This window comes from Neisseria flava (genome assembly GCF_982712965.1).
Map to the genome: position 1 here is coordinate 1 of NZ_CEXQBZ010000118.1, position 47432 is coordinate 47432.

At 50.3% G+C, this 47432-nt stretch carries 38 protein-coding genes, 1 other RNA gene and 1 pseudogene; 28 read left to right on the top strand and 12 right to left on the bottom strand.

The genetic code is table 11. The annotated features are described in order from the left end of the window. Positions 1 to 465: 465 nt before the first annotated feature. The 5 genes from AC5M9B_RS08120 (at position 466) to AC5M9B_RS08140 (ending at position 6181) form a co-directional block, all read left to right on the top strand. A complete protein-coding gene (locus AC5M9B_RS08120) occupies positions 466 to 1683 on the top strand; it encodes an aspartate kinase (RefSeq protein ID WP_487648483.1) in 1218 nt (405 codons plus the stop codon). A gap of 303 nt (positions 1684 to 1986) precedes the next feature. After that, the gene (locus tag AC5M9B_RS08125; RefSeq protein ID WP_101810697.1) at positions 1987 to 3297 is read left to right on the top strand and encodes a paraquat-inducible protein A; all 1311 of its coding nucleotides are present in this window, start codon (positions 1987 to 1989) and stop codon (positions 3295 to 3297) included. Then, positions 3294 to 4955 carry an intermembrane transport protein PqiB gene (pqiB, locus tag AC5M9B_RS08130; RefSeq protein WP_487648484.1) on the top strand — a complete coding sequence of 554 codons (1662 nt, stop codon included), beginning with the start codon at positions 3294 to 3296 and terminating at the stop codon, positions 4953 to 4955. The genes AC5M9B_RS08125 and pqiB overlap by 4 nt, the downstream gene beginning before the upstream one ends. Next, a complete protein-coding gene (locus tag AC5M9B_RS08135) occupies positions 4955 to 5473 on the top strand; it encodes a PqiC family protein (RefSeq protein ID WP_003768992.1) in 519 nt (172 codons plus the stop codon). The genes pqiB and AC5M9B_RS08135 overlap by 1 nt, the downstream gene beginning before the upstream one ends. A 66-nt stretch (positions 5474 to 5539) precedes the next feature. Beyond that, positions 5540 to 6181 carry a glutathione S-transferase family protein gene (locus tag AC5M9B_RS08140; protein WP_487648485.1) on the top strand — a complete coding sequence of 214 codons (642 nt, stop codon included), beginning with the start codon at positions 5540 to 5542 and terminating at the stop codon, positions 6179 to 6181. A gap of 90 nt (positions 6182 to 6271) precedes the next feature. On the opposite strand, the gene AC5M9B_RS08145 is transcribed toward AC5M9B_RS08140, so the two are convergent. Next, complete coding sequence (locus AC5M9B_RS08145; RefSeq protein WP_070613351.1) at positions 6272 to 7312, bottom strand: sensor histidine kinase; 1041 nt, start codon at positions 7310 to 7312, stop codon at positions 6272 to 6274. A 78-nt stretch (positions 7313 to 7390) separates the two neighbouring features. On the opposite strand from AC5M9B_RS08145, the gene argH reads away from it, so the two are divergent. From argH to ispG, 10 genes are all read left to right on the top strand, one after another. After that, on the top strand, positions 7391 to 8770 hold the full coding sequence (argH, locus tag AC5M9B_RS08150; protein ID WP_487648486.1) for an argininosuccinate lyase: 1380 nt from the start codon (positions 7391 to 7393) through the stop codon (positions 8768 to 8770). 226 nt (positions 8771 to 8996) lie between these two features. Next, the gene (gene cmk, locus AC5M9B_RS08155; RefSeq protein ID WP_070656771.1) at positions 8997 to 9656 is read left to right on the top strand and encodes a (d)CMP kinase; all 660 of its coding nucleotides are present in this window, start codon (positions 8997 to 8999) and stop codon (positions 9654 to 9656) included. Positions 9657 to 9811: 155 nt separating this feature from the next. Then, positions 9812 to 11497, top strand: a complete 1686-nt coding sequence (gene rpsA / locus AC5M9B_RS08160; RefSeq protein ID WP_003744633.1) for a 30S ribosomal protein S1 — start codon at positions 9812 to 9814, stop codon at positions 11495 to 11497. A 10-nt stretch (positions 11498 to 11507) separates the two neighbouring features. Then, the gene (locus AC5M9B_RS08165) at positions 11508 to 11822 is read left to right on the top strand and encodes an integration host factor subunit beta (RefSeq protein WP_003744632.1); all 315 of its coding nucleotides are present in this window, start codon (positions 11508 to 11510) and stop codon (positions 11820 to 11822) included. A gap of 305 nt (positions 11823 to 12127) precedes the next feature. After that, the gene (gene zapE / locus AC5M9B_RS08170) at positions 12128 to 13264 is read left to right on the top strand and encodes a cell division protein ZapE (RefSeq protein ID WP_487648487.1); all 1137 of its coding nucleotides are present in this window, start codon (positions 12128 to 12130) and stop codon (positions 13262 to 13264) included. A 119-nt stretch (positions 13265 to 13383) separates the two neighbouring features. Then, entirely contained in the window at positions 13384 to 13809 is a 426-nt protein-coding gene (gene ndk, locus AC5M9B_RS08175; protein ID WP_003744626.1) for a nucleoside-diphosphate kinase, read from the top strand. Between the two features lie 261 nt (positions 13810 to 14070). Beyond that, a complete protein-coding gene (gene rlmN, locus AC5M9B_RS08180) occupies positions 14071 to 15165 on the top strand; it encodes a dual-specificity RNA methyltransferase RlmN (protein WP_487648488.1) in 1095 nt (364 codons plus the stop codon). Between the two features lie 2 nt (positions 15166 to 15167). Further along, positions 15168 to 15923, top strand: a complete 756-nt coding sequence (gene pilW / locus AC5M9B_RS08185) for a type IV pilus biogenesis/stability protein PilW (RefSeq protein ID WP_487648489.1) — start codon at positions 15168 to 15170, stop codon at positions 15921 to 15923. Between the two features lie 4 nt (positions 15924 to 15927). Further along, a complete protein-coding gene (locus AC5M9B_RS08190) occupies positions 15928 to 16800 on the top strand; it encodes a helix-turn-helix domain-containing protein (protein ID WP_487648490.1) in 873 nt (290 codons plus the stop codon). 2 nt (positions 16801 to 16802) lie between these two features. After that, entirely contained in the window at positions 16803 to 18068 is a 1266-nt protein-coding gene (gene ispG, locus AC5M9B_RS08195; RefSeq protein ID WP_487648491.1) for a flavodoxin-dependent (E)-4-hydroxy-3-methylbut-2-enyl-diphosphate synthase, read from the top strand. 254 nt (positions 18069 to 18322) lie between these two features. On the opposite strand, the gene AC5M9B_RS08200 is transcribed toward ispG, so the two are convergent. Then, the gene (locus tag AC5M9B_RS08200; protein WP_146736136.1) at positions 18323 to 19078 is read right to left on the bottom strand and encodes a formylglycine-generating enzyme family protein; all 756 of its coding nucleotides are present in this window, start codon (positions 19076 to 19078) and stop codon (positions 18323 to 18325) included. 268 nt (positions 19079 to 19346) lie between these two features. Beyond that, on the bottom strand, positions 19347 to 20537 hold the full coding sequence (gene nirK, locus AC5M9B_RS08205; protein ID WP_487648492.1) for a copper-containing nitrite reductase: 1191 nt from the start codon (positions 20535 to 20537) through the stop codon (positions 19347 to 19349). A gap of 474 nt (positions 20538 to 21011) precedes the next feature. Here nirK and AC5M9B_RS08210 point away from each other — a divergent pair, with 474 nt between their 5' ends. Both AC5M9B_RS08210 and AC5M9B_RS08215 read left to right on the top strand, forming a co-directional pair. Further along, positions 21012 to 23267, top strand: a complete 2256-nt coding sequence (locus AC5M9B_RS08210) for a nitric-oxide reductase large subunit (protein WP_487648493.1) — start codon at positions 21012 to 21014, stop codon at positions 23265 to 23267. Between the two features lie 140 nt (positions 23268 to 23407). After that, positions 23408 to 23515 (top strand): annotated as a pseudogene (locus tag AC5M9B_RS08215) (IS5/IS1182 family transposase); the annotation flags it as partial. On the opposite strand, the gene AC5M9B_RS08220 reads toward AC5M9B_RS08215, so the two are convergent. The 5 genes from AC5M9B_RS08220 to AC5M9B_RS08240 form a co-directional block, all read right to left on the bottom strand. Beyond that, entirely contained in the window at positions 23502 to 23915 is a 414-nt protein-coding gene (locus tag AC5M9B_RS08220; RefSeq protein WP_487648494.1) for a hypothetical protein, read from the bottom strand. The pseudogene AC5M9B_RS08215 and the gene AC5M9B_RS08220 overlap by 14 nt on opposite strands. A 60-nt stretch (positions 23916 to 23975) precedes the next feature. Beyond that, positions 23976 to 24446: a PBECR3 domain-containing polyvalent protein gene (locus tag AC5M9B_RS08225; protein ID WP_487648500.1), complete on the bottom strand. Its 471-nt coding sequence runs from the start codon at positions 24444 to 24446 to the stop codon at positions 23976 to 23978. Then, complete coding sequence (locus AC5M9B_RS08230) at positions 24447 to 24746, bottom strand: hypothetical protein (protein WP_308025963.1); 300 nt, start codon at positions 24744 to 24746, stop codon at positions 24447 to 24449. It lies immediately after the preceding gene. Positions 24747 to 24876: 130 nt separating this feature from the next. Next, positions 24877 to 27303: a TonB-dependent hemoglobin/transferrin/lactoferrin family receptor gene (locus AC5M9B_RS08235; protein ID WP_070857345.1), complete on the bottom strand. Its 2427-nt coding sequence runs from the start codon at positions 27301 to 27303 to the stop codon at positions 24877 to 24879. 56 nt (positions 27304 to 27359) lie between these two features. Next, positions 27360 to 28355 (bottom strand): Slam-dependent surface lipoprotein, encoded by a 996-nt coding sequence (locus AC5M9B_RS08240; protein WP_070857346.1) that lies wholly within the window; start codon positions 28353 to 28355, stop codon positions 27360 to 27362. A 562-nt stretch (positions 28356 to 28917) separates the two neighbouring features. Between AC5M9B_RS08240 and AC5M9B_RS08245 the strand changes: the two genes are divergently transcribed. Together AC5M9B_RS08245 and greB are read left to right on the top strand one after the other, a co-directional pair. Further along, positions 28918 to 30459 (top strand): surface lipoprotein assembly modifier, encoded by a 1542-nt coding sequence (locus AC5M9B_RS08245; protein WP_487648495.1) that lies wholly within the window; start codon positions 28918 to 28920, stop codon positions 30457 to 30459. Positions 30460 to 30685: 226 nt separating this feature from the next. Then, a complete protein-coding gene (gene greB, locus AC5M9B_RS08250) occupies positions 30686 to 31177 on the top strand; it encodes a transcription elongation factor GreB (RefSeq protein ID WP_029609802.1) in 492 nt (163 codons plus the stop codon). Between the two features lie 113 nt (positions 31178 to 31290). Here the strand turns inward: greB and rpsO are convergent, their stop codons facing one another. Beyond that, the gene (gene rpsO / locus AC5M9B_RS08255) at positions 31291 to 31560 is read right to left on the bottom strand and encodes a 30S ribosomal protein S15 (protein WP_016687799.1); all 270 of its coding nucleotides are present in this window, start codon (positions 31558 to 31560) and stop codon (positions 31291 to 31293) included. A gap of 477 nt (positions 31561 to 32037) precedes the next feature. Between rpsO and AC5M9B_RS08260 the strand changes: the two genes are divergently transcribed. Further along, on the top strand, positions 32038 to 32523 hold the full coding sequence (locus AC5M9B_RS08260) for a disulfide bond formation protein B (RefSeq protein WP_101810712.1): 486 nt from the start codon (positions 32038 to 32040) through the stop codon (positions 32521 to 32523). Positions 32524 to 32585: 62 nt separating this feature from the next. Here the strand turns inward: AC5M9B_RS08260 and AC5M9B_RS08265 are convergent, their stop codons facing one another. Beyond that, positions 32586 to 34004, bottom strand: coding sequence for an alanine/glycine:cation symporter family protein (locus AC5M9B_RS08265; protein ID WP_209282732.1), 1419 nt, complete (start codon positions 34002 to 34004; stop codon positions 32586 to 32588). 372 nt (positions 34005 to 34376) lie between these two features. Between AC5M9B_RS08265 and AC5M9B_RS08270 the strand changes: the two genes are divergently transcribed. From AC5M9B_RS08270 to AC5M9B_RS08295, 6 genes are all read left to right on the top strand, one after another. After that, positions 34377 to 35105, top strand: coding sequence for a YebC/PmpR family DNA-binding transcriptional regulator (locus AC5M9B_RS08270; RefSeq protein WP_019270986.1), 729 nt, complete (start codon positions 34377 to 34379; stop codon positions 35103 to 35105). 415 nt (positions 35106 to 35520) lie between these two features. Beyond that, on the top strand, positions 35521 to 36426 hold the full coding sequence (locus AC5M9B_RS08275) for a metal ABC transporter solute-binding protein, Zn/Mn family (protein WP_487648496.1): 906 nt from the start codon (positions 35521 to 35523) through the stop codon (positions 36424 to 36426). Positions 36427 to 36948: 522 nt separating this feature from the next. Beyond that, positions 36949 to 37113 carry a hypothetical protein gene (locus AC5M9B_RS08280; RefSeq protein ID WP_244969534.1) on the top strand — a complete coding sequence of 55 codons (165 nt, stop codon included), beginning with the start codon at positions 36949 to 36951 and terminating at the stop codon, positions 37111 to 37113. A gap of 16 nt (positions 37114 to 37129) precedes the next feature. Beyond that, positions 37130 to 37504, top strand: a complete 375-nt coding sequence (locus tag AC5M9B_RS08285; protein WP_070656308.1) for a hypothetical protein — start codon at positions 37130 to 37132, stop codon at positions 37502 to 37504. A gap of 205 nt (positions 37505 to 37709) precedes the next feature. Continuing rightward, positions 37710 to 38126: a hypothetical protein gene (locus AC5M9B_RS08290; RefSeq protein WP_487648497.1), complete on the top strand. Its 417-nt coding sequence runs from the start codon at positions 37710 to 37712 to the stop codon at positions 38124 to 38126. 193 nt (positions 38127 to 38319) lie between these two features. Next, positions 38320 to 39981, top strand: a complete 1662-nt coding sequence (locus tag AC5M9B_RS08295) for an electron transfer flavoprotein-ubiquinone oxidoreductase (RefSeq protein ID WP_070656310.1) — start codon at positions 38320 to 38322, stop codon at positions 39979 to 39981. Positions 39982 to 40367: 386 nt separating this feature from the next. Here AC5M9B_RS08295 and AC5M9B_RS08300 read toward each other — a convergent pair whose 3' ends face one another. Then, on the bottom strand, positions 40368 to 44201 hold the full coding sequence (locus AC5M9B_RS08300) for a DUF3683 domain-containing protein (protein ID WP_487648498.1): 3834 nt from the start codon (positions 44199 to 44201) through the stop codon (positions 40368 to 40370). Positions 44202 to 44639: 438 nt separating this feature from the next. Here AC5M9B_RS08300 and ffs point away from each other — a divergent pair. Then, positions 44640 to 44736: signal recognition particle sRNA small type (gene ffs, locus AC5M9B_RS08305), an RNA gene on the top strand. Between the two features lie 112 nt (positions 44737 to 44848). Here the strand turns inward: ffs and AC5M9B_RS08310 are convergent. Then, a complete protein-coding gene (locus AC5M9B_RS08310) occupies positions 44849 to 45070 on the bottom strand; it encodes an MFS transporter (protein WP_209283328.1) in 222 nt (73 codons plus the stop codon). A 499-nt stretch (positions 45071 to 45569) separates the two neighbouring features. Here AC5M9B_RS08310 and dld point away from each other — a divergent pair, with 499 nt between their 5' ends. Beyond that, entirely contained in the window at positions 45570 to 47261 is a 1692-nt protein-coding gene (gene dld / locus AC5M9B_RS08315; protein ID WP_487648499.1) for a D-lactate dehydrogenase, read from the top strand. The last annotated feature ends 171 nt before the right edge of the window (positions 47262 to 47432 follow it).

A 47432-nucleotide genomic window follows, 5' to 3' on the forward strand; every position in this document is an offset into this window, starting at 1 on the left:
CTGTCGCTTCTTTGGATTAGGTTTTCGTATTTCATTTGGGAATTGTAAATCTTCAGGATACTTTCGCAAGAGGTCTAATAAAATTCCTTTCGTATGTTTGTTGTTTGAATTTGAACGAACGATACTATATCGTGTCCTGATGCCTAAATTCAATATATTTTAAAATAAAATAGGTATTAATAACTAGTATTTTGCGCTGATTGAATAGGAAAATATAACGTGATTTAACCATTGGTTCTACAACAAAAGGTCGTCTGAAACCATATTTTCAGACGACCTCCGATATCCGACGGCCTATTTGCCGCCAAAATCCAATTTATCTTTGAAATTCATGTAAACGACAGTAAAATATACAAAGATTTACCCGCCTTTTGCCGCAGCGTGAAAACCCACTCCGGCAGACGGGAAGATTCCGACTTTGCAGCACCGCGCTGCCCTACCAATCTCAAACAGAAAGCACGAAACATGGCGTTAATCGTACATAAATACGGCGGCACATCAGTAGGCTCGCCCGAACGCATTAAAAACGTAGCCAAACGTGTCGCCAAAGCCCGCGCCGAAGGACACGACATCGTTGTCGTCGTATCCGCCATGAGCGGCGAAACCAACCGCCTGGTTGCGCTGGCGCACGAAATGCAGGAGCATCCCGATCCGCGCGAGCTGGACGTAGTCTTAGCCACCGGCGAACAAGTAACCATCGGCCTTTTGGCAATGGCATTGAAAGACATCGGCGTGGATGCCAAAAGCTACACCGGCTGGCAGGTCGCCCTCAAAACCGATACTTCCCATACTAAAGCCCGCATCGAAAGCATCGATGACGAAAAAATGCGCACCGACCTCGATGCAGGCAAAGTCGTTATCGTGGCAGGTTTCCAAGGCATCAGCAGCGAAGGCAATATTTCCACGCTCGGACGTGGTGGTTCCGACACTTCCGCCGTTGCGCTCGCTGCAGCCCTCAAAGCAGACGAATGCCAAATCTATACCGACGTAGACGGCGTTTACACCACCGATCCCCGCGTCGTGCCCGAAGCGCGCCGCATGGATACGGTTACATTTGAAGAAATGATCGAACTGGCAAGCCTCGGTTCGAAAGTTTTGCAAATCCGTTCAGTAGAATTCGCCGGAAAATACAAAGTGCGCCTGCGCGTACTGAGCAGCCTGCAAGACGGCGGCAACGGCACCTTAATTACCTTTGAAGAGGACGAAAACATGGAAAGAGCTGCCGTAACCGGTATCGCATTCGATAAAAACCAAGCCCGCATCAACGTGCGCGGCGTACCCGACAAACCCGGCGTCGCCTACCAAATTTTAGGCGCGGTTGCCGATGCCAACATCGAAGTCGATATGATCATCCAAAATGTCGGCAGCGAAGGCACCACTGATTTCTCCTTCACCGTACCGCGCGGCGAGTACAAACAAACCATCGAAATCCTGACCAAACTGCAAGACAGCATCGGCGCAGCCGCCATCGACGGCGACGACACCGTGTGCAAAGTCTCCGCAGTCGGCTTAGGCATGCGTTCGCACGTCGGCGTTGCCGCCAAAATCTTCCGCACCCTCGCCGAAGAAGGCATCAACATCCAAATGATTTCTACCTCAGAAATCAAAGTTTCCGTCTTGATTGACGAGAAATACATGGAACTCGCTACCCGCGTCCTGCACAAAGCGTTTGATTTGGGTTAATTGGGTTATATGTTTGAAAGGTCGTCTGAAAACTTATTTTCAGACGACCTTTTATTTTATTGTGGAAAAGTAGCTCAGATTTTTGAATCACACATTTTTGGGTGAAATAATTGCAGGGGAGGGTGGTGGTAACAATGTAGATATTTGCTGTTTTGATTTGCTCTGGCTTATCGGATATAGGCAGAAACAGCAATGTTTTCAGACGACCTTTTGGTGCCTTAACATTTAGTGAGGTTAGGCTATCTTTCTGTTTTCCCTTATAATGCTGAGTCTTTCTATATACTTTTCTGTCTCCCTTTCTTCATGAAACCGATTCCTAGCTATACGCGTTGGTGGCGTTATAAATCCTACCTGCCCGACGCATCGCTGCCGGCGCATACGGTGGATTGCCCGGACTGCGGCAACCGCATGGATATTCCGCGCCTGCGGCAGGGGCAGGAGGCGCATTGTCCGGTGTGCAATCATGAAGTGGTCGAGGTGGAAAACAATCCTTATGTTGCACCGCTGGCTTACGCGACCACTTCGCTGATTTTGATGGCGTTTGCGTACAGCATGGTTTATATCCGCGTGCAACTCTTCGGCGTAACATCCGTCCTGTCGCTGCCGGAAATGATGCGGCTTTTGATTTATCAGGATTACGGCTTTCTGGCGGAAGTGATGTTCGTCCTGACTTTTGGCGCGCCGGTATTGTTTTTACTGCTTTGCCTCTATGTTTATACGGCGCTGGTGCGCGAGCGGGCGTATCCTGCGCTGCGGTTTGCGACGCGGGTTTTGGTCAGGCTGCGCCATGCGATTATGGTGGATGTGTTTTTTATTTCCACTTTGGTGGCGTATATCAAGCTCTCGTCCGTGGCGGCGGTAGAATTCGGCTCGGCGTTTTATTTGATGTTTGCGCTGTCGGTCATGCTGATTCGGACTTCGGTCTCGATTCCGCAGCATTGGGTTTATTATAAAATCCACAGACTGACGGACGGGGATGCGGTGCAATCGGCATCCGACGACAAAACCTGTTGCAGCCGCTGCCTGTATTTTCGTGATAAAGACGAGCAGCCTTGCGAGGTTTGCGGTGCGGATTTATACCGCCGCCGCCCGAAAAGCCTGAGCATTTCGCTGGCGTTTTTGATTGCGGCGTTTATCCTGTATTTCCCTGCGAATATTCTGCCGATTATGATTTCGTCGAACCCTACCGCGCTGGAGGTCAATACGATTTTCAACGGCATTGTGTATATGTGGAACGACGGTGACAGGCTGATTGCGGTGATTATTTTCAGCGCGAGTATTTTGGTGCCGGTATTGAAGATTATCGCGATGGCGGTTTTGATTGCATCCGCTTATTTCAAACCGCCGATGAGCGCGCCGAAAATGTCGGTGCTTTACCGGATTACCGAATCCATCGGCCGCTGGTCGATGATTGATATTTTTGTGATTATTATTTTGATGAGTTCGTTCCACACCAATATGGCGCGCGTCGTCCCTGGCGGGGCGGCGGTTTATTTCTGCCTGGTGGTAGTATTGACCATGCTGTCTGCCTATTATTTCGATCCCCGCCTGATTTGGGACAGACACCAGCAGCTTTCAGACGACCCCGATTCCGACGATAACCAGAAACAATGAAAAAACACGATTCTTCTCAAACACACCGCGCACCCGCGCGTGTCAAAAAAACCAATGTCTTCACGTCTATCGTGTGGCTGATTCCGCTGATTGCGCTGATTGCAGGCGGCTGGCTGCTGGTGAAAGACATCCGCAACCGAGGTCCGGTCGTCACGCTTTTGATGGACAGCGCGGAAGGCATTGAAGTCAACAACACGGTGATTAAAGTATTGAACGTCGATGTCGGACACGTTACCCGCATCAAGCTGCGTGACGACCAAAAAGGCGTGGAAGTCACCGCCCAACTTAACGCCGATGCGAAAGACCTCATCCGCAGCGATACGCAGTTTTGGGTGGTCAAGCCCCGTATCGACCAAAGCGGCGTAACGGGTTTGAGCACGCTCCTGTCTGGTTCGTATATCGCGTTTACGCCCGGCAAAAGCAATGAAACGAAGGACGTATTTGAAGTTCAGGACATTCCGCCGATTGCCGCCATCGGACAAAGCGGCCTGCGCCTGAAGCTGGTCGGTCAAAACGATAAAATCCTCAACGTCAGCAGCCCCGTACTTTATGAAAACTTTATGGTCGGACAGGTAGAAAGCGCGCATTTCGAGCCTGCCAACCAAACCGTGCATTACACCATCTTCATCCAAAGCCCGAACGACAAATTGATTAATTCGGAAAGCCGCTTTTGGCTGGAGAGCGGCATTAATATCGAAACCACAGGCAGCGGCGTGAAACTCAATTCCGCCCCTCTGCCCGCCTTGCTGTCCGGCGCGATTTCGTTTGATTCGCCAAAAACCAAAAACAGCAAAAATGTGAAAAGCGAAGACAGTTTTACGCTTTACGACAGCCGCAGCGAAGTGGCAAACCTGCCCGATGACCGTTCGTTGTATTACACCGCGTTTTTCAAACAGTCCGTGCGCGGTCTGACCGCCGGTTCGCCCGTCGAATATAAAGGACTGAATGTGGGCGTGGTTTCCGACGTTCCCTATTTTGACCGAAACGACAGCCTGCATCTGTTTGAAAACGGCTGGATTCCCGTGCGCATCCGCATCGAGCCGTCGCGCATGGAAATCAATGCCGACGAACAAAGCAAAGAACATTGGAAACAACAATTCCAAGCCGCTTTGGGTAAAGGTCTGACCGCCACCATTTCCAGCAACAACTTGATTACCGGCAGCAAAATGGTCGAACTGACCGACCAACCCTCATCTTCACCCAAGCTGAGACCGCACACCGTTTACGCAGGCGATACCGTCATTGCCACACAAGGCGGCGGTTTGGATGATTTGCAGGCAAAAGTGGCGGATTTGTTAGAGAAATTCAACAATCTGCCGTTGGATAAAACCGTTGCCGGGTTGAACGGTTCGCTCGCCGAACTCAAATCCACCCTCAAATCTGCCAATGCCGCTTTAAGCTCCATTGACAAACTGGTCGGCAAACCACAAACGCAAAACATTCCGAACGAGCTGAACCAAACCCTGAAAGAATTGCGCCAAACCCTGCAAGGCGTATCGCCGCAATCGCCCATCTACGGCGACGTGCAAAATACCCTGCAAAGTTTGGACAAAACCCTCAGAGACGTACAGCCCGTCATTAATACTTTGAAAGAAAAACCCAATGCGCTGATTTTCAACAGCAGCAGCAAAGATCCCATCCCGAAAGGAAGCCGATAATGCGCCTCTTCCCGATTGCCGCCGCCCTGACGCTTGCCGCCTGCGGCACCGCGCAAAGCCCGCAATATTTCGTCCTGCCCGACAGCCAATACATCCGGCCGGCGGCGCAAGGCAGTGAAATCGCGGTCAAAGTCAACCTTGCCGAACCGCTCGCCAACGGCGGCCTCGTTTACCAAACCGATGCGTATCATGTGAATCTGGCGAAGAACCACCTTTGGGCGGCGCCTCTTGACGGCGCGTTGGCGGCAAACCTCAGCAACAAACTCAACCGCCTCAACCCGCGCCATACTTTCGTTCCCGCCTCACGCAGCCAAAGCAGCCAAACCCTGAAAATCTATGTCGAAGCCTTCCAAGGCAGCTATCAGGGGCAGACTACCGTCAGCGGCTACGCCCTATGGCCGGACGGACGCAACAAACCGTTTGACGTTACCACCCCGCAACAAGGCGACGGCTATACCGCCATGCTGGAATCTTTGGAAAACGGTTTGAACGAAGCGGCAAAAAGCATCGCCTATTGATGAGGTCGTCTGAAAATCCCTGCTGTGGGTTTCGCCAAAACCATTCATCGTACAAAAGGAAGAAACATGCACAACATCACGCTTTATACCCATCCCTTTTCACGCGGCAGATACGTCGTATGGATGCTCAAAGAGTGCGGCGCGGAATACACCGTCGTTCCCGTCCAGTTCGGCACGCAAATGAAATCCGCCGAATATCTCTCCATCAATCCACAAGGCCAAGTCCCCGCGCTCAAATTCGGTGATGCCGTACTGACCGAATCGACCGCCATTATTACCTTTTTGGCGGAACAATTCCCCGACAAACACCTCATCCCCGCCGCAGGTACGGTGGAGCGCGGCGAATACTACCGCTGGATGTGCATATTGATGCACCTCGAATACGCAGCCTTCAACAAACTGCACAACCTGCCGGTCGAAACGCCCGAGTGCCGCCGCCAAATCGGTTACGGCGATTTTGATACCGCATGGAACACATTGCGTGAACACTTGAAAAACCGCGACTACATCGTCGGCAACAGCTTTACCGCGATGGATTTGTACTGCTCCGCGCTGATTCTGCACTTAACGCAAAATTGGAAAGTGTTGCCTGCCGATGAAACCGACGTATTGCAACGCTACGCCGCCAAACATCTCGCCCGCCCCGCTTTCGCCGAAACCCAAGCATGGACGCAAGAAACCGCCGCCCAAATGCCGCCTGTGGCATAAATCAAGATTATTAAAACCAGAAGGTCGTCTGAAAACCCTTCGCAATCAGGTTTTCAGACGACCTTTGTTGTTATATTCGGCGATGTTTTCTCAACCGAACAGTCTGTTCACATCAGACGCTTTTTTGCGGTAAGGTAGGCGGATGTCGACGCGGAAAATGCCGTCGAGTTGGCGGCTTTGGATTTTGGCATCGTTGTCGTACATCAGCGTCAGGCGTTCTTTGAGGTTGTGCAATGCCATTGAGTTGCCTTTGTGCGGTTTGGCGTTTTCGCTGCTTTCGGGCGGGGTGTACGGGTTTTCGATGCGGATGTAGATGGATGATTTGTTGAGCTTGGTAAACACGGTAATCATGCCGGGGCGGTGGGTCGATTCGACGCCGTGGAAGACCGCGTTTTCCAAAAGGGGTTGGAGCAGGAGGTGCGGCGTTTCCGCGTCATCGGGTGCTTGGTGCTGCCACATAACCTGTACGCGCATATGACCCATGCGGATTTGTTCGATGGCGATGTATTCTTGCGCCCACTCGATTTCCTGTCCTAAAGTACTGCTTTGGCTGCCGTCGCGCAGTTGGGCGCGGAAGAGGTTGGCGAGGTTTTCCAACAGGGTTTCCGCGTCATACGGGCGCAGGCGGATCAGGCTGATGGCGGCATTAAGGCTGTTGAACAGGAAATGCGGGCGGATGCGGGCGGTCAACGCGCTGAGGCGAGCTTCGGAAACCGAAGGCGCAAGGCCGTTCCGGCGCGAAGCTTCGTAATACATCAGCCCGAGCAGGAACAGGTTGAACAGGAAAAAATGTTGCGACAGCGATCTGCCATTCGTTTTTAAAACGACAAAATCAACAATCACAAATATCGACAGGTTCAAAAGATAGGTAATGATGACGCCGTAGGGTGCTTCTTTGATGGAAGGTACGAATATATTGACGAAATATGCTTTGATCAAAATACCCAAAAGTACGGGGAAAATCCATTTGGAGTGATGGTAAATTTCTGCAGAATAGGAGAGTGAGGAATCGCTGATTAAGGGCAGAAAAAACAGACTGCCCAAGACAATAATCAAAAGGCGCACGACTGTCGCGGAATTGCGCAGGTCGGGGGCGGCGAATGTATTGTTGATTTGACGTATAATAGACATAAAATATTTCCAACCGTTTTCTTTTAATGCGTTTATACGAGCCTTAGCGGCTCTGTTATTTTATCTGAGGATGAAACCATGAGTAAGGACAAAACCTGGTCTGGCCGTTTCAACGAGCCTGTTTCCGAACTGGTAAAAAAATACACCGGTTCGATCGATTTCGATAAACGGCTTGCCGAGTGGGACATTCAGGGTTCGCTGGCGCACGCGCAAATGCTTGTTCAATCAGGTGTTTTGAGTGAAGAAGATTTGGCGGCGATCCGTCAGGGAATGGCGGAGATTATAGCAGAAATCAAGGACGGTACTATTTCTTGGTCGCTGGATTTGGAAGATGTCCACATGAACATCGAACGCCGTCTGACCGACAAAATCGGCGACGCCGGCAAACGCCTGCACACCGGTCGCAGCCGCAACGACCAAGTCGCTACCGACATCCGCCTTTGGCTGCGTGATCAGATTACCGTTATTCAAGACCTGATTCGAAGCCTGCAAACGGCTTTGGTTGATTTGGCGGAACAAAACGCCGAAACCGTCATGCCCGGTTTTACCCATCTGCAAGTCGCCCAACCCGTCAGCTTCGGGCACCACATGCTCGCCTACGTCGAAATGCTCGGACGCGATTTCGAACGCATGGCAGACTGTCGCAAACGCGTCAACCGTATGCCGCTCGGCGCTGCCGCCCTTGCCGGTACGACCTATCCGATTCAGCGCGAAATCACCGCCGAATTGCTGGGTTTCGAACAAATCTGCCAAAACTCGCTTGATGCCGTATCCGACCGCGATTTTGCCGTTGAGTTCACCGCAGCCGCCTCGCTGGTTATGATTCACCTGAGCCGCTTGTCCGAAGAATTGATTTTGTGGATGAGTCCGCGTTTCGGCTTTATCGACATCGCCGACCGTTTCTGCACAGGTTCGTCCATCATGCCGCAGAAGAAAAATCCCGACGTTCCCGAACTCGTGCGCGGCAAGTCAGGCCGTGTCATCGGACACCTTATCGGCTTGATTACCCTGATGAAATCACAACCCTTGGCGTACAACAAAGACAATCAGGAAGATAAAGAACCGCTGTTTGACACCGCCAACACGCTCATCGACACCCTGCGGATTTACGCCGATATGATGCGCGGCGTAACCGTCAAACCCGACAATATGCGCGCCGCCGTGATGCAGGGCTTCGCCACTGCCACCGATTTGGCGGATTACTTGGTGAAAAAAGGCATGCCTTTCCGCGACAGTCACGAAGTCGTCGCTCAAGCCGTGCGCCACGCCGACCAAGCGGGGGTTGATTTGAGCGAACTGCCGCTCGAAGTTCTGCAAGGCTTCAGCGATCTGATTTCAGACGACGTGTACGGCGTACTGACACCCGAAGGCAGTCTGAACGCGCGCAACCACTTGGGCGGAACCGCGCCGGAGCAAGTCCGCTTCCAAGTGAAACGCTGGCGGGAACTGTTGGCTTAAAGAGAAATAGATAGAAAGGTCGTCTGAAAACCAAAAATAGGGCTTTCAGACGACCTTTTCTGGTGAAGTAACTGGCGAATAGTCAGATTTGCTTTTTAACATTACCCCCGTAAAATTCCAGGTCGTCCTGGAACTTTAACCATTACCTGTATATTCGCAAAAGTTTAAGATATTTCCGGTGTATCTGTTTTCAGACGACCTCCTACATTATTCAGAAAGTTAAAATATGAATACCAAACAAAAAGTCATCGCCATAGACGGCCCCAGCGCGTCGGGAAAAGGTACGGTCGCTTCCCGTGTCGCTCAGGCTTTGGGATTTGATTATCTGGACTCCGGCGCGTTATACCGCCTGACCGCGCTCTATGCGAAGAAACGGGATGTGGAATGGAGCGATGAAGAGGCGGTTGCCGAGTTGGCGGAAAATCTGCCCGCCCGCTTTGAAGGGTCGCAGGTCTTTTTGGATGATGAAGACGTTTCGAGACAAATCCGCAGCGAAGCAATCGGTATGGGCGCTTCTGCAGTGGCGCAGTTGCCGAAAGTGCGTGCCGCGCTTTTGCAGCGGCAGCGTGATTTTCTGACGGAAAAAGGTTTGGTCGCAGACGGGCGCGATATGGGTTCGGTTGTTTTCCCTGATGCGGCGTTAAAGATTTTCCTGACCGCAGGTGCGAAAATACGGGCGGAACGCCGCGCCAAACAAATTGGCATTCCGTGCGAAGGCTTGGAATTTGAACGGATTTTGTCGGACATTGAAGCACGGGACGAAGCTGACCGCCGCCGCAGTGTCGCGCCCTTAAAGCAGCTCCCCGATGCCGAGCTTTTGGATACGAGCGGGCTGAGTATCGAAGAAGCTGTAAAAAAAGTGCTTGATTGGTATCATAAAGTTTAAAATTTAGGGTATAATCCCTGCGTTTTGTTTCAGACGACCTTTGGAGCATCCGAAGGTCGTCTGAAATATTTATTTTCAAAGCCTGTCGTGCCAAGGGCGGCAGGCATTCTCCAACCTACCCCGCACCCCTTGGCGGTGTACCGAAAAGAGTATATATGACTATGGAAAATTTTGCCCAGCTGCTTGAAGAAAGCTTTACCCTGCAAGAGATGAACCCAGGTGAAGTGATTACTGCCGAAGTAGTCGGCATTGATCAAAACTTCGTTACTGTAAACGCAGGTCTGAAATCAGAATCTCTGATTGACGTTGCTGAATTCAAAAACGCTCAGGGCGAGATTGAAGTTAAAGTTGGCGATTTCGTTACCGTTACCATCGAATCTGTTGAAAACGGCTTCGGCGAAACCAAACTGTCCCGCGAAAAAGCCAAACGTGCTGCCGACTGGATCGCTTTGGAAGAAGCGATGGAAAACGGCGACATCCTGTCCGGCGTTATCAATGGCAAAGTCAAAGGCGGCCTGACCGTTATGATCAACAGCATCCGCGCATTCCTGCCGGGTTCTCTGGTTGACGTGCGTCCCGTTAAAGACACTTCCCACTTTGAAGGCAAAGAAATCGAATTCAAAGTCATCAAACTGGACAAAAAACGCAACAACGTCGTGGTTTCCCGCCGCGCCGTTCTGGAAGCTACTTTGGGTGAAGAGCGTAAAGCCCTGCTGGAAAACCTGCAAGAAGGCTCTATCATCAAAGGTATCGTTAAAAACATCACCGACTACGGTGCATTCGTTGACTTGGGCGGCATCGACGGTCTGTTGCACATCACCGACTTGGCATGGCGCCGTGTGAAACACCCGAGCGAAGTCTTGGAAGTTGGTCAAGAAGTTGAAGCCAAAGTCCTGAAATTCGACCAAGACAAACAACGTGTTTCTCTGGGTATGAAACAATTGGGCGAAGATCCTTGGAGCGGTCTGACCCGTCGTTACCCACAAGGCACCCGTCTGTTCGGTAAAGTATCCAACCTGACCGACTACGGTGCGTTCGTTGAAATCGAACAAGGCATTGAAGGTTTGGTACACGTTTCCGAAATGGATTGGACCAACAAAAACGTACACCCAAGCAAAGTCGTACAATTGGGCGACGAAGTTGAAGTCATGATTCTGGAAATCGACGAAGACCGCCGCCGTATCTCTTTGGGTATGAAACAATGCCAAGCCAATCCTTGGGAAGAATTTGCTGCCAACCACAACAAAGGCGACAAAATCTCCGGTGCGGTTAAATCCATCACTGACTTCGGTGTGTTCGTAGGTCTGCCCGGCGGTATCGACGGTCTGGTTCACCTGTCTGACCTGTCTTGGACTGAAGCCGGCGAAGAAGCTGTACGCAAATACAAAAAAGGCGAAGAAGTTGAAGCCGTTGTATTGGCAATCGACGTTGACAAAGAGCGCATCTCTTTGGGTATCAAACAACTGGAAGGCGATCCTTTCGGTAACTTCATCAGCGTAAACGACAAAGGTTCTTTGGTTAAAGGTTCTGTGAAATCTGTTGACGCCAAAGGTGCCGTTGTTGCCCTGTCTGACGAAGTAGAAGGCTACCTGCCTGCTTCCGAATTCGCAGCCGACCGAGTTGAAGACCTGACCACCAAACTGAAAGAAGGTGACGAGGTTGAAGCCGTTATCGTTACCGTCGACCGCAAAAACCGCAGCATCCGCCTGTCTGTTAAAGCTAAAGACGCCAAAGAAAACCGCGAAGCCCTGAATTCAGTCAACGCTGCTGCAACCGCCAGCGCCGGTACTACCAGCCTCGGCGACTTGCTGAAAGCCAAACTGTCCGGCGACCAAGAATAAGGTTGCAGACATGACGAAGTCTGAATTAATGGTTCGTTTGGCAGAAGTTTTTGCCGAGAAAAACGGTAACCAATTGCTGGCAAAAGACGTCGAATACAGCGTAAAGGTTTTGGTTGATACCATGACCCGCTCGCTGGCTCGCGGTCAGCGTATTGAAATCCGTGGTTTCGGCAGCTTCGATTTGAACCATCGCCCGGCCCGTATCGGCCGCAACCCCAAAACCGGCGAACGTGTGGAAGTGCCTGAAAAACACGTCCCTCACTTCAAGCCCGGTAAGGAATTGCGTGAACGTGTGGACTTGGCTTTACAAGAAAATGCCAACTAAACCTGAGTAAACGAACGCCGCAGAAATGCGGCGTTTTTTGTCGTCTGAAAATATGGTTCTCTATTGTTTTCGTAATTTGGGCGGAATTTGTAATGGAAAATTCATAGGGTCGTCTGAAATCATCTATAATACGTTTCTTTTAATGATTGCCCGTTGATAAAACGTATAGTGGATTAACTTTAAATCAGGACAAGGCGACGAAGCCGCAGACAGTACAGATAGTACGGCAAGGCGAGGCAACGCCGTACTGGTTTAAAGTTAATCCACTATAATTGTCAAACCCAAAAACATAATAAAGGTCAGATATGAGTGATAGAGGTCAACTGTTTGTCGCCCCTCCGTTTGAAAACCACAGCCCGCTGACTTGGTATCAGGCGGCAGCCGAGCAACCGAATTTCATCCGCGATGAAGCACAGGCGCGGGCGATTGAATATTTGGATCGTTTGTGGACGGAACTGATGATGTTCAAACGCAAACGCAATCGTTTCCTAGGACGCAGCCTGCGCTCTCCTCAAGTGCCGAAAGGTTTGTATTTTTATGGCGGCGTAGGTCGCGGCAAAAGTTTTTTGATGGACGCTTTTTTCGGCTGCTTGCCATACCGCCGCAAACGCCGTGTCCACTTTCATGCTTTTATGGCGGAAATCCACAAGCGTTTGAAAGATTTGAAAAGCGAAGCTAATCCTTTAAAAGCAGTAGCCGCCGAGATTGCCAAAGAGACCCGCGTATTGTGTTTTGATGAATTCCACGTCAGCGATATTGCGGATGCGATGATTCTGGGTCGCCTGCTGGAAAACTTGTTGAGCGAAGGCGTAGTTTTGGTGGCAACTTCCAACTACGCCCCGTCTGAGCTTTATCCCCAAGGTCAAAACAGAAGCAGTTTTCTGCCGACCATTGCGCTGATTGAATCCAGCCTGACCGTCTTAAATGTTGATGGCGGAGAAGACTACCGTCTGCGCACTTTACGTCCTGCTGAGATTTTCTTCGTTCCCAATAATGAAGAAAACGAGCAAAAATTGGCTGCTTTATTTAAAGAAATGGCGGGAATTGCCGAATTGAATCCCGGCGTCAGCGTGATACACGGGCGAGAAATTCCGCACAAAGCCCAATCCGATCGCACCATTTGGTTCGATTTCCGCGCTTTATGCTTTGGTCCACGTTCGCAAGCCGATTACCTCTATCTGGCCGAACATTATGAAATGGTGTTCGTATCAGGATTGGAACGTCTGACACCGCAAGAAAAAGCCGAAGCGCGCCGCCTTACTTGGCTGATTGATGTACTGTACGATTTCCGAGTGAAACTCTGTGCCACCAGCGCGGTAGGCGTAAACGATATTTATGTCGAAGGCGATTTCGCCGAAGAATTTACCCGCACTGCCAGCCGTATGGTGGAAATGCAATCGGAAGTTTATTTGGAACAGCCGCATCTGACGTTGAAAAAATAAGATTGGGGCGAAGAAAAAAAGTGCGGCTTTTCCCAAAGCAAACTGAAATTTGCTAAAATAGCATCTCATTTTCCTCAAACTCAGACTATTGCACAACGCAATAAAAACAAGGACATAATATGGCTATTGAGCGCACGATCTCCATCGTTAAACCCGATGCTGTAGGTAAAAATGTAATCGGCAAAATTTACAGCCGTTTTGAAGACAACGGACTGCGTATTGTCGCCGCCAAAATGAAGCACCTCAGCGTGCGCGAAGCCCAAGAGTTTTATGCTGTGCACAAAGAGCGTCCTTTTTACGACAGCTTGGTTGCCTTTATGACCAGCGGTCCTGTGATGATTCAGGTACTGGAAGGTGAAAATGCCGTTGCAAAAAACCGTGAACTGATGGGCGCAACCAATCCTGCCGAAGCCGCTCCCGGTACGATACGTGCCGATTTTGCCGAATCTCTCAGCGTAAACGCCGTACATGGCTCTGATAGTCTGGAAAATGCAGCAATCGAGATTGCCTACTTCTTCAGCCAAAGCGAAATCTGCCCGCGTTAACGATAAATACCGTTCGAGCGTCCGACCGGTTCGGGCGTTTGGACGGTTTTGTCGATATTGTTTGTCTCAATCTGTTTTCAGACGACCTTTCTCAAATGGGGGTCGTCTGAAAATATGATAGAAGGAGCTTGAAAATAAAAGCTGTTTGCTCAACAAGATTCAAGACATGTTCAAACCCACTATGCAACGCCCTAATCCGCCGGATTTGCAAGATTTATCGCGACAGCCTTTATTCAAAAGCTTTACCAAGAAATAAACCACATGAAAACCAATCTACTGAATTACGATTTAAACGGACTGACCCATCATTTTGCCGAAATGGGTGAAAAACCGTTTCGCGCCAAACAAGTCATGCGCTGGATTCACCAAGCCGGTGCGCAAAGTTTCGATGAAATGACCGATTTGGCAAAATCCCTGCGCCTGAAACTCAACGAACAGGCAATCGTGGATGTGCCCAAACTGATGATGGCGCAAGAATCCACCGACGGTACGCGCAAATGGCTGCTGGATGTAGGAACGGGCAACGGCGTGGAAACAGTGTTTATCCCCGAAGCAGAACGCGGTACGTTGTGTATTTCCTCGCAAGTCGGCTGCGCATTGGAATGCACCTTCTGCTCTACCGGCCGCCAAGGTTTCAACCGTAATCTGACCGCTGCCGAAATCATCGGGCAACTGTGGTGGGCAAATAAAGCAATGGGCGTTACGCCGAAAAACGAACGCGTGATTTCCAATGTAGTCATGATGGGCATGGGCGAGCCAATGGCGAACTTTGATAATGTCGTTACTGCGCTGAGCATCATGCTGGACGATCATGGCTACGGCCTAAGCCGCCGCCGCGTTACCGTTTCCACATCAGGCATGGTGCCGCAAATGGACAGGCTGCGCGATGCAATGCCTGTTGCGCTGGCAGTATCCCTTCATGCTTCCAACGACGAAGTACGCGATCAAATCGTTCCGCTGAATAAAAAATATCCGTTGAAAGAGTTGATGGCGGCATGCCAACGCTATTTGGTCAAAGCACCAAGAGATTTCATTACTTTTGAATATGTTATGTTGGACGGAATCAATGATAAGGCGCAACATGCGCGCGAACTGATTGAGCTGGTAAAAGACGTACCGTGCAAATTCAATCTGATTCCGTTCAATCCTTTCCCCAATTCCGGCTACGAACGATCTACCAATGAAAATATCCGCGTTTTCCGCGATATTTTGCAGCAGGCAGGATTCGTGGTAACCGTCCGTAAAACGCGTGGCGACGATATTGACGCAGCTTGCGGTCAATTGGCAGGACAAGTACAAGATAAAACACGCCGCCAACAAAAATGGCAGCAGATTTTGGTTGAACAACAGAGCTGATTATGAAACTGAACATTTGGCAACCCATTATTTTAACTTTGGTTTTGGGCGCATGCGCCGGCCCGAAAGGTCCAAGCAGAGCGGAACGTGCAACACAAGTTGCCAATATCAAAACCCAGTTGGCTATCGAATACATGCGCGGGGGCGATTACCGTCAAGCAACGGTCAGTATTGAAGAGGCATTGAAAGCAGACAACAGCAATGAAGATGCATGGCTGGTTCGCGCGCAAATCTATCAATATCTCAAAGTGCGCGAAAAGGCGCAGGAAAGCTTCCAAAAAGCCCTATCTTTAAAACCTGACAATGCGGAAATCAACAATAACTACGGCTGGTTCTTGTGCAGCGAGATGAATAATCCTGCCCAGTCCATCAGTTATTTTGACAAAGCCCTGGCCGATCCGACTTATCCTTCTCCGTTTATCGCCAACCTCAACAAGGGCATTTGCAGCGCGAAGATGGAACAATATTCGCTGGCAGAAGCTTATCTCGAACGCTCTTTGGCTGCGCAACCTCAATTCCCGCCTGCGTTTAAAGAATTGGCAAGAACCAAAATGCTGGCAGGTAATTTAAACGAAGCGGATTATTATTTCCGCCAATACCAAAGCAAAGTCGATGTCTTGCAGGCAGATGATTTGCTGCTGGGCTGGAAATTGGCGACCGCTATGGGCAATAGCCAGGCAGCCTACGAATACGAAGCCCAGTTAAGGGCAAACTTCCCCTATTCGGAACAATTACAGGCAGTAACCACAGGTAAGTAACCACATGGAAAATCAAAAGAAAAACGAATACGACATTCAAGCTGCCAAATCATTGGGTGATGAGCTGGGACAACTCAGACAAAAATCAGGTTGGGATATTGACGAAGTGGCACGACGGTTGAAACTGTCTGCCGAACAAATTGAAGCCCTTGAAAAAGGAGACTATTCTTTCTTTTCAGGATTGGTCTTCGTTATGGGCTATCTGCGTTCTTATGCCCGCCTGTTGAAAATCGATGAAGCAAGCATTACAGGTTGTCTGAAAGCCATTTCTGCGCCGGAAGAAGACCATGTCTATCTGGTAGATCGCAAACAAAATACCGGCTTAAACTACCAAGATGGTGAAAAAGTCGGCTTTCCCAAATGGGTTTTGGGCGTAGCAGCGTTCATCCTGCTTGGCGGCGGTATTTATGTTTGGCAAAGCAAGTCCAATCATGAAAACGAACAACAAGTCGCGCAAAACAGCGATGCAGTACGTAACAGTATGCAGACGCCGGATTTGAAAAAAGAAAATGTTGCCGTTTCCAATATGGCAGAAAACGGCAAACAAGAAATATCCAATGCCGAAAAAGCAGCTTCAAGTGTCGCCACATCCGAAGCAGCGGCATCCGCACCTGAAGTCAAAGTCGATTCAGACGAGCTTTGGATTAAAGTCCAATACCGAAGTAATCTGATTATCACCGACAAGAAAGGTACCATGATTTTCAGCCGGATCATTCCCGCAGGAAGCGAAAGGCGTTTTAAAGGCGGTGCGCCCTACAATGTCTGGATCGGTATTGCCACAGGCGCACAAGCCAATTATGGCGGGACAACCATCAATCTGGCAGAATACCGGGCTGCCGGTGAAAAATCAGCTTCCTTTGTAGCAGGAAAAAAATAAAGATGAACACACCCAAACGCCGCCAAACCCATCAAGTACAAATCGATCATCTCACCGTCGGTTCAGATGCTCCCGTTGTCGTGCAATCAATGACCAATACCGATACCGCAGATGCTAAAGCAACCGCCCTGCAAGTCAAAGAATTGAGCGATGCAGGCTCAGAAATGGTGCGCATTACCGTCAACAGCCCGGAAGCCGCCTCCAAAGTTGCCGAAATCCGCCAGCGTTTGGACGACATGGGTTACACCACCCCGCTGATTGGCGACTTCCATTTCAATGGCGAACGTCTGTTGGCGGAATTTCCCGAGTGCGGCAAAGCCTTGTCCAAATACCGCATCAACCCCGGAAATGTCGGCAAAGGCGCAAAAGGTGATGAAAAATTTGCCTATATGATTCGAACTGCCGCCGAAAACGACAAAGCCGTCCGTATCGGCGTCAACTGGGGTTCGCTTGACCAAAGCCTCGCCAAGCGCATGATGGATGCCAATCTGGCGTCCTCATCGCCCAAACCGCCTGAAGAAATCATGAAAGATGCCTTGATTATTTCGGCGCTGGAATCTGCTGAAAAAGCCGTTTTGTTAGGTTTGCCCGAAGACAAAATCATCTTGTCGTGCAAAGTCAGCTCCGTTCAGGATTTGATTCAAGTTTACCGCGAGCTGGGCAGCCGTTGCCAATATCCGCTTCACTTAGGCTTGACGGAAGCAGGCATGGGCAGCAAAGGCATTGTCGCCTCTACCGCCGCCTTGGCCGTACTGCTCCAAGAAGGCATCGGCGACACCATCCGTATTTCACTCACCCCCGAACCCGGCAGTTCACGTACTCAGGAAGTCATTGTTGGTCAGGAAATTTTACAAACCATGGGGCTGCGCTCATTTACCCCTATGGTTACCGCCTGCCCCGGTTGCGGACGCACCACCAGTACGGTCTTCCAAGAGCTCGCCCAAGACGTACAAAATTACCTGCGTCAAAAAATGACCGTATGGCGCACCATCTATCCCGGCGTGGAGTCTTTAAACGTCGCCGTCATGGGTTGCGTCGTTAACGGGCCGGGTGAAAGCAAACTGGCAGACATCGGCATCAGCCTGCCCGGAACCGGCGAAACCCCTGTTGCACCGGTTTATGTTGACGGGGAGCGTAAAGTGACTTTAAAAGGCGACAACATCGCAGCCGAATTCTTGGAAATTGTCGAAGAATACGTCAAAACCAACTATTGCGAAGGCGGTGCCAAACGCAGTCAAAACCGTATTATCCCGATACAGTCCGCTTGATAGGCATAAACAAAAAAGGTCGTCTGAAAAACATTCAGACGACCTTTGGTTTGCTGGTATATTTATTAATGAAAATTAGGAAGAGGTAGAGAGATAGACCAGTTGCTTGGAATATTCAATCCGTTAGAAACTTGGTCATGCTAAATTTGTTAGGCACGAGGTTTTGTCCATTCGCTATTTTCAAATTAACCTCAAACTCAAAAAAAAGGCGATACCTTTCAGTACCGCCAAAGCTGCTTTGGTGATGAAACCGGTTATTTCGAGGCGCAACGGAAGCCCAAGTTGTGCAGGACGTATTTCGATTGCAGGCTGGTGCGTATGCCGTAGCGCAGGAAGGCGGCGTAATTTGATGGATCGCTGGAACCTACGGATGCGCCGCTGCAAAACATTTGCGTATCGGCATTGCCTGACGACAACAGGCTGCTGTTGAAGTCTTCCGTCCATTCCCAAATCAGACCGTGCATATCGTAAATGCCCCAGTAGTTGGGTTTGCTTTTGCCGACATCGTGCAAGCCGTTTCTGCCGCCGTCTGCATACCAGTCAAGAATGGTGCGGTTGTAGCCGGGTTCGGCAGAACCGTTTTTCTGAGTAGCGGAGGCGAGTCCGGCAAATTCCCACTGGTCTATGGTCGGCAGGCGTTTGCCTTGTGAAGTGCAGTAAGCGTTAGCGGCAAACCAAGATACGTTGGTTACCGGATGTTTCAGTTCGTTGGGTTTGGGCGCGTAGCTGTTGCTGCCGGTTTTAACCCAATGTTTCAGGTAGGTAGGTTCGGCTTGTTTGGAACTGACTTTACCTTTTTGCCACTGGGGATGTTTTTTGACAAACTCTGCAAATTCGGCATTGGTAACGGGGTACTTGTCGATTTGGAAAGGTTTGACTTTGATGAGGTTTGTCTCTTTTTTCAGATAGAGCGGGCGGTAGCTGCCGCCTTCAACTTTTGCCATTTCGGCCGCCGCTGCACTGCCGCTTGCGACAAGGGTAAATAGGGCGATGAGTGGTATGAGTTTCATAACGGGCTTTCTAATCTGAATACGGGGATTATTAGGCTTTGATTATATAGCGAAACCGGATAAAAATCCTCAGAAGCCGTCTGATTATTGTGTTTTTGGCTTGTCGGGTTCGTGAATGCTTGAAACCGGTTTTTCAGACGACCTTCGATGCTTGAGAGGTCGTCTGAAAAACCAATCTTTCGATTGGTCGTGGAAGAAAGCCACTGTTGTCCTTGCATCAGCCGGAACAGCAGTGGCTTTTTTCTATTTCTATGCCGAGATGACTGGATTAGTAGCCGCCTTTACCTGCAGATGCTGCGGAAGCAGGCGCTGCTGAATCAGCTGGAGCAGAAGCGGCAGGAGCTGAAGCTGCACCGCTACCTACATAGGCTTTGTCTTCCAGTTTTTTGGTCATGATTTCAGGGTTCTCTGCGCCCTCTACTTTCAATTGACCCAACGCGCCTTTGTTGAACGCACGGAAGATAGAGTGGTCAACCAAAGTATAGCTGCCCGGAATATCGGCTTTAAATTCGACAATCGCTGCGCCACCGGCAGGGATCAGGGTGCTTTGTACGTTTTCGTTGATCAGTTTGCCGGCTTCTACGTAAACTTTGTCGAAGATCTCACCAATAACGTGGAAGGAAGAAACGAGGTTCGGACCACCGTTACCCACGTACATACGGACGGTTTCGCCTGCTTTGGCTTTCAGGGCGTTGTCGCCGGCGATAGCGCCTACGTGACCGTTAAATACAACGTATTCAGGTTGTTCGGCGATGGCTTTGTCCATATCGAACGGTTGCAGACCTTGCGCACCTTTTTTACCTTTGGTGTAGAAGTCGCCTTGTACGATGTAGAACTCTTTGTCCACTTTAGGCAGACCTTCTTTAGGTTCAACCAAGATCAGACCGTACATACCGTTGGCGATGTGCATACCGACAGGAGCAACGGCACAGTGGTAGATGTACAGACCGGGTTGCAGGGCTTTGAAGCTGAATGTAGAAGTACGGCCCGGAGCAGTGAAGCTGGCTTCTGCACCACCGCCTTGACCGGTAGCAGCGTGGAAGTCAACGTTGTGCGGTACGGTAGAAGACGGGTTGTTAGAGAATTCGATATCTACGGTATCGCCTTCGCGTACACGGATCATGCGGCCTGGAACGTCGCCGTCAAATGTCCAGTAGTGGTATTCCACGCCATCGTCCATTTTCATGGTTTTTTCGATGGTTTCCATTTTCACGCGTACGCGTGCAGGATGGTCGCGGTCGATGGCAGGCGGAACTTCAGGAGCGTGAGTGGTTACCGCATCGATAACAGGCAGATCGGCTGCAGGAGTTTCGGCAGCAGCCTCAGTGCTGGAAGCAGGAGCTTCGGTAGTTGCAGTAGCGGAAGCGGTTTGCTCGGCAGGTTTTTGGGCAGCTTGTTCACCACAAGCGGCTAAAGCAAAAACTGAAGCAATAATTGCAGCTAAAGCTTGGCGTTTCATAGTTGTCATTTCCTTTAGTAATTATCTAAGAAGGTTAGGGTAATTTCTCAAACTCTGTTATCTGCGGTATACCGCTTTTAGCTCTTTCGAACTTCCATATTTAGGTCGTCTGAAAAGGCATCTCTTGTGAACTTTTGTAGGATTATGTAGCCGGTTTTACCGCCATATCTTGACTTAAATCAATTAATTCATTAAAGATGAACTTTTACTACCTAATTTAATACTCAATTAATACTTAATAATTAGATAAAACTACATCAAATCGTCTATTATTGTTCACATGTTTTATCCGATTCTTTACAAAAATGCCATTGTATTTTTGAGAATAAGAATTATTATTGACTATATCCCTGTTTTTTAAAGATTGTTGTTAAGAGAATATTTCTTTTGCCTGAAAAGAGTGCTACAATCTTTAACATTCATATAGTATGAATTTATAAGCAACCACTTTTCACCAAAATAAGGAGTTCTGAAATGGGACAGTACAAGAAGTTATGGTACTTGCTGTTTGCCGTCCTGGCAGTCTGCTTTACCATTCTTGGCTACATGGGCAGCGAGGTTTATAAAAAAGCCCCGCCTTATCCTGAAAGAGTCGTTTCGGCATCAGGCACGCAGCTGATGACTAAAGACGATATTTTGGCAGGTCAATCAGCCTGGCAAACCACCGGCGGTATGGAAGTCGGTTCCGTATTGGGACACGGCGCATACCAAGCTCCCGACTGGACAGCCGACTGGCTGCACCGCGAGCTGGTCGCATGGTTGGATTTGACCGCGCAAGAGACTTACGGCAAAAAATTCGACGAAGTTTCTCCCGAAGAACAAGCCGTGCTGAAAACCCGCCTTGCCGACGAATACCGCAACCAAAGCCGTATTAAAGAAGACGGCAGCGTCGTCATCAGCGATACCCGTGTAAAAGCCATTGAGAGCATCCTGCCTTACTACCACGGCGTATACGGCGATGATCCTGCCCTTCAGAAAACACGCGAACACTTCGCAATGAAAAACAACACATTGCCAAGTAAAGAAGCGCGCGAAAAACTGTTCAACTTTTTCTTCTGGACTTCATGGTCTGCTTCGACCAACCGTCCCGACGAGACTTTCACCTACACCAACAACTGGCCGCACGAGCCTTTGATCAACAACGTACCGACTACTGAAAACTATATGTGGTCGTTCACCAGCGTTGTATTGCTCTTGATGGGTATCGGCCTTCTGATGTGGGGTTACTCCTTCCTGACCAAACACGAAGAAGTAGAAGTTCCGACTGAAGACCCGATTTCCAAAGTACAGCTGACTCCTTCCCAAAAAGCATTGGGCAAATACGTCTTCCTGACAGTCGCCCTGTTTGTGGTACAAGTGTTACTGGGCGGTCTGACTGCACACTACACCGTCGAAGGTCAGGGTTTCTACGGCATCGACGAAGCGCTGGGCTTCGAAATGTCCGACTGGTTCCCTTACGCATTGACCCGTACTTGGCACATCCAATCCGCCATCTTCTGGATTGCAACCGGCTTCCTGACAGCAGGTCTGTTCCTGGCTCCGATTGTTAACGGCGGCAAAGATCCCAAGTTCCAACGCGCCGGCGTGAACTTCCTGTACATCGCCCTGTTCATCGTAGTCGGCGGTTCTTACGCAGGTAACTTCTTCGCCCTGACCCACGTCATTCCACCTGAATTCAACTTCTGGTTCGGACACCAAGGTTACGAATACCTCGACTTGGGCCGTTTCTGGCAACTCCTGCTGATGGTCGGTCTGTTGTTGTGGCTGTTCCTGATGCTGCGCTGCACCGTCTCCGCCTTTAAAGAAAAAGGCGTGGATAAAAACCTGCTGGCAATCTTCGTTGCCTCTATGGTCGGTGTCGGTGTGTTCTACGCACCTGGTCTGTTCTACGGCGAAAAATCCCCGATTGCCGTCATGGAATACTGGCGCTGGTGGGTAGTTCACCTGTGGGTAGAAGGCTTCTTCGAAGTATTCGCTACCGCAGCCTTTGCCTTCATCTTCTACAACATGGGCTTCGTCCGCCGCAGTACCGCTACTGCCTCTACTCTGGCTGCTGCCGCCATCTTCATGTTGGGCGGTATCCCGGGTACGCTGCACCACCTGTACTTCTCCGGTTCTACCTCCGCATCTATGGCAATCGGCGCCTGCTTCTCCGCATTGGAAGTCGTACCGCTGGTATTGTTGGGTCGTGAAGCTTACGAACACTGGTCTTACCAACACCTGTCCGACTGGGCGAAACGCCTGCGTTGGCCGCTGATGTGCTTCGTAGCAGTCGCCTTCTGGAACATGATCGGTGCCGGCGTATTTGGCTTCCTGATTAACCCGCCGATTTCCCTGTTCTACATCCAAGGTCTGAACACTACCGCAGTTCACGCACACGCAGCCTTGTTCGGTGTGTACGGCTTCTTGGCACTGGGCTTCGTGTTGCTGGTTGCCCGCTACCTGAAACCAAACGCACATTTCGACGACAAACTCATGACTTGGGGCTTCTGGCTGCTCAACGGCGGCTTGGTCGGCATGATCGCCATCAGCCTGCTGCCTGTCGGCGCCATTCAAGCATACGCTTCCATCACTCATGGCCTGTGGTATGCCCGTAGCGAAGAATTCCTGCAAATGGAAATCCTCGACACCCTGCGCTGGGTACGTACAGCAGCCGACTTGATCTTCATCGGCGGTGCAATCTGCGTAGCCATCCAAGCAACCAAAATCGTATTTAGCCGCGATAAATAAATCCTAGCTTGAATACTACACAAAAGGTCGTCTGAAATTTTCAGACGACCTTTTATTTTGGAAGATAGAAGAAACTTGATGGAGAGTTGCCTGAAAGGGGTAGGGCAGCTTAGCTTGGTTCATGCTCGCTTACGCCTTATTATAGTGGATTAAATTTAAATCAGGACAAGGCGACGAAGCCGCAGATAGTACAGATAGTACGGCAAGGCGAGGCAACGCCGTACTGGTTTAAATTTAATCCACTATATCAGACAACGGAGCCATGCCGTTAATGTATTGGGTTTGCTGAATCTGCTCGTCGTTGGCAAACATTCGGTCAAACACGCTGCGGACTTCATTGGTCAATTCGACATTCAGGTTTTTCAGTGAGTGATATACCTGTTTCAACCATGAACGGAAACGGCGGAACAACCCGCGCAATTCTTCGCTTGGTGCTTTGCCTTCGTACAGGTAGGCTTCAAAACCGCGCGCCCATTTCTCGTGATTCTCGCGCTGCTCGTTCATTCTCATCGTGTCCCATGCGGCAAGGTCTTTCACGCCGAACCAATCCAAGGTCGTCTGAGCGTCGGACAGGAATTGCCGCTCCTGCCCGGTCAGGTTCTCGACAGGTTTGGCGGTCAGGTCGCGGGCGATGCGGGTTAGTCTCAAGGAAGAAATGTCTCAGTTCGTGAACGCAAGTAGAAGCGTCGGCGTTTTTCAATAGGGCAATCAGGTTATGCTCACGGCTGAACATTCCACGGTCTGCGCCGCCTTGAAACAGTATGTCTTGATTGGTGTCGGTGTTGGGGGTAGAATTGTCATATGCCCTCTCCCCGTTTCGGACGTTGAGGCTTTGGCTGGAAATGTTTTTGATGACATTTTCGGATATTGCCGTTGGGGGATACTTCCGCATGGAATAGCTCGAAAATCTTTCTTTTTACGGCTGGCTTCGGCGATGTAAACCATCAGCCCGTCATCAAATCTCTTCAAATACGCAACCCGTTCAGCCCCTTGTTCTGATTGAAAACCTGTTACGATTTTGTCAGGCGATGTAACAATATCGGGAATCCGCGTCAAATCCTCCGCTGTTACGGCAACCTGTCCGCGTTCTTCTTCCGTTTTGGTGTTGCCATGTTCTTTGTAGATGTGGTGTGCTGCAAATCGGCTGATGGAATGTGAATATCCCTGTGTATCGGCAATTCAGGTATCTGCCGCGTTATCCAAAGTCCAAAATACAGCTTCGTTTTTCGCGGTTTCCCGTCCGTCTGTTGTCCAGATGTTGATTGCGTCCTGCGGGTTTTCGCTATGTACCCATCCGCGCGGCGGGTTGCTTGCTAATGCTTGATTCAATACGCTGTCGTCTAAAAGGCTTTCGCCGACCACATTCATGCCCCCATAGGCTGCGTCAAAATCACGGATTCCCATATTCAGACGACCTGCAAGGGTTTCGATTGCGCGGGCGTACAGCGTGGCGTTTGCTTCAGCCTGCGTCTTGTTCATTATTTGTTATTTCATTCCATAAACGTTTGTTGAGGATTTCGTCTGCCGATTGTTGTATATCAATAGAAAAAGGTCGTCTGAAACTTGGATTTCAAGTTTCAGACGACCTTTCTTGTTACTTCAAACTTTTTTAGAACTTGGCTTCAAGCGTGAAGTTGTAGCTTCTGCCCGGAGAAGTGAAGCGTTCTATACCGGCATGGGTTTTGTTGTCAACGCGGTTGACTGTGCCGAATTCGCGGATGCTGCGCAGCGATTCCCAAGTGTAGTATTTTTTGTTGCCGATGTTGTACGCACCGGCGCGCAGGGTGAAATATTTGCCCAAGTTGACGTAGCCTGTCAGGTCGAAAAGCGTATAGGCTTTGCTGTGCTTGGCAAAAGGCCAGGGATTGTTCAAATCATCACTGCTGTGGACGGTGTCAGACGGTTTTTTAGCTGCGGTGTGGGTCAGGTATGCGTTGATGCCCCAGCGTTTGGAAGGAGCATCGTAGCCCAGATTGTAAACGGCAGACCACGGAGAAAGGGCGTTAATCGGGGTTTCTTGTCCGTTGTTCTGCTTGGCTTTGCCTTTGATGTAGCTGACGTTGATACCTGCGTGCGTGCCTTGCGGCAAACCGATGCTGTCGAGATTCCATGTGCCGTTAAATTCCAAACCTTTCACCCATGCCGAGGAGCGGTTTTGGTTTTGCCAAACGGGCGAGCTGACCAATGCAGTGTCCTTGCCGTCTGAAAGCGGGGCGTATCGCGGATTTTTCGGGTCGTTTGACGAAACGCCCATATACGTCAATTCGATAAAGTCGCGGTAGCGGGTTTGGAAGCCGGAGAGTTTAAAGTTTCCTGCTTTGCCGCTGCCCGCCAAACCCAATTCAAAGTTTTTGGCTTTTTCGGCTTTCAGGTTGGGGTTGGCTTTAAGGTAGAAGTCAGGATGTGTAAATAAAAGCCAAGTTTCATCCGAAGTCGGGGCGCGGAAGCCTGTGCTGTATTTCGCCAGAAGATTCAGATGCGGCGTGAATTTCCAGTCGAAGCTCACGCCGTAGCTGAAACCGCTGTGGCTGCGTTCGCTGCCCAAATAGGGGATTTGGGCACGGATGCCGGACGAGTAGTTCGGATTGTCTTTGGCTCTGCTGCTGCTTTTGTCATGGCGCAAGCCTGCGCTCAGGCGGTATTGGTTGTCGTTGCCGAATTGGAAGGTGTTGTTCCAATAGGCAAAACGGTTTTTAGACGAGCTTTCGACCAGCATTGCCAATTCTTGGCTGTTCGACGTTTGATATTTGGGGTCGTATAGGTTCACCCAGTAGCTATGGTCGCGGTTGGCGTTGCTGCCTTTGTTGCCGCCCACGCCGTACTGCATAGCCCAAACTGATTTGGAGAAATCAAGCTGTTTCTCAGCTTCCACACCCCATTGGCGGGTTTTCTGGCGGATGTTGCGGAACATATGGTACGCTTCGCTATTGATACCGTTTTTGGCGTAATCGGTCGGCAAGTCCCAAGTCCAGGTGCTCATGTCGATGGTTTGACGGTCGTAACGCAGGTTGAGACTGTCCCATGGTCCTTTTTCAAGTTGGTTTTTGTATTCGAAACCGATGCGTTTACGGTAGGAAATATCTTGTCGGGAGCGGGTATCGCCCACTGCCTCGCCTTTATAGTTTGCCGCCCACATATTGGACAATTCGGTCGTGGTGCGGTCGGTACGAGAGTCTTCGTAAATCCAGCCGATACGGTTTTGATCGTTGAAGTTGTAACCCAGCTTGAACAGGGTGCTTATGTTTTCCCAATTTTGAGGGTCAGGTTTGCTGCGCGCCACGCCCAGGCTGCCGTAGTTGGTAATGCCGGCATTCGGGCTCCAGCTTTGTTTATCGCTGTCGGTAATTTTGGTATCGGCAGTATCACTGTTGTTTTTGGTTTCTTTACCGAAACGGCGGGTGTAGACCATCAATGCGTCCAGTCCCAACCAATTTCCTGCGGCGGTAATGCTGCTGAATTTTTGGCTGTTGCGTCCGATATAGCCGCCTTTAATGCCCAAGTGGTAGGGTTTTTCTTCGGAAACATAGTCGCTTGCGGATTTGGTTTTATAGTTGACGGCACCGCCCAATGCACCGCTGCCGGATTTGAGCGAGTCCGCGCCTTTGGTGAGGGTTACTTCCGAGAAATTTTCAGGTTCGGAAGTGTTGCGGTTGGCATTGAAGTTGCCGTATGCGCCGAACAACTCTTGGAACGCTTCAGACGACCTGCTTTCTGCTTGTGCCAGTCCGTCCACGTTGATGGCGACACGGTCTTTATCGACGCCGCGTATGGTAAAACCGTTGGAACCTGAGCGTCCGCCTTCGACGACGCTGATGCCCGGATCGTAGCGTACCAAGTCGCTTTCATCGGAGACCATTTGTTTATCCAATGCCTGACGGCGGACTTTCTCTTCACCGAGTTTTTGGACTTTGCGGCCGCCGATGACTTTGACTTCATTCAAGTCCTGATGGGCTTGTGGTACGGGGTCGGCAGCGAAGGCAGGGAAAGTTTGGCTGACAATAGCTGCCAGCAGTACGGGTTTAAAGGGGAAGGACATTTTTTGCCTCTTAAAGATGTACTGATTATCGGTTTATTGGGATGCCTGATGTGCGGTTACTTGCTGACAGGTGTCAAGCTTGTATCTGTCGTATTGCGGTCGTCATCATTCTTCACGCCGCCGAATACGGTATCCAACGATTTATCGGCATCAAAGGTAACTTTACCGCCTATACTGACTTCTGTTTTATCGCCGTTAAATTGACCAAAGAATTTTCCTTCGACTTTGCCGTTTTTTCCGTCGGATTCAGCAGTGCCTGAGAAATCAACGCCGTTGATGCCTACATCTTTCATCACAACGTCCGGACCGTAATCCGCATTACCTAAAATCGTGCCGCCGAGTTTGTTGGTGTTGAAATTGGCTGTCAGCAGTGAAAGCTTGGGCGCGGTTTTTTCAGACGACCCAAAGGATTTTCCGGGCTCATAGGTGGAGGTAACGATATTGCCGTTGCGGACGCGGACTGCCCAAACTTCGTATGTGGTTTTGCCTTTTGCCACTGTACTGTCTGACGGAGTGTAATAAGACGGTTTCGCCGTTCCGACGGGTTTGCCGCCGACAAACAGGTCTGCTGTGCCGTCTGCATTTATCCATGCGCCGAATTTGAGGTGGTCCTGTTTGGTTGCCGGTGCATAGGTGAATTGTCCGGAATTGCTGCAACAGACAAACAGTTTGCCACCTTCAGATAAAGGTTGTCCTTCATGGCGGGTACGCAGATTGTAGGAAGGGCTGAAAGATGAGGGAACTATCGGATCAGAGTATGAGCTGATGTTGTAATAGTTGCCGGAAGGGGTTTGATAGACATATTGTTTACTGGGGGTATAGTCGCCCCATAGATCTTTTACTTTGAGTTCGGCTTCATGCAGACTGCCGCCTTTACCGGAAAGGGTGTTGATGGTCTGTACCGCACTGCTTTCATCACTCAACTTGACATTGGCGATAGGCTGAGCCGTAGGTATGGCAACGGGGACTTTGGGTTCTGATGCACCTCCTCCCGCGCAGGCAGTCAGAATCAGGGAGGCGGCCGCAGAAATTGCGGATACTTTGATTTTCATGATGAATCTCTCTTAATATTGATATTTTATAAATTAATGATAAGGATTACCAATTTTGTTGTAATATTTTGTAATAATTATGGTGTTTTGGCAATATCTGCGCGGAGTTTTTATGATTTTTGAAGTAAATATTAAGAAATAAATCAATTAATGACATAGGTTTGAATATTTATTCTAAATATTTGATTTGATAATGCTATCTATTAATGATGAAGAATATTGGGGGATAGTGTGGATCAAACGATTGCTTTGGATACGCAAGATATATTGCAGGCGTGTTTAGTGGGTTGGCTTGATTAATCCTATGAATCTACTGATGAATAACATTTGAATAATTTATAAGACCATAAAAATAAATCAGTTATGTTTGTTTTGGAAATTTACCTCTATAATGCTGCATCTTAATGCGAATCTGTTGCTTTTACGCAAAAATAAGGTCGTCTGAAAAGTTTCAGACGACCTTTGACAGCCGTAAATCCCTGACTGGGGGAATCAGTAGGGCATGGCGGTTTGCATTTGGCTACCCCTACGATATACACACATATATTTCGGATGATTTTGAATGTTAAGAATAAAACAAAAAATGGTTTCGGCATCGTTATGTTGCCTGTTGCCTTCCGCAGTCTTGGCTCAATTGCCCGAAGGTGGTGTCCGGCAGGATTCGCCTTCTCAGGATGCTGCCGTACAAGTGCAGCAAAAACAATGGCTGGATATTTTGTCCGAAGAAGAAAGGTCGTCTGAAAAGAATGAGAATGTCGGCAAACCGACTGTGGTCGGCGATGATTTTTTAGCGGCAAACCCGCGTATTCTTGAGGACGCGCTGATTCAAGCACTTAACGGCAATAGCGCAGATTTGGTTTCTTCGCTTGCCGCCCTTTACCGCAAACAGCCCAACCACAATCCCAAGCTGATTGCGCGTGCCGATGCTTTGCTGGCAAAGTTGAAAGGGCGGACTTCCGAAGCGGTCGAGCGTTATCGTACCCTTTATGAATCCGACGTTTCAGACGACCGCATATTGTTGGATTTGGCGGCGGCAGAGTTTCAGGATTATCGTTTGGGCGAGGCGGCGGCGCATTTTCGCCATGCTGCGCAACGCGATATACCTGCCCCCGTTTTGGAAAACGTCAAACGCTTTCAAGAAGCCGTTAAGCGGCAGACAGAATGGAAATGGTCTGGTGGAATCAGTCCCATGCATAGCGATAACGCCAACAACGCTGCTCCGCGTTATTGCATCGAAACAAGGGGGCAAACCGCATGCAGCGTTACTTTGCCCGTCAGTGCCAACGGCTTGAATTACGAATTGAACACCGAAAAACTCACCCCGCTGTACGGGCATCACGCCGTCAAATTCCGCGCCAACCTCAGCGGAACGAGCTATTTTTTCGACCGCCAATCGGCTTACGACGATGCGTTCGGCAGGGCTTATTTGGGCTGGCAGCGTAAGGACGGCAAACAAACCGTCAGCGTTTTACCGTTTTATCAGGCACAGTTGGCAGGCAGTAGCGAATTTGACAGCAAAAAAGAAAACAACCGCCGTGCCACGCCTTATATGCTGGCACACGGGGTTGGCGTACAGTTTTCGCATATGGTCAATCTCGGCAACGCGACACAACTTTATTACTCGCTGGAACGCTACCGCCAAAACTATCGAGAAACTGATCGTGCGCTGCGTAACGACGGCTGGCACGACAGTACCTATCTCTCCCTGGCGCGCCGTTTCGGCAATACAGCCCTGTTCGGCGGTTGGCAATACAACCGCTTTGTTCCTGAAAACAAAAACATACGCAATGCCGTCAACAATGCCGCCTACCGCCGCAACGGGTTCAATATAGGCTGGATACAGCAATGGCCGTTTTTGGGCGGGCTGAACAGCCGCCTGACCGCTTCATTTGCCAACCGTCGCTATAAAGGTATTATGGCATTCGGTACGGAGCCGCAACGCAACCGCGAGCGTTCCCTCTTCGTCAGCCTCAGCCATAATAAATTGTCCTACAAAGGCATCACGCCGACCTTGAATTACGGATACAGCCGCATCCGCAGCAATGCCCCTTATGCACGGCGCAGCAGCCGTCAATGGTCGTTGGGCGCGGAGTGGAATTTTTAAAAAAAGCCTAAAATTCGAATACTTAATCAATAAAGGTCGTCTGAAAACGGGCATCGTAGGCTTTCAGACGACCTTTGCGGCATTTTCAAGCCGATGGATAGGGTTTTGCAATCAATATAGACAGCTTGAACCTTCCGTCTTAAGGACGGTAGAATCAGTCATTTCAATGCAGCAGTTCGAAGTTTTGTTGAAACTGCCGTATATCCTAAATAATCAGATATATATCATGAGTAACGAAACCAAAAACTACATTACGCCCGTTGGTTGGCAGGCGTTGAAAGACGAGCTGTATCAACTGGTCAATAAAGAACGTCCCGAAATCGTCCAAATCGTCAACTGGGCGGCAAGCAACGGCGATCGCAGCGAAAACGGCGACTATCTTTACGGAAAACGCCGTATGCGCGAAATCGACCGCCGCATCCGTTTTCTGACCAAGCGTTTGGAAGCTGCCGTCGTCGTCGATCCCGAATTGCGCGAAGCGACCGACCAAGTGTTTTTCGGTGCAACCGTCGGACTGTTACGCGGCGACGGGCGCGAGCAAACCGTCAAAATCGTCGGCGTCGATGAAATCGATACCGCGCAAAACAAAATTTCTTGGATTTCTCCGTTGGCGCGTTGTCTGATTAAAGCGAGGGAAGGGGACGAAGTCATCTTGAATACACCGGAAGGGCGCGAGGAGATTGAGATTTTGTCGGTGGAATATATACGGATAGATTAAATCTCTCGTAAGCATAAGAGATAGGTCGTCTGAAAACTTTACCAATACGTTTTCAGACGACCTTTTCTATAAAAAAACACCGCTTTTGCAAGCGGTGTCCGGTAAAGCATAAATTATTTGCGCAGACCCAAGCGGGTGATCAGGTTGCGGTATGTATCAGGTTGGGTGCGGCGCAAGTAAGACAACAGACGGCGACGTTGGCTAACCATTTTCAACAGGCCGCGACGGCTGTGGTGGTCTTTAGGGTTGGCTTTGAAGTGGGGAGTCAGGTCGTTGATGCGGAAAGTCAACAGAGCGACTTGTACTTCAGAAGAGCCGGTATCGCCTTCTTTGCGTTGGAAATCTTTAACAATTTGTGCTTTTTGTTCTACGGTCAATGCCATGATGGATAACTCCGAAAAATAAAAGAACCGTTATTCGGTTCGGACAAGTTTGACGAGCGCGAACCCGTTCAAACTCCTGAAGTCTTTTTGTGAAGACCGGCGGATTATGCCACAGTTTCATCTGTTTTGCACGGCTGAATCCTGTTTTTTATACGAAATTGTGGAAATGTCGTCTGAAAAAGTATCGGGGTGTGGCGTAAAGTATGCGCGAGAAGTTTTGATTCGGTGCATTTTATAGCAGGTTAAAATAGAAAATATTTTCATCATTCCTGTATAGGCGTGAATCCGGGCTTCTGATTTCGGCAAGATTCAGCGATTATTGCGGATTGCCGCCCGAACAGAAATGGCGGCGTGGGTACTTTTTTAGAATTTCGGTGAATGGGCAGGGCTGTTCGGAAGGGCGTGGGTTTGTAGTAAAATAGACGCTGATCGACGGCATGAAGAGGTCGTCTGAAATTTGCAAAGAGCTTTGATATTATGAATTTTTTTAGAAAAACAGCCTTGTTTTTGCTCGTTTTGTCCGTATTGGCTGCCTGCGGTTCGTTTGTTTCGCAATATGTTTTAGGGATGAATCCCTGCGTATTGTGCATCGTGCAGCGTTTGTGCGTATTGGCGGTAGGCGTGGCGGCTTTGTTGGCGGTATTTTTCCGTCAGTCTTCTAAAGTGGGGCGGACATTTTCCGCTTTGCTTATCAGCGCGCCTGCGGTGTACGGGATAGGGACGGCGGCTTATCAGTTGTGGTTGCAAAGCCTGCCGCCGGGTACAGCACCTTCCTGTGGTGCTCCGTGGACGTTCCGCTTGAAGGACTGGCCGTTGTTTGACTGGTTCGAACCCATCGTGCGCGGCTTCGGTAATTGCGCCGTACCCGATTATTTTTTGGGTATCGCGCTGCCGGTTTGGAGTATCGCTTATTTTTGTTTCGTTCTCGTGTTGGTCTGGTTTGCTTGGTTGAAAACGAGATAAATGTCCGGAATTTAAAAAAAGGTCGTCTGAAAATTTTCAGACGACCTTTTCACGATTGCGGATTAAGCCTTGTCGTGGAATTCGTGGAATTCATATTGGTAGGACAAGTCTTTGCCTGCTTTTTTCTGCGCCAGATAATCGTCGTAAACGGTGCGGATTTCTTTGCGCAAGAGGAATAGGGCGATTAAGTTGGGAATGACCATGAAGCCGTTGAACATATCGGACAGGCTCCAAACCAAATCGACCTTGCCCAGCGTACCCAACACGATAGCCAGCAGCACGAGCGCGCGGTAGATGCCCAAGTGTTTGCCTCTGAAGAGGAAGCGGATGTTGGACTCGCCGAAGTAGTACCAGCCGATGATGGTGGTGAAGGCGAAGAAGGTCAGGCAGACGGCGAGCAGTTGCGAACCGAAGCCGGGGAAGGCTTTGCTGAAGGCGAATTGGGTAACCGCCGCGCCTTGTTCGCCGGAGAGGTTGGCATCGGTCAGGAGGATAATCAGCGCGGTGGCAGTGCAGACCAAGATGGTGTCGATAAATACGCCGATAAATGCCGCCAAGCCTTGTTGAACGGGGTGGTTCACGTCGGCGGTAGCGTGTGCGTGCGGTGTCGAACCCATACCCGCTTCGTTCGAGAACAGCCCGCGTGCCACGCCGAAACGGACGGCTTCGCGCATACCAATACCCGCTGCGCCGCCTAAAACGGCTTCAGGATTGAAGGCGGCAGTAAAGATGTGGTTGAACATCGGTATGATATGGTCGGAGAATTTGAACAGGATAACGACCGCACACAAGATATAGATAATCGCCATAAACGGCACGACGAATTGGGCGATGTTGGCGATGCGGTTGACGCCGCCCACGATAATCATGCCCGCGAGAACGGCGAGGGCGATGCCTACTGCCAATGCCGGTACGTTAAAGGCGATGGTGACGGAGGAGGCGATGGAGTTTGCCTGCGTGGCGTTGCCGATAAAGCCCAGCGCGATAATCAGGGCGATGGAGAAGAAGCCCGATAAGAAACGCGCCGCGCCGCGCCCGATTTTCGGGGTCAGGCCGTGCGTGATGTAGAACGCGGGACCGCCGATGTATTTGCCGTGGCTGACGACGCGGTATTTTTGCGCGAGCAAGGCTTCGGCAAAAATCGTGGACATCCCCAAAACGGCGGAAAGCCACATCCAAAAAATCGCGCCCGGCCCGCCTGCGGTAATGGCGGTTGCCACGCCGGCGACGTTGCCCGTACCGATTTGGGCGGAGACGGCGACGGCGAGTGCTTGGAATTGCGACAAAGATTTATCATCTTTGTCTTTTTTGGAAAACAAACCGCCGAAGACGGATTTGAACCCCGCCCCCAATTTGGTAATTTGCGGCGCGCCAAGATAGAGTGTGAAAAACAGGCCGATGCCCAAAAGGGCGTAAATCAGCATGTAATCCCACAGAATCAGATTGACTGCGCCCACCAGTGCAGACAATGTTTCTTCCATAATTACAAACCTTATATTGAAAAATGAACAGATGACGGCATCCGTCGGCGGTTACTCCGTCGAATGCCGTTGTGTCGGACGGCGCGGCGAGCAGACCGGCTTCGTCCGTTTTGCCCCAAGTTGTCAACAATCCTGAAGCAGGTCTGCATGATACCGTAAACCTTTTGTGAGGCAAACGAAAAAAAAGATCAGGTTTGGGCAAAGACAAGAATTTTGCGTTTGTCGGGCGCTATCGGCGTTTTCAGACGACCCTTTGGCAGGGTGCGGGGTCGTCTGAAATATTTTAGGCATATCCAACCTATGTTAAAATGCGCCCTTTGAAAATGAGCAAGAGCCCGCCGGATAAGGCGGAAAATCGAAAGGAATCCATATATGGCAGGTCATAGCAAGTGGGCGAATATCCAGCATAAAAAAGCCCGTCAAGATGCCAAACGCGGCAAAATCTTCACCCGTTTGATCAAAGAAATCACCGTTGCAGCCCGCATGGGCGGCGGCGACCCCGGCGCCAACCCACGCCTGCGCCTGGCTTTGGAAAAAGCCGCCGAAAACAATATGCCCAAAGACAACGTACAACGCGCCATCGATAAAGGTACGGGCAACTTGGAAGGCGTGGAATACATCGAGTTGCGCTACGAAGGCTACGGTATCGGCGGCGCGGCGCTGATGGTGGACTGCCTGACCGACAACAAAACCCGCACCGTCGCCGACGTGCGCCATGCGTTCACCAAAAACGGCGGCAACTTGGGTACTGACGGCTGCGTAGCGTTCAACTTCGTGCATCAAGGTTATTTGGTGTTCGAACCCGGCGTTGACGAAGACGCGCTGATGGAAGCCGCTCTGGAAGCCGGTGCGGAAGACGTGATTGCCAACGACGACGGCTCCATCGAAGTCATCACCGCCCCGAACGACTGGGCGGGTGTGAAAGCCGCATTGGAAGCCGCAGGCTACAAATCCGTTGACGGCGACGTCACCATGCGCGCCCAAAACGAAACCGAACTCTCCGGCGACGATGCCGTCAAAATGCAGAAATTGATTGACGCTCTGGAAGATTTGGACGACGTACAGGACGTTTACACCTCCGCCGTTTTGAATCTGGATTAATAGGAAAGATTGAAAGCAGACCTGATGGGTCTGCTTTTTTGTTTCTGAGATTTTTGGGCTGTTTACTGGAATCTTCAATGGTTCGCGGGCGGAGTCTACGCTACGTTACCTGCTGGCAACACTAACGCCGTAGCGTGGGTTTTACCCACGAAGCTGACTGGCGGACAGGTCGTCTGAAATCTTGAGTGGCTCGTGGGCGAAGCCCACGCTACAACGTTTGTCGGCAACACAAGTGCCGTAGCATGGACTCCGTCCACAAAAACAATAGGCACAAAGGTCGTCTGAAAACTTAAAATTGCAGTATCTAAAAACTTTTAGGCTAGGGAATTATCTATAAGTGGGGCTGCTTGAAGATTCCGTCTTGCTGTTTTAAAATGACGGATTGTTACGTTATATCAATTGGAGAGGGAAAAACATGAAACATTGGAAACTCGGCGTCATCGCTGCATTAATGTCCGGCGCAGTTTACGCAGCCCCGATGAACGTCGTTACCAGCTTCAGCATTTTGGGCGACGTTACCAAACAAATCGGCGGCGACCGTGTTGCCGTGCAAAATTTGGTCGGCGCCAACCAAGACAGCCACGCCTATCACATGACCAGCGGCGACATCAAAAAAATCCGCAGTGCGAAATTAGTCCTGCTCAACGGCTTGGGTTTGGAAGCGGCTGATGTTCAGCGCGCCGTCAAACAAAGCAAAGTTCCCTTCGCCGAAGCAACCAAAGGCATACAGGCGCTTAAAGCCGAAGAAGGCGGTCATCATCATGACCACGACCACGAAGGCCACCACCACGACCACGGCGAATTCGACCCTCACGTCTGGACCGACCCCGTTTTGATGACGACCTACGCCCAAAACGTCGCCAATGCCCTGATTCAGGCAGACCCCGAAGGCAAAACCTATTACCAACAACGTTTGGGCAACTACCAAGTGCAACTGAAAAAACTGCACAGCGACGCTCAAGCTGCGTTTAACGCCGTTCCTGCCGCCAAGCGCAAAGTCCTGATCGGACACGACGCGTTCTCCTACATGGGCAAACGCTACAATATCGAGTTCATCGCCCCGCAAGGCGTGAGCAGCGAAGCCGAGCCGTCCGCCAAACAAGTGGCTTCCATCATCCGCCAAATCAAACGCGAAGGCATCAAAGCCGTGTTTACCGAAAACATCAAAGACACGCGCATGGTTGACCGCATCGCCAAAGAAACCGGCGTCAACGTCAGCGGCAAACTCTACTCCGACGCACTCGGCGGCGTACCTGCCAATACTTACATCGGCATGTACCGCTACAACGTCAAAGCCTTGACTGATGCGATGAAAAAATAAAACCGCTTGATTGGTTTGAATTGAAAAATTCAAAAGGTCGTCTGAAAATTAAATACAAGGTTTTCAGACGGCCTTTTGTGTAATAAGGACATTTTCATCTTTGAAAGAAATAACAAACTTTAAATAACAGAAGCCGATTTCGACCAGGCGTGGCGCGTTATATGTGTCATGCAGGCAGCTGCCGTATCCGGCGATTTGACCGTGGTCGTCAGGATGACCTGCCATCTTAAGAAATCTGGGATTACTGAGAATTAGGAATAAGATGTTTTTTCAGTCTGCGAATCCGATAATCCGTACATCCACTTGCTGAAGCAGAGGCGGTTTTATGTTGAAAAAGAGGATACGGCTTATACGTTTTTCCGCAAGGTATGGAATAGCGATGACGATTTCCTGTCAAAAGCCTATATGTCTTCCGAAGGATGGATTACGGAAAAGGGAAACCCCAAGCTGTTTAAGCAATATTTGAAATTGGAATTGAGAAACAAATGTCCTTGCGAGTCAGTTTTCTGTTTGTCGGAAGACATGCGGGATGTCATCGTTTCTATGTCGGAAAACCTGCGCTATGTGGAATTTGCCTGTTCCGAGGATTTCGGGGACTTGCCTGAAGTCGGCATCGGGCGCGGGACGTTGTCGGATGCGCCGTTTTTTTGCGTCGGCTTCGGACAAAAATATATTTTGAACAAATAAACAAAACGGTATCTGTATGTCTTTTGCCTATTTGATTGCTGCTTCCCGCCCTTGCCCCATGCTGGCGAAAATGCGTGGCGAAGCGTTTGCCCTAGTGGCGCAAAATACTGATTTGTGGGTCTATTTCAGGTTTTGCGAAGGCGGTGTTTATACGGAAAGAAGCGAAACTGAATCGTGTATGATGGAAAAAGGGGCGGAGTGGCTCAGATGGATTTACGGGCTTTGCGGTGGGAGTTTTGTTTTTTCTGATGTGCTTTTGAGGCATCGGGAAGGCGAAGAAGACTTTGCCAAGCTTGTTTTGAAACATATAAAGGAAAATAAGGTATCCGTTGCACAAATCAGCGCGGGGTTGAGGCTGGATTTGCGGTGTTTTTACCGCATGGAAATGTAAGCGGTTTGCAGACAGACAGGTCGTCTGAAAACTTTTTCAGACGACCTTTGTTAGTGATGAGTTTGAATTTCCAATCCATTAGACAGTCATACTGGTCATTCTTGTCTATTCTTGGGAAAAGACAAGAATAGATGTCATGTGGGCGATGTTTTACCTCAATTCATCGTTTGGTTAGGCTTTTTTCTATTTGCTGCATTTATTTGTTATGTCTGCTGCGCTCATTATTACTCTCAGTATCCCGGACAATAAGGAAATTCGGGGTTTTTCAAAATATAATGAAAATAATTTATTTCATATTGGAGATAAAAATTTTTCTTTATATGATTGGATTTATACTTTCTCTGAAGAGAAAGGGGTGTATCCCGAAAATTTTGCCAATAAGCGTACTTATTTAGAATTTATCAAGAAAAACAAAAAACAGTTGAAATTGGATTACTTTAGGCTTCAATGCGATTTATTGGAGGATTTGAACGGTATTCCTTGCAATTTTTTTCTGTGTCTGACAGATATTACTAAGATAGATAAAATGCTATCTATATATGGACGCTTTGTTTTTATTGATGAAATATCGGATAAAACCCTTTTTGAGGAAGGTGTGCTCTATCATATTGGCAAAAAATGAAGAAGAGTGGTATTCGGAAAGTGTATTGCGTCAATATGTAGAATAATATGTGGAAAATTAGTTGGACTTGAAGAAAAGGTCGTCTGAAAACCGAAAACATGGTTTCAGACGACCTTTGTTGTATTTGGTAACTATATGTTCCCGTTGTATAATCACGAGTTTGCAATTCAATAATAAACATACAGGAACCGCCATGACAGAATCCATCACCCGCGACAGTATGCAATACGATGTCGTGATTGTCGGCGCAGGCCCGTCGGGTTTGTCTGCCGCCATCAAACTGAAGCAGCTTGCCGAACAAAACGGGCGCGAAATCAGCGTTTGCGTGGTGGAAAAGGGTTCGGAAGCGGGCGCGCATTCGCTGGCGGGCGCGGTCATTGATCCGATTTCGCTGAACGAGCTGATTCCCGACTGGAAAGAAAAAGGCGCGCCGCTGACGCGCGCGGTAACGCAGGACAAAGTGTTGTTCCTGACGGAGAAAAAGGCGTTCAATCTGCCCATTACCCCTAATTTCGACAATCATGGCAATTACATCGTCAGCTTGGGCGAAGTCGTGCGCTGGTTGGCGGAGCAGGCGGAAAATATGGGCGTGGAAATCTATCCGGGCTTTGCCGCTGCCGAAGTGCTGTATCACGAAGACGGTTCGGTCAAAGGTATTGCAACCGGCAATATGGGTATCGGCAAAGACGGCGAGCCGACCGACAGTTTTCAGCCCGGCATGGAGCTTTGGGCGCAGCAAACCCTGTTTGCCGAAGGTTGCCGCGGTTCGCTTTCCAAGCAAGTCATCGAACGCTTCCAACTCGACCAAAACAGCCAGCCGCAAACTTACGGTTTGGGCATCAAAGAGATTTGGGAAGTGTCGTCTGAAAAACATCAGCCCGGCTTGGTGGTACACAGCGCGGGCTGGCCGCTGGACAGCAAAACCTACGGCGGCGCGTTTGTTTATCATTTCGACGACAACAAAGTCGCCGTCGGTTTCGTAGTCGGTTTGGATTATCAAAACCCTTATCTGTCGCCGTTTGAAGAGTTCCAACGTTTCAAAACCCATCCCGAAATCCGCAAAACCTTCGAAGGCGGTCGCCGCATCGCTTACGGCGCACGTTCGCTGATTGAAGGCGGTTTGCAAAGCCTGCCGAAGCTCTCGTTCAAGGGCGGCGTTTTAATCGGCGATGCGGCGGGTTTCCTCAATATGCCGCGCATCAAAGGCATCCATACCGCGATGAAATCCGCCATGCTCGCCGCCGAAGCCGTGTTCCCCTTGTTGGAAAACCTTGAAGAAGTGGAAAACTTCAACAGCGGTAAAGAGGCGGCGGATTATCAGCAACGTTTTGAACAAAGCTGGCTGTATCAAGAGCTTTACGCCGCGCGTAACGTCCGTCCGTCATTCAAATGGGGCGTTTACCTCGGCTCAATCTATACCGGCATCGACCAGATGATTTTCAGAGGCAAAGCCCCGTGGACCTTGAAATATCACGGCAAAGACAACGAGCAGCTCAAAAAAGCCGCCGCGTGCAAGCCGATTGATTATCCGAAACCCGACGGCGTGTTGACCTTCGACCGTTTGAGCAGCGTCTTCCTTGCCAATCTCGCGCACGAAGAAAACCAGCCCGACCATTTGGTGCTGAAAAATCCGCAAACGATGATAGACGTGAACTACAAAGAATACGCCTCGCCTGAAACGCGCTATTGTCCGGCAGGCGTGTATGAAATCGTCGAAGAAAACGGCAGCCCGCGCCTGCAAATCAACGCCGCCAACTGCGTTCATTGCAAAACGTGCGACATCAAAGACCCGACGCAAAACATTACTTGGATTTGCCCTGAAGGTGCGAGTGGACCGAATTACGGCGGGATGTAGGTTTCGGCGGTAACTTTGGCTAAGTTGGGCAAACATTTGCCACGCCGGGTAAAGAAAGGTCGTCTGAAAATCTTGGTTTAAGGTTTTCAGACGACTTTTTTTCATAGTCGGAAAGTGTTGAAGAAGAAATAGGATTTTATCTGTTTCAAACGTAGAGGTCGTCTGAAAATCAAAGGGGGGATTGTTTGGGAACACAGTTTACAGGCAAAGCCAATTCCTGAGCCATCGCCTTTTCAGCCTCGGAAGATATAGGAAATACGTCAAACTGTTTTCGGCAAATTAGCGCATCAAAACTGTCTTTACTCCAACCTTCCAAAGTCTCTCCGCTGATTTAATAAATGAGGTTTTCAGACGACCTTTGGGGTCGTCTGAAAACCTTACAAACCTTACAGCAACACTTTCTCCACGCCGCCGTTGTTGGCTTTTTTCACAAACTCGTCCAGCCAGTTTTCGCCGAGGATGTGTTTCGCCATTTCGATGACGATATAGTCGGCGGGCATGTCGTTGTCGTCGGCATAGCGGCTCAGGCCTTGCAGGCAGGCGGGGCAGGAGGTGAGCATTTTGACGGGTTCGCCCTGCGGCAGCTCTTTGAGGTTTTTCTCGATTTCTTCCTGTTTGCGGAATTTGACTTGGGTGGCGATGTCGGGGCGTTTGACGGCGAACATGCCGGATTCGCCGCAGCAGCGGTCGCTTAAGACGACTTTCTGCCCCATGAGGCTGCTTGCCATTTGGGTGGCGTTCATGGTTTTGATGGGTGTGTGACAGGGGTCGTGGTAGAGGTATTGCTGACCTTTTACGCCGTTCAGTTGCACGCCTTTTTCGAGCAGGTATTCGTGGATGTCGATGATGCGGCAGCCGGGGAAGATTTCTTCAAAGCGGTATTTTTCGAGCTGGTCGTAGCAGGTGCCGCAACTGACGACGACGGTTTTGATGTCGAGGTAGTTGAGGGTGTTCGCCATGCGGTGGAAGGCGACGCGGTTGTTGGTGCTCATTTGCTCGGCTTTTGCCTTGTTGCCGCCCGCGTCCTGCGGATAGCCGCAACACATATAGCCCGGCGGCAGAACGGTTTGTACTCCGACGTGCCAGAGCATGGCTTGGACGGCGAGTCCGATTTGGCTGAACAGGCGCTCGGAACCGCAGCCGGGGAAGTAGAACACGGCTTCGGCATCTTCAGGCGCGGCAGGGTTGCGGATGATGGGGATGCTTTTGTCGTCTTCGATGCCGAGCATGGAGCGCGGTGTTTTGGCGGGCACGCTTTTGGGCAAAGGACGGTTGATGAAGTGGATGATTTGTTCTTTGACCGGAGCGGTGCCGACGGTGGCTTTGGGTTCGGCTTTTTGTTTTTTGGTGCCAATGGGCAGCAGTTTGCCGATTTTGTAAGCGAAGTTCTGCGCGGGGAAGCCGGTTTGTATCATTGCGGCGCGCAGGGCTTTGATGGTTTTCGGTCCGGTGGCGTTTAGGAATGCCATACCCATCGATGCGGCGGGTGCAAAGCGTTTATGACCGGAATCGGCAAGGTAATTGCGGATGGCTACGGTTACGTCGCCGAAGTCGATGTTGACGGGGCAGGGTTTGACGCAGCGGTGGCACACGGTGCAGTGGTCGCCGATGTCCATGAGTTCTTCGAAGTGTTTGATGGAAACGCCGCGGCGGGTTTGCTCTTCGTATAAAAAGGCTTCGGTCAGCAGACCCACGCCGAGGATTTTGTTGCGCGGGCTGTACAGCAGGTTGGCGCGCGGGACGTGGGTGGAGCAGACGGGTTTGCATTTGCCGCAGCGCAGGCAGTCTTTGACGGAATCGGCGATGGTGCCGAGGTCTGATTTTTCCATAATCAGCGATTCCGCGCCCAACAGCTCGAACGACGGCGTGTAGGCGTTGCGTAAGTCCGAGCCTTTCATCAGTTTGTGACGGTTGAAGGTGTGTTTTGGATCGACTTGTTTTTTATAGTCCCAAAACGGCTGCAAATCTTCATCGGTCAAAAATTCGAGCTTGGTAATGCCGATACCGTGTTCGCCCGAAATCACGCCGCCAAGCGAACGGGCGATTTTCATGATGCGTTCGACCGAGCGGTAGGCCGTCTGAAGCATTTGGGCGTCGTCTGAATTGACGGGGATGTTGGTGTGGACGTTGCCGTCGCCGGCGTGCATATGCAACGCGACGAAGACACGCCCGCGCACGGTTTTGGCGTGGATTTTGCCCAAGCCTTCGATGATTTTGGTGTCGGTTTTGCCGCTGAAGATTTCGGCGAGCGGTTTCATTACGTCGTCTTTGACGGAAACGCGCAGACGGAAATCACGGAATGCGGTGAAACAGCTCTCGTCGTCTTTGGCTTCGGGCGCGGCATGGACGGCTGCGCCGTAGCGGGCTTTGTAGTCGGCAAGCGGCGTGTCCAGATTGGCGAGCAACCAGTCCCAACGCGCTTTGACGGCGGAAACGTGGGCAAGGGCGTGTTTGCCGCGTTCGCCCAAAAGTTCGGCGGTCGGCAGGTCCGTACCCATTTTGTCGATAGGGAGTTTGCCCGACAGATATTGCTCCAATGCGGCGCAGAGTTTGAGTTTGTTTTGGATGGAAAGCTCGATGTTGATGCGTTCGATACCGTCCGAATACTCGCCCAGCCGCTCCAGCGGAATCACCACGTCTTCGTTGATTTTAAAGGCGTTGGTGTGTTTGGCGATGGCGGCGGTGCGGCTGCGGTCGAGCCAGAAGGTTTTGCGCGCTTCGGGCGACACGGCGATAAAGCCTTCGCCGTCGCGGGCGCGGGCGAGTTCGCAGATGTGTTCGGCGGCTGCCTCTACGGCAGCTTCGTCGTCTGAAACCACGTCCGCCAGCAAGACCATTTTCGGCCGCCCCTTACCCGCCGCTTTGGTGGCGTAGCCGACGGCGCGGACATAACGCCAGTCCAAATGTTCCAAACCCGCAAGCCGCACGCTGTCGTGGGCAAGCAGGAAATCGCGGATTTCGACGATAGAAGGCGTGGCGGTGGCGACTGTGCCGAAAAACTCCATACACACGGTGCGCGTGTGTTTCGGCATTTTGTGCAACACGAAGGCAACGCTGGTGATGATGCCGTCCGTACCTTCTTTCTGCACGCCGGGCAGGCCGCTCAAGAATTTGTCGGTAACGTCTTTGCCCAAACCGACTTTGCGGAATTTGTGACCGGGGATTTCCAAACGTTCAGTTTTAACAACATTGATGCCGTCTGAATCCAGCGTGTGAACGTTGAACACGGCGGTTTCTTCATCGTGGATTTTGCCGAAATTGTGGCGCACGCGCTCGATGCGCAGCCATTCGCCCTGCGGGTTGACCATCTGCCAGTAGGCAAGGTTGTCTAACGCCGTCCCCCACAGTACGGCTTTTTTGCCGCCCGCGTTCATCGCCACATTGCCGCCCACACAGGACGCATCGGCGGAAGTCGGATCGACGGCGAACACCAAACCCGCCTGATGCGCGGTTTCTTCGACCCGCCGCGTAACCACGCCCGCGCCGCAATGAATAATCGGATGTTTGCCGTCCAAGCCCGCCAGTTCTACAAATTCGACGCCGCGATGCTTGTCCAGCTTTTCCGTATTGATGACTGCGCTGTTTGCATCCAAAGGCACGGCGCCGCCGGTATATCCCGTGCCGCCGCCGCGCGGAATAATGACCAAATCCAGCTCGATTAAGGCGCGCACCAAAGGCGCGATTTCTGCCTCAGTGTCGGGATTGACGACGACAAACGGATACTCCACGCGCCAGTCGGTCGCATCGGTAACGTGCGTTACCCGCGCCAGCCCGTCAAACATAATATTGTGCGGCTTGGTGATTTTGCTCAAACGCTCCAAAATCTGCCGCCGCTTTTGGCGCGTTTCGTCAAAACTGCCGTCAAAACGCTCGACCGCCTTTTCCGCCGCCGCAACCAATACATCAACTTGCGGATTGTCGTCGCGGCGTTTGCGGATTTCGTTCAAACGGTGGCGCATTTCCCGCACCAGCGCGGCGCGGCGTTTCGGATGCTCCAGCAAATCATCAACCAGATACGGATTGCGTACGACCACCCAAATATCGCCCAACACTTCAAACAACATCCGCGCCGAACGCCCCGTCCTGCGCTGTCCGCGCAAGTCCTGCAAAATTTGCCACGCCTCGTCGCCCAACAGGCGGATGACGATTTCGCGGTCGGTGTAGGAAGTATAGTTGTAGGGAATTTCCCGAATACGCTGCGGGGCGGTAGTCGTGGTCATGGTAGCGGTGTGTCCGTATGATTATTGGTACGGCGAAACTGCGGAAAGCTGCTGCATGATTTCGCTGCGTTTTTAGAAAAAAGGTCGTCTGAAAGCGCAGCTTCAACGAAGTTATAGTGGATTAAATTTAAATCAGAACAAGGCGACGAAGCTGCAGACAGTACAGATAGTACGGCAAGGCGAGGCAACGCCGTACTGGTTTAAAGTTAATCCACTATAAAACGATTTTCGAGCCAATCAGACAACTTGGTAGAAAGTGTTAATGTAGTTTAAATTTCGATGTTTTTCAACGTCGAAGGCGAAAAATGTTTCAATAGGAATGATTTTTAAAAAGGCGGATATTGTTGACAATTTTACCGCAAACAAAATTTTCAGACGACCTTGGACGCCGGCGCGCTTGAGTTTTCCCGTAAAACAGTTATAATGCCAATCTCTTACGGCGGGTCTCCCCGCATGGTAATTCGGAACAACGGGTCAGGGGCGGAAGCCAGCAGCCCACTCTGATGAGCCAGTGCCGGGGGTCTGGCTCGCCACCCTATTAAAAAACACCGAAGATTGATTGGTCTTCGGTGTTTTTGCTTTTGCAGAATTCGGGATGGAAAAAAGGTCGTCTGAAAATTTCAGACGACCTTTTCGTTCATATCGATTTAAGAATCCTCTTTAATCAGCGATTTGGACAATTCCTCCAAAGGCACGCCTTTGGTTTCCGGCATCATCGTCATCACGAAAACGAGCTGCAACACCATCATCGCCGTGAAGCAGACGAATACCCAACCCGCCCCGATGCTGCCGAACAGGAACGGAATGGCGGCGGGAATGGTGGCAAAACTTCTGTTTTCAGCCGGTTTTAGTAACGTGCCATCAGTCAAGACGCGCTTGAGATTTTAGTTGGAAGAATAGAAAGGCGCGGCTTTCTGAAGAGTGATGTTATTGTTGTGAAGCATTTTTTTATAGTGGATTAACTTTAAACCAGTACGGCGTTGCCTCGCCTTAGCTCAAAGAGAACGATTCTCTAAGGTGCTGAAGCACCAAGTGAATCGGTTCCGTACTATTTGTACTGTCTGCGGCTTCGTCACCTTGTCCTGATTTAAAGTTAATCCACTATATTGATAAGAAGCCGGGTCATTATGTTTTAAAACATTTTTACTGACAAGCTGCCATCCATGTCATATTTGATTCTCCACAAAGTTTGCGCTGAAAAGGCAAAAGGTCGTCTGAAAAGGCGGAACTTGGCTTCAATAGGCTTACGATGCCTGTTTTCCAGCCGGATTTCGTTTTCAGACGACCTTTACTTTACCCTTGGGCATTACTACAATGTTTCGATTTCGATGTCCGAAGTAATATAAACAGACTATTTAGGAGAGTGCCATGACCGCCTCGCAATTAATCAGCAGCCTGACCCAAACCGTCGGCGAAAAATACATCATCACCGACCCCGCGAAAACTGAACAATACCGCCAAGGCTACCGTTTCGGCGAGGGTAGGGCATTGGCGGTGGTGCGCCCCGGAACCATTCTGGAAATGTGGAAAATTTTGCAGGCATGTGTTGAAGCAGATGTGATTGTGATTACGCAGGCGGCGAATACCGGTTTGACAGGCGGCTCGACCCCCGATGGCAACGATTACGACCGCGACATCGTGATTGTGAACACCATGCGGATGAACATCATCCAAACCATCAACAACAACGAACAAGTCGTTTGTCTGCCCGGCTCGACCCTGAACCAGCTCGAATTGCTGCTGAAACCTTTGGGGCGCGAACCGCATTCGGTCATTGGCTCTTCATGTATCGGCGCGTCCGTTTTAGGCGGCGTGTGCAATAACTCCGGCGGCGCATTGGTGCAGCGCGGTCCTGCCTACACGGAAATGGCGCTGTTCGCCCAAATCAACGAAGAGGGCAAGCTGGAGCTGGTCAACCATTTGGGGATAGATTTGGGCGACACGCCCGAAGAAATCCTGACCAATCTTCAAGGTCATCATTATCAGAGAAAAGACATCACGCAAGACGCGGGCAAAGGACACGATCACGCCTATTGCGACCATGTCCGCCAAGTGGACGAGCCGACCGCCGCGCGTTTCAACGCTGACCCGGCGCGCCATTACGAAGCGTCCGGTTGCGCAGGCAAACTGATGGTTTTCGCCGTCCGCTTGGACACCTTCCCTCAAGAAAAACAAACCGCCGTGTTCTACATCGGCACCAACGACATCAACGAGCTGACCGACATCCGCCGCGCTGCCTTGGGCGAATTTGAAAGCCTGCCCGTTTCCGGCGAATACATCCATCGCGACGCTTTCGATATTGCCGACGTGTACGGCAAAGATACGTTCTACGTCATCAAAAAATTCGGTACGCACCAACTGCCGAAATTATTTGATTTGAAGGCACGCGTGGATAGATTCGGCAAAAAGGTCAGCTTCCTGCCCAAACATTTTTCCGACAAAGTCATGCAGTTTGTCAGCAAACTCCTGCCCGACCACCTGCCCAAATCCATGCGCGATTACCGCGACAAATACGAACACCACCTGATTCTGAAAATGGGCGGAAAAGGCGTTGATGAAGCGCGCGCGTTTTTGAAAGAATATTTTGCCCACCACGGCGGCGCGTTTTTCGAATGCAACGTCGAAGAAACCCAAGCCGCCATGCTACACCGTTTTGCCGTCGCCTCAGCCGCCATCCGCTACCGCGCCGTGCATGGCGACGAAGTGGAAGATTTGGTCGCACTGGACATCGCCCTGCGCCGCGACGACCATGACTGGTTTGAAAAACTGCCGTCGGAAATCGATAATAAAATCATCCACAAACTCTACTACGGACATTTCATGTGCCACGTTTTCCATCAGGATTACATCATTAAAAAAGGCAACGACTGCATGGCATTGGAACACGAAATGCTTCATCTTTTAGACCAACGCGGCGCGCAATATCCCGCCGAGCACAACGTCGGCCATTTATACGAAGCGAAACCCGCGCTCAAACAGTTCTACCGGAAACTCGACCCGACCAACAGCTTCAATCCGGGCATAGGTAAAACCAGTAAGAAGAAAAACTGGGCTGAATGATAAGGTAGGGATTGTGTCAATGACAAAGGCCGTCTGAAAAACCATATGGAGGTTGAACTGCACCCCAAAAGTTGGACACATCCCCTCCAACTCACAAGGTGCAGTTTTTTTATGAGCAAATATACATTACACTTCAAATACCAAGCCGTACTCCACTACCTGCACATACGC

What these genes read in the sequence shown, in the direction of transcription:
- pqiB (WP_487648484.1), top strand. Translation starts at nt 3,294, where the DNA reads ATGAAAAAACACGATTCTTCTCAAACACACCGCGCACCCGCGCGTGTC.
- cmk (WP_070656771.1), top strand. Translation starts at nt 8,997, where the DNA reads ATGAATACCAAACAAAAAGTCATCGCCATAGACGGCCCCAGCGCGTCG.
- AC5M9B_RS08245 (WP_487648495.1), top strand. Translation starts at nt 28,918, where the DNA reads ATGTTAAGAATAAAACAAAAAATGGTTTCGGCATCGTTATGTTGCCTG.
- AC5M9B_RS08260 (WP_101810712.1), top strand. Translation starts at nt 32,038, where the DNA reads ATGAATTTTTTTAGAAAAACAGCCTTGTTTTTGCTCGTTTTGTCCGTA.
- argH (WP_487648486.1), top strand. Translation starts at nt 7,391, where the DNA reads ATGAGTAAGGACAAAACCTGGTCTGGCCGTTTCAACGAGCCTGTTTCC.
- AC5M9B_RS08285 (WP_070656308.1), top strand. Translation starts at nt 37,130, where the DNA reads ATGTCTTTTGCCTATTTGATTGCTGCTTCCCGCCCTTGCCCCATGCTG.
- rpsO (WP_016687799.1), bottom strand. Translation starts at nt 31,560, where the DNA reads ATGGCATTGACCGTAGAACAAAAAGCACAAATTGTTAAAGATTTCCAA.
- AC5M9B_RS08200 (WP_146736136.1), bottom strand. Translation starts at nt 19,078, where the DNA reads ATGAAACTCATACCACTCATCGCCCTATTTACCCTTGTCGCAAGCGGC.
- rpsA (WP_003744633.1), top strand. Translation starts at nt 9,812, where the DNA reads ATGACTATGGAAAATTTTGCCCAGCTGCTTGAAGAAAGCTTTACCCTG.
- zapE (WP_487648487.1), top strand. Translation starts at nt 12,128, where the DNA reads ATGAGTGATAGAGGTCAACTGTTTGTCGCCCCTCCGTTTGAAAACCAC.
- AC5M9B_RS08165 (WP_003744632.1), top strand. Translation starts at nt 11,508, where the DNA reads ATGACGAAGTCTGAATTAATGGTTCGTTTGGCAGAAGTTTTTGCCGAG.
- nirK (WP_487648492.1), bottom strand. Translation starts at nt 20,537, where the DNA reads ATGAAACGCCAAGCTTTAGCTGCAATTATTGCTTCAGTTTTTGCTTTA.
- AC5M9B_RS08190 (WP_487648490.1), top strand. Translation starts at nt 15,928, where the DNA reads ATGGAAAATCAAAAGAAAAACGAATACGACATTCAAGCTGCCAAATCA.
- AC5M9B_RS08295 (WP_070656310.1), top strand. Translation starts at nt 38,320, where the DNA reads ATGACAGAATCCATCACCCGCGACAGTATGCAATACGATGTCGTGATT.
- AC5M9B_RS08275 (WP_487648496.1), top strand. Translation starts at nt 35,521, where the DNA reads ATGAAACATTGGAAACTCGGCGTCATCGCTGCATTAATGTCCGGCGCA.
- greB (WP_029609802.1), top strand. Translation starts at nt 30,686, where the DNA reads ATGAGTAACGAAACCAAAAACTACATTACGCCCGTTGGTTGGCAGGCG.
- ndk (WP_003744626.1), top strand. Translation starts at nt 13,384, where the DNA reads ATGGCTATTGAGCGCACGATCTCCATCGTTAAACCCGATGCTGTAGGT.
- AC5M9B_RS08235 (WP_070857345.1), bottom strand. Translation starts at nt 27,303, where the DNA reads ATGTCCTTCCCCTTTAAACCCGTACTGCTGGCAGCTATTGTCAGCCAA.
- AC5M9B_RS08290 (WP_487648497.1), top strand. Translation starts at nt 37,710, where the DNA reads ATGTCTGCTGCGCTCATTATTACTCTCAGTATCCCGGACAATAAGGAA.
- AC5M9B_RS08145 (WP_070613351.1), bottom strand. Translation starts at nt 7,312, where the DNA reads ATGTCTATTATACGTCAAATCAACAATACATTCGCCGCCCCCGACCTG.
- rlmN (WP_487648488.1), top strand. Translation starts at nt 14,071, where the DNA reads ATGAAAACCAATCTACTGAATTACGATTTAAACGGACTGACCCATCAT.
- AC5M9B_RS08120 (WP_487648483.1), top strand. Translation starts at nt 466, where the DNA reads ATGGCGTTAATCGTACATAAATACGGCGGCACATCAGTAGGCTCGCCC.
- AC5M9B_RS08210 (WP_487648493.1), top strand. Translation starts at nt 21,012, where the DNA reads ATGGGACAGTACAAGAAGTTATGGTACTTGCTGTTTGCCGTCCTGGCA.
- AC5M9B_RS08280 (WP_244969534.1), top strand. Translation starts at nt 36,949, where the DNA reads ATGCGGGATGTCATCGTTTCTATGTCGGAAAACCTGCGCTATGTGGAA.
- AC5M9B_RS08230 (WP_308025963.1), bottom strand. Translation starts at nt 24,746, where the DNA reads ATGAACAAGACGCAGGCTGAAGCAAACGCCACGCTGTACGCCCGCGCA.
- AC5M9B_RS08265 (WP_209282732.1), bottom strand. Translation starts at nt 34,004, where the DNA reads ATGGAAGAAACATTGTCTGCACTGGTGGGCGCAGTCAATCTGATTCTG.
- pilW (WP_487648489.1), top strand. Translation starts at nt 15,168, where the DNA reads ATGAAACTGAACATTTGGCAACCCATTATTTTAACTTTGGTTTTGGGC.
- ispG (WP_487648491.1), top strand. Translation starts at nt 16,803, where the DNA reads ATGAACACACCCAAACGCCGCCAAACCCATCAAGTACAAATCGATCAT.
- AC5M9B_RS08240 (WP_070857346.1), bottom strand. Translation starts at nt 28,355, where the DNA reads ATGAAAATCAAAGTATCCGCAATTTCTGCGGCCGCCTCCCTGATTCTG.
- AC5M9B_RS08300 (WP_487648498.1), bottom strand. Translation starts at nt 44,201, where the DNA reads ATGACCACGACTACCGCCCCGCAGCGTATTCGGGAAATTCCCTACAAC.
- AC5M9B_RS08140 (WP_487648485.1), top strand. Translation starts at nt 5,540, where the DNA reads ATGCACAACATCACGCTTTATACCCATCCCTTTTCACGCGGCAGATAC.
- AC5M9B_RS08270 (WP_019270986.1), top strand. Translation starts at nt 34,377, where the DNA reads ATGGCAGGTCATAGCAAGTGGGCGAATATCCAGCATAAAAAAGCCCGT.
- AC5M9B_RS08135 (WP_003768992.1), top strand. Translation starts at nt 4,955, where the DNA reads ATGCGCCTCTTCCCGATTGCCGCCGCCCTGACGCTTGCCGCCTGCGGC.
- dld (WP_487648499.1), top strand. Translation starts at nt 45,570, where the DNA reads ATGACCGCCTCGCAATTAATCAGCAGCCTGACCCAAACCGTCGGCGAA.
- AC5M9B_RS08125 (WP_101810697.1), top strand. Translation starts at nt 1,987, where the DNA reads ATGAAACCGATTCCTAGCTATACGCGTTGGTGGCGTTATAAATCCTAC.